This is a genomic window from Massilia yuzhufengensis, from assembly GCF_900112225.1.
In the GTDB taxonomy this organism is placed as follows: domain Bacteria; phylum Pseudomonadota; class Gammaproteobacteria; order Burkholderiales; family Burkholderiaceae_D; genus Telluria; species Telluria yuzhufengensis.
This window is the reverse complement of record NZ_FOLD01000011.1, coordinates 112166-153555: the sequence shown is the minus strand read 5'-3', so window position 1 is coordinate 153555 and position 41390 is coordinate 112166. Positions and strand designations below refer to the sequence as shown.

Here is a 41390-nt window from a genome sequence, read left to right as displayed (position 1 = left end):
GTGCTGCTGGTAACCGACGCCAACGCGGCCTACCGGGCGTTCAGCCGGCGCCACGGCATCGCCCACCAGTACGTCAACCTGCGCGCCGGCGAGCGGGTGCGGCGCAGCAGCGAAGGCGCCATCCATGTCCAGAACGTGAATTCCTATCACCGCCGCCTGCGCGACTGGGTGGCGCGCTTCCACGGCGTCGCCTCGCGCTACCTGCCCAATTACCTGGGCTGGCGCAGGGCGCTCGACGGCCGGCGCGTCACGTCTGCCGAGCGATTGCTGCGCCTGGCAATCAAACCCATCCATAGCAAAGGGTGACAGCGCCTAACAAAAAGCCCTGCTCGCGGCAGGGCTTGATGGATGTTGCAGCCAAACGCGGCGTTTATTTCGACGCGGCGCGTTCGGCCAGCTTGCGCAACACAGCCGGCGAGACCGAATCGCGGCCGCGGCTCATCTGGAACAGGGCCCACAGGTCGCCGTCATTGCGCGCTGCGGCAGGCGCTTCGGCGCGGAACAGGCTGCGGATGAAGTCGATGGTATGGGACATGATGTTTTCCTTGGAAAAGCGTTCGTGATGGATACAGTATGCGCCCCTTAAGATAGAAATCAAATTGAGATCCATGATAATCGTCATTCACAAAACAACTATCCCTCAAGGCCCGTGCGTGCGCTTCCCGTGGCTGAACTGGTATCATGCGCGTTTCCCGGACCGTGGCCCCGACGCTGTCTGACAGCGCGCCCGTCGCTTACCCTACAGAACATCAAGAATGAACACACCAGCTAACCTGCCCTCCTTCTGGAGCCGGCTGTCGATCGCTTTCGGCAGCTTCTTCAAGTCCCTCGGCGACGCCGAATTCGCCGCGCGCGTGCGCGACGACCAGGTCGGCCCCGTGGCCGCACCGGCCCCTGCCCCGGCCCCGGCCCCGACCGCGGCGCCCACGCCTGCCCCGCTGCGCGCCCCCGCCGGCGAGTCGGCCCTGCAGCTCCTGAGCCTGTTCCAGCGCGAAGCACGCCTGATCGACTTTACCCAGGAAAACCTCAGCGCCTATTCCGACGCCGACATCGGCGCCGCCGCCCGCGTGGTGCATGAAGGCTGCGCGCGCGTGCTGCGCGAGCACTTCACGATCGAGCCGGTGCGTGCTGAATCGGAAGGCGCGCGCATCACGCTGGAAGAAGGTTTTGACGCCGCCAGCGTGCGTCTGACCGGCAATGTGGTCGGCCAGGCCCCGTTCAAGGGCAGCTTGAGCCACCGTGGCTGGCGCGCGACCAGGGTCCAGCTGCCGCAGCTGGCTGAAAAACACGACGCGCGCGTGCTGGCGCCGGCGGAGGTGGAGCTGTGAGCGACCCACGCTACGCGATCGGCATCGACCTCGGCACCACCCACAGCGCCCTGTCGTATGTGGACCTGCAGGGCAGCGACGGCGAAAAGACCCTCGATGGCGTGCTGCCCATACCGCAGCTCACCGCACCCGGCACGGTCGACGCGCTGCCGCTGCTGCCGTCCTTCCTCTACCTGCCGCACGCGGACGAACTGGCGCCGGGCGAACTGGCCCTGCCGTGGAGCGCCGAAGGTGAAGCCCTGGTTGCCGGCGAGATGGCGCGCAGCCGCGGCGCCACCACGCCGATCCGCCTGGTGTCCTCGGCCAAGAGCTGGCTGAGCCACCCGAGCGTGGACCGCCGCGCCGCCATCCTGCCGCACGACGCGCCGGACGAAGTCACGCGCGTGTCGCCGCTGGAAGCGTCCACCCGCTACCTGGCCCATCTGCGCCAGGCCTGGAACGCCGCCCACCCCGAGGCGCCGTTCGAGCAGCAGTCGGTCACCGTCACCATCCCGGCGTCCTTCGACCCGGGCGCGCGCGAACTCACCGCGGAAGCGGCGCGCAGCGCCGGCTTCACGCCCACCCTGCTGGAAGAGCCGCAGGCGGCCCTGTACAGCTGGATCCAGGGCAGCGGCGGCGCCTGGCGCAAGCAGGTCAAGGCCGGCGACATCGTGCTGGTGGTGGACGTGGGCGGCGGCACCAGCGACTTCTCGCTGATCGCCATCCTGGAGACCGACGGCAAGCTGGAACCGCACCGCGTGGCGGTGGGCGACCATATCCTGCTGGGCGGCGACAACATGGACCTGGCGCTGGCCCACCTGGTGGCGCGCAAACTCCAGGCGGGTAGCACCCAGCTCGACTCGTGGCAGATGCGCGCCCTCACCTACGGCTGCCGCAGCGCCAAGGAACACCTGCTGGCCGACCCGAATGCCACCACCTGGCCCATCGTGGTGCCCAGCCGCGGCTCGAAACTCATCGGCGGCTCGATCCGCACCGAACTCACGCGCGACGAAGTCACCGCCTTCATCACCGATGGCTTCTTCCCGCGCGTGGAAGCCAGCGCCCGCCCCGCCACCCGCACCCGCGCCGGCCTGACCCAGGTCGGCCTGCCGTATGCGCAGGATGCTGCGGTCACGCGTCACCTGGCGGCCTTCCTGGCGCGCCAGGCCGGCGCCACGGCGGAACTCGAAGGCTTCGGCGGCCGCGTCAATGCGGAGCACAGTTTCCTGCACCCGAGCGCGGTGCTGTTCAACGGCGGCGTATTCAAATCCAGCATCCTGTCGCAGCGCGTGATGGACACCATCAACGACTGGCTCTACATGGAAGGCGCCGAACCGGCGCGCATGCTGGAAGGCGCCGACCTGGACCTGGCGGTGGCGCGCGGCGCGGCCTATTTCAGCTACGCGCGGCGCGGCGGCGGCGTGCGCATCCGCGGCGGCACGGCCCGTTCCTACTACGTCGGCGTGGAATCCTCGATGCCGGCGATTCCCGGCATGGAGCCGCCGATCGAAGCGCTGTGCGTGGCGCCCTTCGGCATGGAAGAAGGCAGCGAACTCGAACTGCCGGGCCAGGAATTCGGCCTGGTGATCGGCGAGCCGGTGACCTTCCGCTTCTTCGGTTCCACCACCCGGCGCCAGGACCGCATCGGCGAGGTGCTGGAATACTGGGGCCCGGACGAGCTGCACGAGATGAACGAAATCCAGGCCACCCTGCCGGCCGAGGGCCGCGTGGCGGGCGAGGTCGTACAGGTGAAACTGCATGCGCTCGCAACCGACACCGGCACGCTGGAACTGGCGGCCGTGGCGCGCGACGGCCAGCGCTGGAAGATCGAGTTCGACGTCCGCGACGCCGCGCACTGATCCCGCAGTGAAGCACTACCTCGTCAGCATCGACCTGGGCACCACCAACACGGTGCTGGCCTATGCCGCTCCTGGGGCGGCGCAGGTCGAATTGCTGGCGATCGAACAGCTGGTGGCGCCCGGCGAAGTGGCCGGCGCGCCGCTGCTGCCCTCGATGCGCTACCACCCCGCCGACGGTGAACTGGCGCCCGGCGAACTGCAGCTGCCGTGGGCGGCGCCAGACCCGGCCGGGGTCGAGCGCGTGGCGCTTGGGCGCCTGGCACGGGTGCTCGGCGCCCAGGCGCCGGGCCGCCTGGTGGCCAGCGCCAAGAGCTGGCTGTCGCATGCGGGCGTGGACCGCATGGCGCCCATCCTGCCATGGGGACTGGACGCCGCCGACGTGCCGAAGGTGTCGCCGGTGGCGGCCAGCGCCAGCTATCTTGCCCACCTGCGCGCAGCCTGGAACGCGCGCTTCCCGGCTTCGCCGCTGGAGCGCCAGCAGATCGTCCTCACCGTTCCCGCGTCGTTCGACGAAGGCGCCCGCGCGCTCACCCTGGAAGCCGCGCGCATGGCCGGCCTGCCGGAGCTGCGCCTGCTGGAAGAACCCCAGGCCGCGCTGTACGACTGGCTGTACCGGCACCGCGCCACCTTGGCCGACGACCTGGCGCAAACCCGCCTGGTGCTGGTGGCCGACGTCGGCGGCGGCACCACCGACTTCAGCCTGGTCAGGGTGGAACTGGGCGAGGACGGCCAGCCGCTACTGACCCGCATCGGCGTGGGCAACCACCTGATCCTGGGCGGCGACAACATGGACCTGGCGCTGGCCCACCTGGCCGAAGCGCGCCTTGGCGGCCAGGATGGCCAGCGCCTGTCGGCCGGCCGCCTGGCCCAGCTCACCGAACGCTGCCGCGCGGCCAAGGAACAGCTGCTGGCGCCTGATGCGCCGGCACAGGTGAACGTGACGCTGCTGGGCTCCGGCGCGCGCCTGGTGGGCGCCAGCCGCTCGGCCGCCATCACGCGCGAGGACGTGCAGCGCATCGTCCTCGATGGTTTCCTGCCGCTGAACGAAGCGCAGGAAACGGCGAAACGCGCCCGCGCCGGCATCGTCGAATTCGGCCTGCCGTACGCCAGCGACCCGGCCATCACGCGCCACCTGGCCGGCTTCCTGCGCCAGCATGCGCAGGCCGCGCGCGACGCGCTCGGCATCGAGGACGACGGCGCGCTGCCGGTACCGGACACCCTGCTGCTCAACGGCGGCGTGTTCCGCGGCGAAGCGCTGGCGCAGCGCCTGGCCGATGTGCTGTCACACTGGCGCGGCGCGCCAATCACGGTGCTGCACAACGAGAACCCGGACGTCGCCGTGGCGCGTGGCGGGGTTGCCTATTCGCTGGCGCGGGCCGGCCAGGCGCCCGCCATCGAAAGCGGCTCCGCCCGCAACTACTACCTGCTGCTCGATGCCGAACAAAGCGGCGACACCCTGCGCGCGGTGTGCCTGCTGCCGCGCGGCGCGCCGGCCGGCGTCGAAGCGCGCCTGGTGGGGCGCAGCTTCGCCCTGCGCCTGGGGCGGCCGGTACGCTTCCACCTGGTGTCCTCCACCGCCGACCCGGGCGGCAGCCTGCCGCAGGCGGGCGACCTCGCCGACCTGCCGGCCGGCGACATCGTGCGCCTGCCGGCCATCTCCACGGTGCTGCGCAGTGCGCGCAGCACCGACATCCCGGTGCAGCTTGCCACGATGTTGTCCGAAGTGGGCACGCTGGAGGTGGCCTGCGTGGCGGAAGACGACGACAGCCAGCGCTGGCGCCTCGAATTCCAGCTGCGCGGCGAGGACGACGACGCGCCTGACGAAATCGCGCTGCCGGCCGAACTGGATGACGCCATCAAGCGCATCGACCGCATCTTCGGCAACCGTTCGCAGCAGGTCGACCCGCGCGAGGTGCGCCAGCTGCGCGCCGCGCTCGAACACCTGCTGGGCGCGCGCGAACGCTGGACCACGCCACTGCTGCGCCACCTGTTCGACGCCCTGCTGGCGCGCGCCAAGGGCCGACGCAGGTCAAGCGAGCACGAACGGGCGTGGCTGAACCTGGCCGGTTACTGCCTGCGCCCCGGCTTCGGTCATCCGCTCGACGAGTGGCGCATCGAACAGCTGTGGGCCATGTTCGAGACCGGCGTGCAGTACCACAAGGACAGCCAGGTGCGCGCCGAATGGTGGACCCTGTGGCGGCGCGTGGCAGGCGGGCTGTCGGTCGACGCGCAACTGCGCCTGCTCGACGACTTCGCCTTCAACCTGCAGGCCGACGCATCGGAGCGCGGCAGGCGGCCCATCACGCTGGTCGACGGCAGCGAAGACGACATGCTGCGCGTGGGCGCTTCGCTCGAACGCATCCCCTCTGCCTACAAGGCCGAGATCGGCGAATGGCTCGTCAAGCAGATCATGGACATGCCGGCCGGCGCGAAGATCGACGCACGCGCCGCGGCGCGCTATGCGCGCTACCTGTGGGCGCTGGGCCGCGTCGGCGCGCGCCAGTCCTTCCACGGCGCCGCGCACGAAGTCGCGCCGGCCGCGTCGGCAGAAGCCTGGCTTGGCCAGCTCCTCCAGCTCGACTGGAAGAAGATCGAACCGGCCGGCTTCGCCGCCGCCCATATCGCCCGCATGACGGGCGATCGCTCGCGCGACATCGGCCAGCCGGTGCGCGACGAGGTGCTGCGGCGCCTGTCCTCCACCGGCGCCCCACCGGCCTGGCCGGCCATGGTGCGCGACGTGGTCGAACTGGACCAGGTAGTGGAAGCCCGCATGCTGGGCGACGCCCTGCCTCCCGGGCTGAAACTGCTGCGCTGACCGCGCACTACCCCGCAGCTCAGCAGAATACGAAGTCCTCATTGCATTTCGGGACGGCGCGCAGCACCGCGCCGAAGACGTACCAGGCAAACCCGGCGACCGGCACCACCAGCAACCATAATGCAGACATGATCGACTCCTTTGGCAAGCTCATGTTTCGCACGGGTGTGCGAAATTAGGTGAAAAAAAGGGGCCGGCGTGAACCGGCCCGCTCCGGCAAAACTATTCCAGGTCGTTGAAACTCTTGTACGTCGAGATCAATCGGTTGAACGCTCGCTGCGCCCGCCGCGGCACCGTGCCATCGTGCAGGAAGCGGGCGTCGTGCATCACGCCGATGACCAGGCTGTAGATCTCGAACACCAGCTGCTCGGGTTCGGTATCCGGCCGCAGGTGCCCCACCTCCATCGCCTGCAGCACCGTCTTGCGCAGCGACGCCCGCCAGCGCACGACGCCTGCCTCGATCCGGTCGCGCAACTGGCCGGGGACGTCGTCGAACTCGAAGGCGCCGGCCGCGTACAGGCAGCCGCCGCGCTCGGTCTCGCTGCCGATCTTGCGCAGCCACAGGTTGACCTGCATGGTCAAGCGCGGCAACCCTTTGGCCGCCTGCAGCGAAGGCAGGAACACCTCGTCGGCAAAGCGGCGGTCGTATTCGTCCAGCACCGCGTCCTGGAGCGACTCGAGCGAGCCCACGCGCGAGAACACGCCGCTCTTGCTGATGCCGGTACGCTTGGACAGCTCGCCCAGCGATACCTTGCCGATCCCCTCGGCCGCGGCCATGCCGACCGCGGCGTCGAGGATCGTTGCGTAGGTGGCTTCGCTTTTGGCGGTGGTGTTCATGCCCTTACTTTAGCACAGGCGTGCGAAACAACAAGGACTATTTCGCAGGCCTGCCGGCTTACCAGAACTTGTAGCTGGCCGAGAGCGCAAACTGGCGGCCGAACAGGTTCTGGTCGTGGGCGTAGCCTTCCCAGCCGTTCGGGTCGTAGTAAGGCCGCTTGTCCAGCACGTTCTTCACGTTCAGTCCAACCGTCAGGTTCTTCAGCGGCTTCCAGCTCAAGCCCAGGTTCACCGTGGTGTACGAAGCCGCGCCCTCGCACAGGTTCTCCGGCATCCCGACCCCGGCCGCGGTGCAGTTGGCCGGCGTGTTGTCGGTGTCGTAGGGACCGTAGGCCCACTTGGTCTTGCCCGTGAAGTTCACGAACAGGCTGGTGGTGAAGTTGCGGTACACCCAGTCGGCGTTGAAGGTGGCGCGCAGCTTGGGCGAGCCGTAATAGCCGACGTAGTTGCCAGAGAAGCCGCTGCCGTCTTCGTCGTCGTAGGTCTCGCGGCGGCGGATGGTGGCCGCCACGATTCCCGATCTCCAGCACGTGGCCCCGGGCGCCCTGCGCGCGGCCTTGCGCGCCATCCCGCGCCTGTATGGCGTGACCGACGCCACGTCCGCCACCGGCATGCCGGACGGCGAGTACGCGCTGGGCACCCAGCGCGTGTTCAAGTGCGGCGGCTGCGTGCGCCTGGCGACAGGCTCGCTGGCCGGCAGCGTGCTGACCATGGACCAGGCGCTGCGCAATTTCGTCAGCCTGGGCCTGGACCTGGCGGACGCGTCGAACCGCCTGTCGCGCTACCCGGCCGACTACCTGGGCGAGGGCGAACGTGGACGGCTCGAGCCAGGGGCCTGGGCCGACATCGTGGTGCTGGACGAGACCCTGCACCCGGTCGCCGTATTCGCCGAAGGCGAAGCCATCGACCTACATTAAAAAGACCCATCCGGAGACACGATGAGCACCGAGAGCACCGAGAGCACCCAATCCACCGGCGCCATGCGCTACCTGTTGTTCATCGCCGGCATGGGCGGCCTGTTGTACGGCATCGACGTCGGCATCATCGCCGGCGCCCTGCCCTACCTGGAGTCCACCGCCACCGTGGCCTGGAAGCTGAGCAGCCAGCAGTTGTCCTTCATCGTCGCGGCGGTACTGCTCGGGTCGGTGTTGTCCTCCCTGTTCGCCGGCGCGCTGGCCGACGCCATCGGGCGCCGCTGGTGCATGGTGCTGGCCGGCGCCCTGTTCACCGCCAGCATTCCCGTGATTTCGCTGGCCGAAGGCTACACCCCGCTGCTGCTGGGCCGCCTGCTGCAGGGCATCAGCGGCGGCCTGATCGGCGTGGTGGTGCCGCTCTACCTGGCCGAGTCGCTGCCGGCCTCGCGCCGCGGGCGGGGCGCCGCGCTGTTCCAGCTGATGCTGACCATCGGCCTGGTGGGCGCCGCCGTCATCGGCCTGACGCAGGCGCAGAACGTGGACGCCGCCACCCAGGCCGCCGCCGCGCTGCCGCTGGCCGAGCGCGCCGCGGCCGTCTTCACGGCCCAGGACAGCGCCTGGCGCTCGATCTTCTGGATCTGCCTGGCGCCGGGCCTGGTGTTCACGCTCGGCAGCCTGGCGCTGAAGGAGTCGCCGCGCTGGCTGGCGCTGCGCGTCCACGGCAAGGGCGCGCTGCCTGACGCATCGATGCCAGCCGTGTCGCGCGAACCGCTGGCCAGCCGCCGCTACGTGCTGCCCTTCCTGCTGGCCTGCCTGGTGCTGGCGCTCACCCAGGCCACCGGCATCAACTCCATCCTCGCCTATGTGGTGACGATCCTGAACCAGGCCGGCCTGCCCGGCGCCACCGCCAACGCGGCCGACGTCGTGCTCAAGGTGCTCAATGCGGTCATGACCGTGGTGGCGGTGGCGCTGGTCGACCGCAAGGGGCGCAAGTTCCTGCTGATGCTGGGCAGCGGCACCATCGTGCTGGCCCTGCTGGCGGCCGGCCTGCTGTTCCGCAGTGCCGAGTCGGGCCAGCGCGACGTGCGCGCCGCCATCGAAGCCCAGGTGAGCGACGGCGCCCTGGCGCTGCGGCTCGATGAAGCCCAGCTGGCAACGCTCGGCGCCACCAGCGCCCTGCCGCAGCAGCTCACCGTGGCCTATGCCTATGGCCCCTTCACCAACGTGCAGTCGCGCCGCAGCGACGACCCGCTGCTGCAAGCCATGCAGCTGCGGCGCGAGGACGCGGTGCAGGACGACAGCGTGATCGGCGCTTTCATGCGGCGCTGGCACCTCAATCCTTTCGCCGATCCGGCGCAGGCACGTTCGGCGCCGCTCACGATCGAGCGCGCATGGCTCGGCAGCGTGCCGTCGGAAACCCATGGCTGGCAGGTGGCGCTGGCGATCAGCGTGTTCGTGGCCGGCTTCGCGGTGGGGCCCGGCGTGTGCGTGTGGCTGGCGCTGTCGGAACTGATGCCGACCCGGATCCGCTCCAACGGCATGAGCATCGCGCTGCTGGTGAACCAGTTCGTCTCGACCGTGATCGCGGCCGTGTTCCTGCCGACGGTGGGTTATTACGGCTACTCGACAATGTTCTTCTTCGGGGCGGGATTCACGGTGCTGTACTTCCTCACCGCGGCCTTCCTGCTGCCGGAAACGAAGAATAAGACGCTCGAAGAGATCGAGCAGCATTTTGTGGGAAGGGGCAATCGCGTGCAGCCGGGCTAGACCCGGGCACGGAGGAAATCCTGAGATGACGCGCGGGCTGGGGCCAGCCCGCGCGCTGCGCCCCGGTTCAGCGGCGGCCGAACCAGCCCAGGCGGGCGAAAACGGAAGAGAACAAGGTCGCCGGCGAGCGGGTTGGGATGCGTTTGCCAAACATGCCAGCGTAGTTGCAGCGCGAATTGATCGTCATTTCTTTTATCTCCGTAACATTACTTGGCACATTAACCACAGTGCAAATGCTGATCTGTGCGCTAGCTCGCATAGCGTGCATCTCATGCATTACGTGTCGCGCGCGCCACAACAGGATTGCGCCATATCATTCACGCAGCGAGCCGGCGCCTCTTCCTTTTGAAGGGGCGTGCCGGCCCTGCTGGGTTTTGTGCGGGTAACTCGACGACCAAGGAGGTAGGTGATGAGCTACGCAGACCGTGACAGGTATGGGATGTACAAACACAGCCGCGGCACCGGCCCCGGGCCGGCGCTGATGGGCGCGGAAACGCTGATCGGCGACAGTGTCGTCAATGCGGCCGAGGAAGACCTCGGTGACATCAAGGAAATCATGCTGGATATGCAGACCGGCCAGGTAGCCTATGCCGTGCTGGCCTTCGGCGGCTTCCTGGGCCTGGGCGAAAAGCTGTTCGCCGTGCCCTGGCAGGCGCTGCACCTGGACACCGTGAACAAGCGCATGGTGCTCGACGTGGAGAAGGAAAGGCTGAAAACCGCGCCGGGCTTCGCCAAGGATGCCTGGCCCGACATGAGCGATTTGAACTGGGCCAGCGGGATCCACAGCTTCTATGGCACCGACCCGCAGCGCGCCGGGGCGCCGACCATGGGGCCGGGATCGTCGACGCGTGCTGCAAGCTCGGCCAGCAGCGTGGGCGTGAGCGTGGGTTCCGGCAGCGTGCACGGCGATTCATACGGCGTCGGGGGCAGTGCCGATCCGCGCCCGGGCCATGAGGGTAGCGACAAGGATATCAGCCGTATCCGGGGCAGCAATATCGGCTAGTGGTGGTCCCGGCGCCGGCCGGGATCACCACTAACGAATCATCGATTCCCACACCTTTTGCAAGCGCTTCGCCGACACCGGCATCGGCGTGCGCAGCTCCTGCGCATACAGCGACACGCGCAGCTCCTCCAGCATCCAGCGGAACTCCACCATGCGCGGGTCGTTGTTCTTGCTCGCCAAATTCTTGAGCGTGCGCTGGAACTGGCTGGCGGCGCCCTGCCACTCGGCCATCAGCTGCGCATCGCGCGACGGATTGCCGCGCAGCTTTTCGAGGCGCACGTTGATCGCCTTCAGGTAGCGCGGGAAGTGCGACAGCTGGCTGTACTCGTTGTCGGCGATGAAGCGCTTGTGCACCAGGCCCTGGAGCTGGGCCTGGATGTCCGACGCCACCGGCGCCGGCAGGCCCTGGATGCGCTTGGGCATGCCGTGGAATTCCGCCAGCACCGAACCGACCAGCCGCGCGATCTCGTTGATCAAGAGGCCGATGCGGCCCTTGCCCTCGTCCTTGCGCTTGTCGAACGATGCGGCGCTGGTGGGCAGCGGGTCCTGCAGGCAGGCGATGTCGATCGCCTTGGCGATGATCTGGTCGCGCAGGTCTTCCTGCGAGCCCACGCTCATGAACTGCATGCCCATGTTCTGCAGGCCGGGGATGTTCTTCTCGGCGAACTTGAGCTGGTCCTTCAGCTGCAGCATGAACAGGCGGCGCAGGCCGATGCGGTGGGTGCGCGCGGCGACGTTGGGATCATCAAAGACTTCCAGGTCGCAGTGCGTGGTCTTGTCCACCAGGGCCGGGAAGCCGATCAGGGTCAGCTTGCCCTGGTTGATCTCCAGCAGTTCCGGCAGCTCGCCGAAGCTCCAGGTGGTCAAGCCCGTGTGCTGGCTGGCCCCTGCCGGCGCCGCCGGAGCGGCGGCAGGCTTGGCCGCCGGCGCTGCTCCTTTGCCCTTGCCTGCCACCGGCGCGGCCGGCGCAGGCGCCGCCTGCAGGCGCGCCGGCGCCGCGGCCGGCGTCGCTTCGGCCAGTTTCTGGAAGCTCTGGCGCGCCTGGCCACCCAACTCGGCCTGCAGGGTCGCCAGGTTGCGGCCCATGTCGAGCTGGCGCCCGTCCTCGTTGATGACCTTGAAGTTCATCGTCAGGTGCACCGGCAGGGTCTCGAGCTTGAAGTCGCCGGTGAGCACATTGACGCCGGTCTGCGTGCGCACGTCCTGGATCAGCACGTCGACCAGGTCGCCCCGCCCGAAGCTGCCGGCGCGGTCGATGCGCTCCACAAAGCGCGCCGCGTAATCCGGCAGCGGCACGCAGTGGCGGCGCAGCTTCTGCGGCAGCGATTTCAGCATCAGGTGCACCTTCTCCTTCAGCATGCCCGGCACCAGCCAGCCCGCGCGCTCCTGCGGAATCTGGTTCAGCGCGAACAACGGCACCGCCAGGGTGACGCCATCGCGCAGGCTGCCCGGCTCGAAGTGGTAAGACAGGCCCATCTCGATGCCGGTGACGTTCATCGCCTTCGGGAACAGCTCGGTGGTGACGCCCGCCGCTTCGTGCCGCATCAGCTCTTCGCGAATCAGGTAGAGCAGCTTCGGGTTCTCGCGCGCCGCGTCCTTGTACCACTTTTCGAAGCCGGCGCCGTTCACCACCGTCTGCGGGATCTCCTTGTCGTAGAAGGCGGCGATCAGCTGCTCGTCCACCAGCACGTCCAGGCGGCGCGACTTGTGCTCGAGGTTTTCGATCTCGCGCACCAGCTTGTGGTTGTGCGCAAAGAAGGGCGCACGGGTCTCGTAGTCGCCGGCCACCAGGGCGTCGCGGATGAAGATCTCGCGTGCTTCCACCGGATTGTACTGGCTGTAGTTGATGCGGCGGTTGTTGTAGATGACGATGCCGTACAGGGTCGCGCGCTCCAGCGCCGTCACCTGGGCCTGGCGCTTCTCCCAGCGCGGCTCGCCCCAGGATTTCTTGAGCAGGTGGCCGCCGATCTTCTCGATCCATTCGGGCTGGATCTGCGCGATGGTGCGCGCGTACAGGCGCGTGGTCTCCACCAGTTCGGCCGCCATGATCCAGCGGCCCGGCTTCTTGGCCAGGCAAGAACCCGGCCAGATATGGAACTTGATGCCGCGCGCGCCCAGGAACACCGGTTCGTCCTCGGCCTTGAAGCCGATATTGCCCAGCAGGCCGGTGAGCAGCGCCAGGTGCAGCTGGTCGTAGGTGGCAGGCAGCACGTTCAGGCGCCAGCCCTGCTCGCGCGCCACCGTCAGCAGTTGCGAATGCACGTCGCGCCACTCGCGCAGGCGCAGCTGCGACAGGAAGTTGGCGCGGCAGTTTTCCTGCAGCTGGCGGTTGGTCTTCTTGTGCTCGATCGCGTCCTCGAACCAGGCCCAGATCTTGAGGTAGCTGAGGAACTCGGATTTCTCATCCGCGAACTTCTTGTGCTTCTCGTCGGCCTGCTGCTGGTACTCGATCGGGCGGTCGCGCGGGTCCTGGGTCGACAAGGCCGATGCCACGACCAGCATCTCGGTGAGGCAGTCGTTGTCCACGGCCGCCAGGATCATGCGGCCCACGCGCGGGTCGAGCGGCAGCTTGGCCAGCTTGCGGCCCAGCGGGGTCAGGTCGTTGGCATCATCGACCGCGCCGACTTCCTGCAGCAGCTGGTAGCCGTCGGCGATCGCGCGGCCCTGCGGGGGCTCGATGAAGGGGAAGGTCTCGACGTCGGCCAGGTGCAGCGACTTCATGCGCAGGATGACCGAGGCCAGCGACGAGCGCAGGATTTCCGGGTCGGCGAATTTCGGGCGCTTGTTGAAATCGTCCTCTTCGTAGAGGCGGATGCAGACGCCGTCGGCCACGCGGCCGCAACGGCCGGCGCGCTGGTTGGCCGACGACTGCGCCACCGGTTCCACCTGCAGCTGCTCGACCTTGTTGCGGAAGCTGTAGCGCTTCACGCGCGCCAGGCCCGTATCGACCACGTAGCGGATGCCCGGCACCGTCAGCGAAGTCTCGGCCACGTTGGTGGACAGCACCACGCGGCGCGCATTGGTGGTCTTGAAGACGCGGTCCTGCTCTTCCACCGACAGGCGGGCGAACAGCGGCAGGATTTCGACATGCGGCGGATGGTGCTTGCGCAGCGCTTCGGCGCAGTCGCGGATTTCGCGCTCGCCCGGCAGGAACACCAGCACGTCGCCCGATCCGATGCGGCACAGCTCATCGACCGCGTCGACCACCGCTTCCATCAGGTCGCGCTTGTCGCGCGCAGCCTGGGCCTTCGGTGGCGGGTCGCCGGGTTTTGCGTTGGTGGCGGTGACCGGGTCGCGGTCCACCGGGCGGTAGCGCACCTCCACCTTGTACAGGCGGCCGGATACCTCGATCACCGGCGCCGGTTTGCCCGGCGTGCCGAAGTGGCGCGAGAAGCGGTCGGCGTCGATGGTGGCCGAGGTGATGATGATTTTTAAATCCGGCCGGCGCGGCAACAGCTGCTTCAGGTAGCCGAGCAGGAAATCGATGTTCAGGCTGCGTTCGTGCGCCTCATCGATGATGATGGTGTCGTAGTTGCGCAGCAGCGGGTCGGTCTGCGTTTCGGCCAGCAGGATACCGTCGGTCATCAGCTTGACCGAGGCGCCGCGCGTGAGCGTGTCGTTGAAGCGCACCTTGAAGCCCACATGCTCGCCCAGCGGCGAACCGAGTTCCTGCGCGATGCGCTTGGCCGTGCTCGACGCCGCGATACGGCGCGGCTGCGTATGGCCGATCAGGCCCTTGGTGCCGCGGCCCAGCTCCAGGCAGATCTTGGGGAGCTGGGTGGTTTTGCCGGAACCGGTTTCGCCAGAGACGATCACCACCTGGTTCTCGGCAATCGCCTTGGCGATTTCCGCGCGGCGACCGGAGACCGGCAGGTCTTCGGGGAAGGTGATCGGCGGGAGCGGGTTGCGGAAGGGCAGATCGCGTCCTTCTTTCGGCGGCGCGTCGTTGCGCGGCCGGCGTTCGCCCGGCGCGCGCGGCTCTCCCTCCGGGCGCGGCTTGCGCGGGCCGGGGGCGGGTGTGGTCGGGGAAGCGCTGCGCGCCGCGCGTGGCGCAGGCTTGTTACTCTGTTCAGACATCAGTTTTTTCAAGGTATTTGGTGCGCACAACGCGCAGCGAATTATAATGCGGCAAATGGAAAATCCTACCCAATTCGTCCAGTGGCTGCGCTCCGTCGCGCCTTACATCCATATCTTCGGCGGCAAGACCTTCGTGGTCGCGTTTCCGGGTGAACTGGTGGCCTCGGGCGCGCTGCCAGTGCTGGCCCAGGACTTGTCGCTGCTGGTCGCCCTCGGCATCCGCGTCGTACTGGTGCACGGCTCGCGTCCGCAGGTCGCCGAGCAGCTGGCCCTGCGTAACGTCGAAGGCCGTTTCCATAACGGTGTCCGGATTACCGATACCGCCGCGCTGGAATGCGCGAAGGAAGCCGCCGGCGAACTGCGCCTGGACATCGAAGCGGCCTTCAGCCAGGGCCTGCCGAACACCCCGATGTCGCATGCCCAGATCAGCATCGTGTCGGGCAACTTCGTCGTCGCGCGCCCGCTCGGCGTGATCGACGGCGTCGATTTCGAACTGACCGGCGTGACGCGCAAGATCGGCGCCGAGAAGATCCACCCGATCCTCAAGACCGAAGACAACCTGGTGCTGCTGTCGCCGCTGGGCTTCTCGCCGACCGGCGAGATCTTCAACCTGACCATGGAAGACGTGGCCGCATCGGCCGCCATCGCCCTGCACGCCGACAAGCTCATTTTCATCACCGAGACCCCGATGATGATCGACGGCGCCGGCGCCGAAATCCGCGAACTGTCCTCGCACCAGGCCGAAGCGGTGCTGCAGGCCGGATTCCTGCCGGCCGACGCCGCGTTCTACCTGCAGCACGCCATCAAGGCCTGCAACGCCGGCGTCGACCGCGCGCACATCGTTCCCTTCGAGATGGACGGCTCGGCCCTGCTCGAACTGTTCACCCACGACGGCGTGGGCACCATGATCAGCCATGAGAACCTCGAAAGCCTGCGCCAGGCCACAATTGAGGACGTCGGCGGGATTATCAAGCTGATCGAGCCGCTGGAAGCCGACGGCACCCTGGTGTATCGCGGCCGCGAGCTGATCGAACGCGAAATCGACCAGTTCTCGGTCATCGACCACGACGGCGTGATCTTCGGCTGCGCCGCGCTGTATCCGTTCCCGGAGGCGAAAATGGGCGAGATGGCCTGCCTGACGGTAAGCCAGGAAGCGCAGACCCAGGGCGACGGCGAACGCATCCTCAAGCACATGGAAAACCGGGCGCGCGCCGCCGGGCTCACCAAGCTGTTCGTGCTGACCACGCGTACTTCGCACTGGTTCAAGAAGCGCGGCTTCGTGCCGGCCTCGGTCGACGACCTGCCCAAGGACCGCCAGCATATGTATAACTGGCAGCGCCGGTCACAGGTTTTGATCAAGACTTTATAATGTCGGTTTTACACCGCACCGCTTTTAGGAGTACAGAATGGCCCGCACCGTCCAATGCATCAAACTGAACAAGGAAGCCGAAGGACTGGACTTCCCGCCGGTACCAGGCGAAATGGGCAAGAAGCTCTACCTGTCGGTATCGAAAGAAGCCTGGCAGGCCTGGCTCAAGCACCAGACCATGCTGATCAACGAGAATCGCCTGAACCTGGCCGATGACCGCGCGCGCAAGTATCTGGCGACACAGATGGAGAAGCATTTCTTCGGCGACGGCGCCGATGCGGCGGTGGGGTATGTGCCGCCGACGGCGTAATTCGCTACCACCAGCTTAAGAACCGTCGCTCCGGCGAAGGCCGGAGCCCAAGTCCGCAGCGTGCCACTACCCTCAAACGTGGTGGCAGGCGGCGAGATGAGGTACCGGCCTTCGCCGGTACGACGGGTCGGGCAAGCTACATCTTCACGCACTGACGCAATTCACACCGCGCCGTGAACACCTTGCCGCGCAGCGCCCCATCCTCGCAGCGCATCCGGTACACCTCCACCGGCCCCGCTTCCGTCACCAGCCCGGCCCCCTGCCCACCAAGGCAGCCCTGCCCCTTGGCCATCTTCTCGACCGTCGCCGACGACACGCCGGTGCGGAAAGGCACGCGTTCGATCGGCGTGCCGTTCGCATCGAGCAGCGCCGGCGCCGCCGGTTTCACGACAGCCACGGGCGCACGCGCTGGTTCCAGCTTGGTCTTGAACAGCGTGCAGCCGCCCAACAGGACGGCAACCAGCACCAGCGCGTGCTTCATCGGGCGGTCCTCGCTTAGAAAGTCAGGGTCTTGACGCCGTCGCCGGTGCCCAGCAGGCACACATTGGCGCCGGCCTTGGCGAACAGGCCGACGGCAATCACGCCCACCATCTGGTTGATCTGCTCTTCCAGCGCCACCGGGTCGGTAATCGACAGGCCGACCACGTCGATGATCTCGCCGCCATTATCGGTAATGAAGGCTTCCTCGCTGCCTGCCTTGGTGCGCAGGCGCGGCTGGCCGCCCAGCGTTGCCAGCTGGCGCATCACGGAGGCGCGCGCCATCGGGATCACTTCCACCGGCAGCGGGAATTTACCCAGCGTGTCGACCAGCTTCGAGCCGTCGGCGATGCACACGAATTTCTTGGCCACCGAGGCCACGATCTTCTCGCGCGTCAGGGCGGCGCCGCCGCCCTTGATCATGGCGCCGCTGGCGGTGATCTCGTCGGCGCCGTCGATGTAGACCGCCATCGACGTCACGTCGTTCAGGTCGAACACCGGGATGCCATGGCCGCGCAGGCGGGCGGCGGTCGCTTCGCTCGATGCGACGGTGCCCTTGATGCGGTCCTTGATCTTGGCCAGTTCGTCGATGAAGAAGTTGGCCGTCGAGCCGGTGCCGACGCCGATGATCTCGCCGTCCACCACGTGATCGATCGCGGCGCGGGCCACGGCTTGCTTGAGTTCGTCCTGGGTCATGATGCTTTGAAAATAGGGAAAGGAAGCCGCCATTTTAGCGGATTGCACCGTTCAACCCTCAAAAACGTCGCTTCATCCACCTGATCCGCCAGTCGATGCATCATGCATTGCCAAGTTGGCGTCCAGACAGCAAACTGGGTTTTTTTGCTGGCTCAACCATACTGGACGATGAAGATCTTTACCAAAAAACGCCTGGCCATCGCGGCCGTAGTAATCGTGGCCGGTGGCGCCGCCGCCTTCTGGCTGGCGCCGAAGGGGGAGCCAAAGCTGCCGCCACTGAAATACCGCTACGCCGCGGTCGATGTCGGCACCATCAACCAGACCGTCACCGCCACCGGCACCATCAACCCGGTGGCGCTGGTGAACGTGGGCTCGCAGGTGTCGGGCACCGTGGTCGAACTGAACGTGGACTTCAACGACCGCGTGAAAAAGGGCCAGGTGCTGCTCAAGCTCGACCCGACCATCTTCAATGCCCAGGTCAAGCAGGCGCAAGCCAGCCGGGCGTCCGCCCTGGCCAACCTGAAGCTGGCCGAGGCCAATTTCGAGCGCAACGGGCAGCTGGTGACGCGCAGCTTCGTCTCCAGCGTGGCGCTGGACCAGTCGCGCCGCGAGGTGGACGTGGCCAAGGCCAATTTGCAGCTGGCGCAGGCACAGCTCGAGCGCGCCCAGGCGGACTTCAACAACAGCGTGATCCGCGCGCCGATCGACGGCGTGATCATCAAGCGGACCATCGACCTGGGCCAGACGGTGGCGGCCTCGTTCACCACCCCGAACCTGTTCCAGATCGCGCGCGACCTGACCAAGATGCAGATCGACACCAGCGTGTCGGAAGCCGACGTCGGCGCCCTGAAGAACGGCCTGCCGGCGCGCTTCGTGGTCGACGCCTACCCGGAGCGCGAATTCCACGCCACCATGCGCCAGTTCCGCCTGGCCGCCAATGTGGTCCAGAACGTGGTCACCTACAACGTCGTGCTCGACGTCGACAACAAGGATGAACTGCTCAAACCCGGCATGACCGCGCAGGTGCGCCTGGTCGTGGCCAACCGCGCCAATGTGATGCGCATCCCGACCACGGCCCTGCGTTTCACCCTGCCGGAAGAAGAGCAGGAAAAGCGCAAGAAGGCGAAGGAAAAGGCCGACAAGGGCAAGGTGCAGCAGGCCGCCTACACCCCGCCGCCGGAAGACGACCTGGCATTCCGCTCGGCCGACGAAACCGCCCGCCTGTTCAAGGTCTACCGCCTTGACGCGAAGAACGAGCCGCAGCCGGTCGATATCCGCGCCGGCCTGTCGAACTTCCGGTATACCGAAGTGCTGTCCGGCGGCCTGAAGGCGGGCGACCGCATCGTCACCCGTACGCTGGCCCAGCCGCAAGAAGGTCTGTGACCGATGAACGCATCCAGCACGGCGCTGATCGATATCCGTGGCGTCACCAAGACCTATACCAGCGGCAGCGTCGACACCCAGGTACTGCACGGGATCGACCTGCAGGTGGCGCGCGGCGACTTCGTGTCGATCATGGGCCAGTCCGGCTCGGGCAAGTCGACCCTGATGAACATCCTCGGCTGCCTCGACCAGGCCACCGGCGGCAGCTATGTGCTCGACGGCGTCGACACGCGCTCGCTGTCGCGCGCCCAGCTGGCCGACATCCGCAACCGCAGCATCGGCTTCGTGTTCCAGAGCTTTAACCTGATCAAGCGCATGAGCGTGGCCGAGAACGTCGCGCTGCCGCTGATCTATGCGGGCGTGAGCCGCGGCAAGGCGCAAGCACGCGCGCTGGAGGAACTCTCGCGCGTCGGCCTGGACGGCCTGGCCAAGCGCACCCCCAGCCAGCTGTCCGGCGGCCAGCAGCAGCGCGTGGCGATCGCACGGGCCCTGGCCACCGATCCGCCGATGCTGCTGGCCGACGAACCGACCGGCAACCTCGACACCCACACCAGCGACGACATCATGGCCAGCTTCCGCCAGCTCAATCAGGAGCGCGGCATCACCATCGTGCTGGTCACCCACGAAGCCGACGTCGCGGCCTACAGCCGCCGCCTGGTGCGCCTGAAGGATGGCCGGGTACTGTACGACGGGCCCTCCAGCGAAGGCTTGCGCCAGCTGAACGCCGGCGCGCATCCCGACCCGGCGGAGGTGACGGCATGAACTTCATCCAGATCCTGATCGAGTCCTTCCGCTCGATGGCGGCCAACCGCCTGCGTACCGCCCTGACCATGCTTGGCATCGTCATCGGCATTGCCTCGGTGGTGCTGCTGCTGGCCATCGGCGACAGCATGCAGCGCTTCATCGGCAAGGAACTGCAGGCGCTCGGCACCAACATGCTCTACGTGTTCCCGGGCGGCGACCGCACCTCGGAGCGCCGCGCGCGCGCCGGCGCAATCCAGTCGATCACCATGGCCGATGCGGAAGCGCTGAACCGGCTGCCAAGCCTGATCGGCGCCGCACCCGCGCTGCAGGGCAGCTTCAAGCTCAGCGCCGGCAACGAAACCGCGAACAGCACCGTGCATGGCGTCACCCCGGCCATGTTCAAGATCCGTAACTGGAAGCTCGACCAGGGCAACAGCTTCAGCGAGGCCGACGTGCGCTCGTCGGCGCGCATGGTGGTGATCGGGCAGAAGGTGGCGGACCAGTTCTTCTACAAGACCGATCCCCTGGGCCGCTACATCCGCATCGAGAATGTCGCCTTCCAGGTGATCGGCGTGCTGGCCGGCGAAGGCAAGCAGATCGACGGCGCGAATATCGCCGACATGGTGCTGGTGCCGATCACGGCGGCCAGCGCGAACCTGATCCGCACGCCCTTCCCCCAGAACGCCCACTACATCGCGGCGCAGGGCAAGCCCGACCTGTCGCTCGACGAAGCGGTGGAGGACATGAAGGAACTGCTGCGCGGACGCCACCGCATCCGTCCCGACGATCCGGACGACTTCCGGGTCGAGAACATCGCCTCGTTCGCGGAGACCGCCAACAAGATCAGTGCCGGCGTCGCCCTGCTGCTCGGCCTGATCGGCGCGATCTCGCTGCTGGTGGGCGGCATCGGCATCATGAACATCATGCTGGTGTCGGTCACCGAGCGCACCCGCGAAATCGGCATCCGCATGGCGATCGGCGCCCGGCCGGGCCACATCCTGATGCAGTTCCTGGCCGAATCGGTCGTCATCTGCATCGCCGGCGGCCTGGTGGGCGTGGCGATCGCCATGGCCGGCGCGGCCGCCATCACGTCCACCGGCCAGTTCGACGTGGCGCTGAGCTTCCAGGGCGTGGTCGTGGCCTGCGGCTTCTCCACCGCGGTCGGCGTGTTCTTTGGCTTCTATCCGGCGCGCCGCGCTTCGCGCCTGCTGCCGGTGGATTGCCTGCGCTATGAGTGAGGCGGCGCGCTTCCGGCGTGCCTGCAGCGCAGACATTCCGGCCATGTCGGCGATCCGGCTGGCCGTGCGCGAAAACGTCTTGCGCGACCCGGCCCGCGTCACCCTGCAGATGTACGAGGATTATCTCGACAGGCTTGGTCGCGGCTGGGTCGCCGAAGCCGACGGCGAGATTGTCGCCTTCTGTTACGCCGCTCGTGGCGACGCCTCGATCTGGGCGCTGTTCGTCGATCCGCGGCACGAGGGACGGGGCCTGGGCAAGGCGCTGCTCGCGCTGGCGGTCGGCTGGCTGTTCGAGCTCGGCCACGAACGTATCAGGCTGGGCACGGCCCCGGATACCCGCGCCGACCGTTTCTACCTGGCGCAGGGCTGGGACAGGACGCCGGGTACTGGATGCGAAGTCGGGTATGTACTGGAGAGACGCAAAGCATGAATAATCCATCGCCCGGCCACAGGCGACAGCTTGCCGTCCTGGCGGCAGCCGTCCTTGCCATCTTCCCTGCAGGCTTTGCATCAGCCCAAAGCGCCGACGCGAAGGCAATGCGGGAGCTGGCCGAAGTCCGCATCCACCGCAAGACCAACGCGGGCGACCTGCCCTACAAGAGCTTCTTCGCGCTGCAGGCCTTCGTGCAGTCGCTGCTGCCGCGCGGGCCGCGCGTCATCGACTTGCGCCTGCGCGTGAATTTCGCGAGCGACAAGGGGCCCGCCTACGACGAGTTCCAGCCCAGGACCTGGGCGGTCGCCATTGTCGGGGAATCGGTCGACCACATCGTGCCGGTCAGCCGGGGCGGATACTTCCTGCTCCCGGAGCTGCCGGACGCCGCCGAGGAACACGCGACCATCATGTTCAACACGCCCACCCGGGAAGGACGGATCGCCCTCGAATGGAAGCTGCGGGTCGCCGACGGGCAGACCTTGTCCTATGCCCGATTCGCGCAGGCCTTCGATGAAGTCGGCAAGGTGCAGCGCAAGATTCCATGGGACCGTCCCGGCATGCGCGAGGCGCGCATGGTCGAGTACGACGGCCTGAAGGCCTGCTTCCGCGCGGGCGGGGGGCGCATCGATGTCGGCGGGCAGGCCGCTGCAGCCCGCACCGAGGGCAACTGCCAGGTGCTGAAGTTCGACCCGGAGACGGCAAAGGCCGGCGCCGCCGACATCAGCTTCACCGGCCCGCTCGACATCGTCACGCTGCATGCCAGGGGAATCTGAAGACGGACCAGCGCGCGCTTGCTCGTATTCCCCGGCAGCGCACGGCTTGTATGTCAAAATGGGAGATGACTATCCAACCGGACTATTCGGCGCTGTTTACCGCATCGCCCTATCCCTACCTGCTGATCGATACTGCGTTCATCATCATCGGCGCCAACCCGGCCTACCTGCAGGCCACGGGCAGGACCGCGGACGAGATCGTCGGCAAGCATATCTTCGACGCCTTCCCGGCCGACCCGGATTCGACCAACCTGGACGAGGTGCGGGCCTCGATCGAACTGGCCATCGGCACGCGCCAGCCGCATACCAGCGCCCTGCTGCGTTACGCGATCCCGCGTGCAACGCCGGACGGCCCGGTATTCGAAGCGCGCTACTGGAGCGCCATCCACACGCCCGTGTTCGACGCAGCCGGCCAGGTCGCCTATGTGGCGCAGAACGCGATCGACGTGACCGACCTGTACCGGTTCGACGACGCGACCCGGAAGTACTACCTGAAGCAGGACGCCAATGCGGTGCCGGACATCCCGCACATGAACCGGCCGCAGATGCACGAGGCCATGACGCGCATCATGGCCGCCGAGCGCAGCCAGCTGCAGGTACTGTTCGACCAGGCGCCCGGCTCGATCGCGGTCCTGACAGGCAGGCAGCACGTGGTCGACACCGTCAACGAAGCCTACTACGCGCTGGTGGGTCATCGCGATATCGTGGGCAAGCCCCTGCTGCAAGCCCTGCCTGAACTGGCGGCGCAAGGATTCCGCGAGCTGCTCGACACCGCCTTTGCCAGCGGCCAGCCGGTCGTCCTGCGCGACCACAAGATCGGCCTGCAGCGCCAGGCTGGCGCCGCGCTTGAAGAGCGCTATGTCGACCTGCTGTTCCAGCCCATCGTCGGCGAAGACGGGCGCGTGACGGGCATCTTCGCCCAGGGGAACGATGTCACGCGGGCCAACCATGCCAACCGCGCGCTGTCCGAGAAAGTCCAGCAACTCGAGGAAATCCGCGCGAACCAGGCCTTCCAGCTCGAACTGAGCGACCGCATCCGCCCACTGGGCGATCCCGACGAGATGACCGCTGTCGCCTGCGCGCTGCTGGGCCGCAGGCTCGCCGCGTCGCGCGTGCTGTACGCCGAGGTGGACGACGCCGCCGGTACGGTCTTCATCCGGCGCGACTGGACCGAAGAAGGCTTCGCCAGCCTGGCCGGACAAAGCAAGACGATGGCCGACTTCGGGCCGGACATGATCGCGGTATTGCGCGCCGGACGCCCGGTGCTGAACGAGGATGTCCAGCGCGACCCGCGTACCGCCGCTTACACCGCGGCCTACGCACAGATCGGCGTGCGCGCCGACCTGCTGCTGCCGCTGAGCAAGTCAGGCAAGCTGCGGGTGGTACTGACGATCCACAGCGCCACGCCGCGGGCCTGGCGGCACGACGAGCTGTCGCTGGCGCAGGACATGGCCGAGCGCACCTGGTCGGCCATCGAAGCGGCCCAGGCCCAGGCCGCGCTGCGCATCGAGCGCGACCAGAGCCAGTACATCTTCGACAGCATGGCGGAAGGCTTCGCGGTGCTCGACCGCGACTGGACCATCCTGCGCATGAACGCCGAAGGCCTGCGCATGACCCAGCACACGGCCGACCAGGTGGTCGGCCGGAACCACTGGGACGTCTTCCCCGAACTCAGGGGCGGCGACGCCGAAGCACTCTACCGCCGGGTAATGGATAGCGGGAAAACGGAAATCATCGAGATCCCCCACCTCCTGCCCGACAAGACACTGATGTGGAACGAAGTGCGCACCCACCGCTCGCAGGACGGCGGCATCGCCTTCTTCTTCCGCGACATCACCGAGCGCCGCTCGGCGCAGGAAGCGCTCAAGATCGCCGACCGCCGCAAGGACGAATTCCTCGCCATGCTGGCGCACGAGCTGCGCAACCCGCTGGCGCCGATCGGGGCCGCCGCCCAGCTGCTGCAGATGAGTAAGCTCGACGAGGCACGGGTGCGCCAGACCAGCCAGATCATCGGCCGCCAGGTCGACCACATGACCCACCTGATCAATGACCTACTGGACGTTTCGCGCGTCACGCGCGGCCTGGTAACGCTCGACAGCGCGCCGCAGGACATCCGCCAGGTCGTGGCCGAAGCCGTGGAGCAGGTCGCGCCGCTGGTCGAGGCCCGCCGCCAGCACCTGGCCCTGCGCCTGGCCCCCGACGCCGCCATCGTCATGGGCGATCGGAAGCGGCTGGTGCAGGTGCTGGCCAATATCCTGAACAACGCCGCCAAGTACAGCGGCGACGGCGGCAATATCGTGCTCGAGACCGAGACCGAGGCCCGGCCCGCGCACGTGCTGGTCCATGTGGTCGACGACGGCATCGGCATGTCGGCCGACCTGGCCACGCATGCCTTCGACTTGTTCGCGCAGGCCGAGCGCAGTTCCGACCGTTCGGCGGGCGGCCTGGGACTCGGCCTGGCGCTGGTCAAGAGCCTGGCCGAACTGCACGGCGGCGGCGTGACCTGCACCAGCCCGGGTCTTGGCAAGGGCAGCAGGTTCACCGTCTGCCTGCCGCGCATGGCGGCGGCCGACCTCCGCGCCGACGCCGCCCCCGGCGCGCCGGCTGCGCAGCCTAACGCCAGGCCGCTGCGCATCCTGGTGGTCGATGACAACGTGGACGCGGCGGCGATGTTGGCGATGCTGCTGGAAGCGTCCGGCCACCAGGTGGCGGTCGAACATGGCGGCCTGCAGGCACTGGCGCGCGCCGAGGCCGGTCCGCCGGAGGTCTGCCTGCTCGACATCGGCCTGCCCGGCATGGACGGCACTGAACTGGCGCAACGCCTGCGCCGGCTGCCCGGCACGGCCGGGGCGGTGCTGGTCGCGGTCACCGGCTATGGCCAGGAGAGCGATCGCGAACGCACCCGGGCCGCGGGCTTCGACCATCACCTGGTCAAGCCGCTCGATACGCGCGAGCTGTTCGCGATCCTCGAGAAGGTCTGAGGCGCCCAGCGGGCCGGCGCGCCGGCACACCGTCCAGCCACGAAAACTTAAGTTTTTCACAATATATTGTTTCTATAATGCAACGCTAGTCGGCATTATTTCGCTTCGGGCATGCGATCAGCGCAGTCCGGCGCCCGTTATTGAGCGAGAAGTCTGGAACGATTATTCTATAAATCACCCTTTTCTCGAGAACATGAAAATTAATCATTTCAATATCGGTACCCGGCTGGGATGCGCCTTTGCCGCCATCATCCTTCTCATGGCGGTGATGCTCGCCGCCATGCTATGGCAACTCGACCGGATCGCGGACGCCAAGGATGTGATGGCACAGACCGGCCGCAAGTCTTCGCTCGCCAAGGACTGGCGTGAAGGCATTTCCACCAACATTCGGTGGAGAAGGTCGGCGCTGGCGAACGCCTGGTCGACGAGGCCGGCACCACCATGAACGACATCGTGGCCGGTATCGCGCGCGTGTCCAGCATCATGTCGGAGATCGCCGTCGCCGGCAGGACCAGGCCCTGGCCCTGGCCGGGCTGGTACGGGTGTTCAATATCGGCGAGAGCGACGGCCACGCGTCGCCGCCGGCGGCACCGCAACTGCGCTTGCCGGCGCCGGCTACGCCACGCGTGCGCATGCGCTCCTAGTCGGACAGCCTCCTGGCCGGGCGCCTGCCGCGCCTGACCAGCCGGCGCGCCAACCCGCCGGGCAGCATGTCCTGGTGGCGGGGATCGGCAAGGAAGCTGCCGAGCACCTTTTCATACAAGGCCAGGCTGTCGCCGTAGTGCGGCTGGCGCATGGCCTTGGGCTTGCGCAGGAATTTCAATACGAAGTAATCGGCCAGGAGGTCGCCCTGCGCCTCCATGTTGTAGTCGGCCAGCGTGACGTGCGCGCGCAGGCGGTAGGCATACGTCAGGCCGACGCGGATGGCCCCGCGCAGGCGCACCGGGTAGCCCAGCTGGTGCTGCCACACGTGCACCATCTCGTGGATGAACCAGTGGATCGCCGTCGGATCGCCACGCGTGTAGTCGGGCAGGAAGCAGGAATGGTGGAAGTACATGCTGCCGTTGGGCGTCATGCAGCAGTTCTTCGGCTGGAAAGGCATGTAGCGGCGGCCGTGGATGCGCACGCGGCTGTAGTCGATGGCGTCGCCGAACAGCAGCGACGCCATCGCGATCTCGGCCTCGGTCAAGGGACGGGACCGGGGTCGTTTCATACGGCCTTAGGCTGGGCGCAGCGCGGCGGCTGCCTTGGCCAGCTCGGTGATGCCGGCCCAGTCGCCGGCGGCGATCAGGTCTTTCGGGGTCAGCCACGAGCCGCCCACGCAGGCCACGTTTTTCAGGGCCAGGAACTTCGGCGCGGTCTCGATCGAGATGCCGCCGGTCGGGCAGAAGGTCACGTCCGGCAGCGGGCCGCCGATCGCGCTGAGCATGCCCACGCCGCCGGCTGGTACCGCCGGGAACAGCTTGAGCTGGCGGAATCCCGCTTCGCGTGCGGCCATCACTTCGGACGGGGTCATCACGCCGGGCAGCAGCGGCAGGCCGCTCTTTTTCGCCGCCTCGATCAGGGCCGGTGTGAGGCCGGGCGAGACGCCGAACACTGCGCCGGCGTCGCGCGAGGCGGCGAATTCTTCCGGCTGGGTCAGGGTGCCGACGCCGACGATGGCGCCTTCGACCTGGCTCATGGCGCGGATCGCGTCCAGGCCATGTGCGGTGCGCAGCGTCACTTCCAGCACGCGGATACCGCCCGCCACCAGGGCCTTGGCCAGCGGCACGGCGTGCTCTGGGTCGTCGATGGCGATGACGGGGATCACGCTCGCCGAGCGCATGATGTCAAGTAAGGTCATTTCTGCGTCCTAAAGAGAAAGTCTTCATCGGAACCGGGTACGACTTCGTTGGAATCAACGCCATCGTGCAGCGGAACGGTAGTGGGAATCGGCGACGGCAGCGGGAAAGTGGCCGCCCCCTGCTCCGCCGGGCTGGAATGGGTGCGGAACATCGCAAACAGTTCGCGCCCCATGCCGATGTGGCCCTTTGACAGGTCGGCGCTGGCCATGCTGCGCGAGGCCCACACGTCGTCCGGCACCAGCGCTTCCAGCGCGCCAGTGCTGGCGTCGACGCGGATGATGTCGCCGTCGCGCACCAGGCCGAGCGGGCCGCCAGCCAGGATTTCAGGCGACACGTGGATGGCGGCCGGCACCTTGCCGGAGGCGCCCGACATGCGGCCGTCAGTCACCATCGCCACCTTGAAACCCGCATCCTGCAGGTTCGACAGCGCGGGGGTCAGCGAGTGCAGTTCCGGCATGCCGTTGGCGCGCGGGCCCTGGAAGCGGATCACGGCCACGAAGTCGCGGTTCAGTTGCCCTTCCTTGTAGGCACGCAGGAAGTCTTCCTGCGAATCGAAGGTGAGCGCCGGCGCTTCCACCACGTGGTACTCCGGCTTGACCGCCGAGATCTTCATGATGGCGCGGCCCAGGTTACCCTGCACCAGCACCATGCCGCCGTTGTCTCTGAACGGGTTGGTGGCCGGGCGCAGCACGCTGTCGTCGCCGCTGTGCGGCGTCGCATCGCGCCATACGACCTTGCCGTCTTCGCCCAGGAAGGGTTCCTTGCAGTGATTGCGCAAGCCGTGGCCGAGGATGGTGTTGACGTCCTCGTGGGCCAGGCCGGCGTCGAGCAGCTCGCGGATCACGAAGCCCGGGCCGCCGGCGGCCTGGAAGTGGTTCACGTCGGCTTCGCCGTTTGGGTAGATGCGGGTGAGCGAAGGCACGACCTTCGACAATTCGTCGAAATCGTTCCAGTCGATCACGATGCCGGCCGCGCGCGCGATCGCCACCACGTGCAGCGTGTGGTTGGTGGAGCCGCCGGTGGCGTGCAGCGCGACGATGGCGTTGACGATGCTTTTCTCGTCGACGATGCGGCCGATCGGCATGTAGTTGCTGCCCTGCTGCGAGATCGACGCGGCCTGGTGCGCGGCGGCGGCCGTGAGCGCGTCGCGCAGCGGCGTGCCCGGGGTGATGAAGGCGGCGCCCGGCAGGTGCAGGCCCATCATCTCCATCAGCATCTGGTTGCTGTTGGCGGTGCCGTAGAAGGTGCAGGTACCGGCGCCGTGGTAGGAGGCGGTTTCGCCCTCCAGCAGCTCTTCGCGCGTGGCTTCGCCCTTGGCGTAGCGCTGGCGGATGGCGGCCTTCTGCTTGTTCGAGATTCCCGAGGTCATCGGCCCGCCCGGCACGAAGATGCCCGGCAGGTGGCCGAAGTGCAGCGCGCCGATCAACAGGCCCGGCACGATCTTGTCGCAGATGCCCAGGTAGAGCGCGGCGTCGAAGGTATTGTGCGACAGGCCGATGGCGGCAGCCATGGCGATGGCGTCGCGCGAGAACAGCGACAGCTCCATGCCCGGCTGGCCCTGGGTCACGCCATCGCACATCGCCGGCACGCCGCCCGCGAACTGGGCGACCGCGCCGACTTCGCGCGCCGCTTCCTTGATCACGCGCGGGTAGTATTCGAAAGGCTGGTGGGCCGACAGCATGTCGTTGTAGGAAGAAACGATCGCGATCGACGGCACCTTGGCTTCGCGCAGCTTGAGCTTGTCGTTGACCGGGAAGGCGGCGATCGCGTGCGCAAGGTTGGTGCAGCCCAGCGCACCGCGCTGCACGCCCTGGATGCGGGCCGCTTCCAGATGGGCGAGATAGGCCGCGCGCGAAGCCCGGCTTCGCTGGATGATCCGCTTGGTTACCTGTTCGACTACGGGGTGCAGCGCCATGATCGTTCCTTCGAAAATGTTGTATCTGAAATTTTACTACAGAATTACGGCGGGTGCTGCGATCGGCTATTTCGCCCCTGGCAGGGTGGCCGGCCATGTTGGCCACGCGTTCAAATCACATCTGAACGCCGTTTTAGCGGATTGCGATGCAGGCACGGATTAAACGCGCGGCCGGCGGAGCCGACCACCCTACGTGGCAACTCGGCCACTTTTTGTGTAGTGAATTTACGCACGCATCCTGTATTATTCGATAATCTGTAATTGACAATATTCTGCCATCTATACCGATCCCATGCGCCAGCCTTCCCTGACCAGCACCGCCAGCTTCCACGCCCTTGAAACCCACGCCATCGAGGCCGAAGACTGGCAGATGCGCAGCCTGTTTGCCGCCGACCCGCAGCGCTTCGAGCGGCTCTCGTGCGAGGGTGCGGAGCTATTCCTAGACTATTCAAAAAATCGCCTCGACGGGCGCACGCTTGAACTGCTGGCGGCGCTGGCGCGCGAGCGCGGCGTGGAGCAGCGCCGCGACGCCATGTTTGCCGGTGAACGCATCAATAACACCGAGAACCGCGCCGTGCTGCACACCGCCCTGCGCGCGCCGCGCGGCGCCAAACTCAGCGTGGACGGCCAGGACGTAAACGCCGACGTGCACGCGGTGCTCGGCCGCGTGAAGGCCTTCACCGACGCCGTGCGCAGCGGCGAATGGCTGGGCCATACCGGCAAGCCGATCACGGATATCGTCAACATCGGCATCGGCGGCTCCGACCTGGGCCCGAAGATGGTGGTGCTGGCCCTGCGCCACTACGCCCACCCGCGCCTTCGCATGCACTTCGTGTCCAACGTCGACGGCCACGACATGGACGCCGCCTTGAACCAGGTGGATCCGGAAACCACGCTGTTCATCGTCGCGTCGAAAACCTTCACCACCGCCGAGACCATGATGAACGCGCAGACCGCGCGCAGCTGGTTCCTGGCGAATGCGCCGGAAGCGGCGCTGGCGCGGCACTTCGTCGCCGTCTCGACCAACACCGAGGCAATCAAGGCCTTCGGCATCGACCCGGCCAACATGTTCCCGTTCTGGGACTGGGTCGGCGGACGTTATTCGGTGTGGTCGGCGATCGGCCTGTCGGTCGCGCTGGCGGTGGGCTTCGGTTATTTTTCCGACTTCCTGGCCGGCGCCCACGCCATGGACGAGCATTTCCGCACCGCGCCGATCGAAGAGAACATGCCGATCATCCTGGCGCTGGTCGGCTTCTGGAACCGCCAGTTCCTGGGCGCGCCGTCGGTCACGATCGCGCCCTACCACCAGGACCTGAGCCGCTTCCCTGCCTATCTGCAGCAGCTCGACATGGAAAGCAACGGCAAGCGCGTCACCCGCGACGGCGAGCCGGTCGACACCCCGACCTGCCCCGCCATCTGGGGCGAGCCGGGCACCAACGGCCAGCACGCCTACTTCCAGCTACTGCACCAGGGCACCGACCTGAATCCGATCGACTTCATCGCCGCGCTGCGTCCCGCGCACGAGATGGAGCACCACCACACGGCGCTGCTGGCGAACTGCTTCGCGCAGTCGGAAGCCTTCATGAAGGGCAAGACCCTCGATGAGGTCCGCATCGACCTGCAGCAGCAGGGACTGCCGCTCGCCGAGATCGAGCGCCTGGCGCCGCACAAGACCTTCCCCGGCAACCGCCCGAGCAACACCATCCTGATGGAACGCCTGACGCCGGCGACCCTGGGCGCCCTGATCGCGCTGTACGAGCACAAGACCTTCGTGCAGGGCGTGATCTGGGATGTCAACAGTTTCGACCAGTGGGGCGTTGAGCTTGGCAAGGTACTGGCCAAGAAGATCGAAGCCGAGCTGGCCGCCGACCCGCAGCCGGAGCTGCACGACAGCTCCACCAACGGCCTCATCGCCCGCGCCAAGGCAGCCGTCTGAACCTCATCCCGGATACACACATGGCAATGGAAAAATTCGAAGTAGTGCACGACGCGCCGATGCTGGTCGGCGAATCCGCCACCTGGCACGAGGTCGAGTCGGCCCTGTACTGGGTCGACATCAACGGCCTGACCGTCAACCGCGTCCATCCGGCCAGCGGCAAGTTCACTTCCTGGAAGATGGGCTCGGAGCCGTCCGCCCTGGCGATCGACGGCGACAACAACCTGCACGTCGCCACCCGCGCCGGCATCGTCTGCCTGAATACCACCAGCGGCAAGGAAGTCCCGGTCGCCGATGCGCCCTACGACACCTCCATCGTCCGCTTCAACGACGGCCGCGTGGACCCGGCCGGCCGGTTCTGGATCGGCACCATGTACGAACCGCGCGACAAGCCGGCCGCCGAGATGTACGTGTTCGAACGCGGCCAGCTGCGCCGCGCCTGGGCCGGCGGCATGACCAACTCGAACGGCCTGGCCTGGAGCCTGGACGGCCGCACGATGTTCCATGCCGATACCACCACGCACCGGATCGACTGCTACGACTTCGATCCGGCCACCGGCGTGCAGTCGAACGGGCGCACGCTCAAGACCTTCTCGACCGATAAAGCTGCGGCGGATTACGGCGGCCGTCCCGACGGCGCGACGGTGGACAGCGAAGGCGCGTACTGGGTGGCGATGTTCGAAGGCGGGCGCGTGCTGCGCATTGCTCCCAACGGCGAGATCCTGCGCGAGATCGCCTTGCCGGTACGCTGCCCGACCTCCGTCGCCTTCGGCGGGAGCGACCTGCGCACGCTGTATATCACCAGCGCCAGTCATGGGCGATCAAAGGATGAGCTGGAGAAGTATCCGCTCAGTGGGAAGGTGTTGTCGATTCGGGTGGATGTGGCGGGGCGGGAGGAGCCGGAGTATCAGTCCTAAGGCGGTTTTCCGCTAGCTTCGCGTCCAGCGAGCGCCCCCACTTGGGACACGCCCCCCTAACGGGCGCCTACGACTTCCCGCGAAGGCGGGAATGACGGATCTAGCGGTAACAATCGAATTAGCGTCCACCCTGCAAGCACGTAGTAAATTTTCTTGCTAACACCATATCTGTGTAGTAAATTTACACAATAAGCCTCCATCCATCTTTCACAGATATTCCTATGGCACTTTCCGATTTCGACCTCGTTTTCTTCGGTGGCAGTGGCGACCTTGCAATGCGCAAGCTGCTCCCCGCAATGTATTCGCGTGACGTCTGCAACGACCTCCCCGACAGCGCCCGCATCATCTGCGTCGGCCGCGACGAGGCGACGCAGGAAGAGTTCCTGAAGATGGTCGAAACGAATTCGAAGCAGCACATCAAGGACACGCCAGAGGAAGCGAGCTGGCAGCGGTTCTTGAAGCGCATCGTCTATGTGGCCCTGAATGCCACCGACGTTGCCACCTACGGCCCGCTGGCCGAAGCGCTGCGCAAGGACGAGTCCCTCACCCGCGTCTACTACCTGGCCACCCCGCCCCACCTGTTCGCCACCATCTGCGACAACCTGGCCGCAACCAATCTGGTGACGCCCGCATCGCGCGTTGTCCTGGAAAAACCGCTGGGTCGCGACCTTGCCTCGGCCAAGCAGATCAACCTCGACGTCGGCAAGGTGTTTGCCGAGTCCCAGATCTACCGGATCGACCATTACCTGGGCAAGGAGACGGTGCAGAACCTGCTGGCCCTGCGCTTCGGGAATATCCTGTTCGAGCCGCTGTGGCGCCGCGAGTGGATTTCGGATGTGCAGATCACCATCGCCGAGAAGATCGGGGTGGGTAACCGACTGGGCTACTACGATACGTCCGGCGCGCTGCGCGACATGCTGCAGAATCACCTGCTGCAGCTGCTGTGCATCGTGGCCATGGAACCGCCGACCTCGATCGCCCCGGACGCCGTGCGCGACGCCAAGCTGCAGGTATTGCGGTCCCTGAAGCGCTTTACCCCGACCACCCTGTCGCAGAACATCGTGCGCGGCCAGTACCGCGGCGGTTACGTGGATGGCCAGGCGGTGCCGGGCTACCGCGACGAACCGGGCGCGCCGAAACAGTCGAAGACCGAGACCTTCGTGTCCGTGAAGGCCGAGATCGACACCTGGCGCTGGGCCGGCGTGCCCTTCTACCTGCGCACCGGCAAACGCATGGCCGACCGCCTGGCCGAGATCGTGGTGCGCTTCAAGCCGATTCCGCATTCGATCTTCAACCAGCCGACGTCGAGCTTCCAGCCCAACAGCCTGGTGATCCGCCTGCAGCCGGACGAAGGCCTGTCGATGAACCTGATGGCCAAGACGCCGGGCGACTCCATGCGCCTGAAGCAGGCCGAGTTGGAGCTGGATTTCCGCGAGCAGTTCAAGAGCCCGCGCATGGAAGCCTACGAGCGCCTGCTGGTCGACGTGCTGCGTGGCCAGCTCACCCTGTTCATGCGCGGCGACGAACTGGAAGCGGCCTGGGAATGGGTCGAACCGATCCTGGAACACTGGGAACAGGACGATTCCACGCCGGTGCCGTACACCTCGGGCACCTGGGGCCCGGCCGCCTCGAGCGCACTGATCGGCCGCGACGGCCTGCAGTGGCGCGAAGAAGTGCTGCCGGAAGACTGAAGGCGACCGATCATGCTGCTCGACTCCATCCGCACCCAGCTCGATTCGCTCTCCAAGAGCGAGCGCAAGGTGGCGCTCGCGGTGCTGGCCGCCCCCAGCCTCATCGTCAGCCAGAACATCACGGCGCTGGCCAAGAGCGCGCAAGTCTCCGAGCCCACCGTGGTGCGCTTCTGCCGCACGCTCGGCTACGACGGCTGGCATGAGTTCAAATTGAAGCTGGCGCAGGGCCTGGCGCTGGCCCTGCCCGGCGCCAACGAGCAGCCGGCCCCGGACGACCTGGCGGCGGATTTGGTGAACAAGATCTGCAGCCGCTCGATCAACACCCTGCTCGACCTGCGCAACAACCTCAAGCCGGAACTGATCCAGAAGGCGCTCGACATCCTGTCGCGCGCCAACAAGATCGAGTTCTACGGCCAGGGCTCGTCGGGTTTCGTGGCGGCCGACGCCCAGCACAAGTTCTTCCGCTCGGGCGTGCCCACGGTGGCCTATGCCGACCCGGCGATCCACTCGATCGCCGCGGCCCTGCTGCGCGAGGGCGACGCGGTGGTGGCGATTTCGCAGCGCGGCAACAACCCGGCGCTGACCCGCTCCGCAAAACTGGCGCGCCGCGGCGGGGCCGATGTGATCGTGCTGGCGCCGTCCGGCACCCCGCTGGCGGACATTGCCACGCTGTTCATCCCGATCGACCTGGTGTTCGCGATCGACCCCTACACGCCGATCTCGGCGCGCCTGGCCTACCTGGTGGTGATCGACGTGCTGGCCGTAGGCCTGGCGCTGCAGCGCGGGCCGGAGTTTCGCAAGAAGATGCAGAACGCGCAGAAGGCGCTGCAGGAATACGACATGCAGTTCGATTCGTTCATTGGTTGAGTTACCACCCAGCGGGCTACCTTGGGTACCGGCCTTCGCCGGTACGACGTTCCAAAGCCGCTGGCCACAAGAACTGAACCCGACACAGGTGTAAAATACCCGGTTTCCAAAGCATCCCGGATACGCCATGCACATCAACCCAGAACGCAGCGAACGCCCCGACTACGCCCTGCTGGAGCGCCAGGTCGAGAGCGTGCTCGAAGGTGAACGCAGCCTGATGGCCAACGCCGCGCAGTTCTCCGCGCTGGTCTACGATACCTTGTCCGACCTGAACTGGGCCGGCTTCTATTTCACGGTCCCGTCCCGCAAGGGCGAGGGCCAGGACCTGCTGGTCGGCCCCTTCCAGGGCAAGCCTGCCTGCGCCCGCATCCCCTTCGGCCGCGGCGTCTGCGGCACCACCGCGGTCGAGCGCAAGACCATCGTCGTGCCGGACGTGCACGCCTTTCCGGGCCATATCGCCTGCGATTCGGCGTCGGCGTCGGAGATCGTGATCCCGCTGGTCAAGGACGGCGAAGTCCTTGGCGTGTTCGATATCGACAGCCCGGTGCTGGACCGGTTTTCGGAGGAAGACCGGGAAGGACTGGAGGCGATGATTCGCGCGTTTATGGACGGTACCGATTTCGTTTAGGTGCATGTTAACTTGGGCGGAACAATGCCAGTGGCATTGTTCCGCCCAAGTTCGCACTCAACCCCCAACACCTGATTCACTCATTCACACCGAGACCCCACATGAACCAACTCGAACAGCTCAAGCAATACACCACCGTCGTCGCCGACACCGGCGACTTCCAGTCGATCAAGGCCTACACCCCGCAGGATGCGACCACCAACCCGTCGCTGATCCTCAAGGCCGTGCAGAAGCCGGAATACCGTCCGCTGCTGGAAAAAGCCATCGCCGACGCGCCGCACGCGAGCATCGATGAAATCGTCGACAACCTCCTGATCGGTTTCGGCGTGGAGATCCTGAAGTTCGTGCCGGGCCGCGTCTCGACCGAGATCGATGCCGCGCTGTCGTTCGACACCGAAGCCACCGTCGCCAAGGGCCGCGAGCTGATCGCCCTGTACGAAAAGGCCGGCGTGTCGCGCGAGCGCGTCTTGATCAAGATCGCATCGACCTGGGAAGGCATCCGCGCCGCCGAGATCCTGGAAAAGGAAGGCATCCACTGCAACCTGACCCTGCTGTTCTCGCTGTGCCAGGCGATCGCCTGCGCCGAAGCCGGCGTGCAGCTAATCTCGCCGTTCGTCGGCCGCATCTATGACTGGTACAAGAAGTCGACCGGCACCGACTACCAGGGCGCCGACGATCCGGGCGTGCAGTCGGTCAAGCGCATTTACCAGTACTACCGCAAGTTCGGCTACAAGACCGAAGTGATGGGCGCGAGCTTCCGTAACACCTCGCAGATCCAGGAACTGGCCGGCTGCGACCTGCTCACCATCTCGCCCGACCTGCTGCAAAAGCTCGCCGACAGCGACGCACCGCTCGAGCGCAAGCTGGTTGCCGACGCCAATGCGGACATCGAGAAGATCGCGATGGACGAGAAGACCTTCCGCTTCATGCTCAATGAAGACGCGATGGGCACCGAAAAGCTGTCCGAAGGCATCCGCGCCTTCGTGGCGGATTCGATCAAGCTCAAGCAGATGATCGCGACGATGCGCTAAGAAGGCCGGGCCGTAAAAAAAAGCGCCTGAACGGCGCTTACGGTATGAAGTCTCGTTACAAGATGCACGTCGTACGCGCCACTGGCGCCTACGACGTGCTTGCGTCAACAAACGAATGAATCTTCAGCACTTGCGCAGCCCCGACAGGTACCCATCCATCACCGACCCGCCCAGCTCCACCAGGTCAAACGCCTCGGTATCGAACAGCCAGTTGCGGATCAGGCCATCCATGATGATCCACATGCCGTGCGCCACCATTACCAGGTCCAGGTCGTCCTTGACGTGACCCAGCGCCTTGGCCTGCTGCAGGCGGGTTTCGACGCGCTGCATCCAGATCAGCTGTTTCTCGCGCCGCCCGTCGCGCATCGTCACCGCTTCGTCGACGAATTCCATCTTCAGCGTGACGATCTCGAACACGCGCCGCGCCTTCGGGTCCGTGGCCGTCACCCGCAGCACCATCATGACGTACTCGCGCAAATCGTGCATCGGGTCGTCCTTCTCGCTGGCGTCGAGCAGCAGCATCGCTTCCTCGAGCGGCATCTTGGCGCGGTCCATCATCGCATGCAGAAGCGCCCCTTTATCGAGGAAATGCCAGTAGATGGCGCCACGCGTGACTCCCGCAGCGCTCGCAATATGCTGTAAAGTTGTCCTTGAAACGCCTTGTTCGGCGAACAATCTTTCAGCGGCGTCGAGGATGCTGTCGCGGGTCGCAGCAGCTTCCGCTTTGGTTTTACGTGCCATTTTTTTCCCGGGCCCTTCGTCTAGAAGAGCGTCTCAAACTTTAAACATACAGCCGTGATAGTATATAAAACTGTTCGCAAAAGCCAGTGACGATTCGTATGTGGTGGAAATGTCTGCATACGGTAGTCGAATCAACAATCAGAATGAAAGCACACGTAATGCGCTTAGACCACTCCACCCTGTCCCTCACCCGGATCGCCGCAGGCACGCTGATGGCGGTCGCCCTGCTGTCGGCCTGTGGTAAAAAAGACGCAGCGCCTGCTGCAGGCGGCCCAGGCGGCGGCATGCCGGCTCCGGAAGTCGGGGTCATCACCACCAAATTCGAACCGGTCTCGCTGCTGACCGAACTGCCGGCACGCGCCGAACCAGTCCGCACCGCCCAGGTCCGCGCCCGCGTCGATGGCGTGGTGCTCAAGCGCCTGTTCACCGAAGGCAGCGAAGTCAAGCAGGGCCAGTCCCTGTTCCAGATCGACCCGGCGCCCTACCAGGCGCGCCTTGCGGCGGCCCAGGCCGACGTCGGCAGCGCCCAGGCGACCCTGAACCAGGCCACCGCCCAGGCCGAGCGCTACAAGCCGCTGGTCGAAGCCAACGCCATCAGCAAGCAGGAATACACCAATGCCGTGGCGGCCCAGAAGCAGGCCGAAGCGGCCGTCGCCGCTGCGAAAGCACAGGTACGCATCGCCCAGATCAATTCCGGCTACGCCAACGTGTACGCCCCGATCTCCGGCCGCATCGGCCGCGCGCTGGTGACCGAAGGGGCACTGGTTTCCAGCGCCCAGGCGACCGAAATGGCGCTGATCCAGCAGAACAACCCGATGTACCTGAACATCACCCAGTCGGCTTCGGAGCTGCAGCGCCTGCGCAAGCAGGCCGGCGGCGGCAGCAAGAACGATGCGCCGGTGAGCGTCATCCTGGACGACGGCACCGAGCTCGCCACCCGCGGCCGCCTGCTGTTCTCCGACGTGACCGTCGACCCGAGCACGGGCCAGGTCACCCTGCGCGCCCAGGTCCCGAACCCGGACAACGCCCTGCTGCCGGGCCAGTACGTGCGCGTGCGCCTGGCCCAGGCCCAGCTCCCGAACGGCATCGTGGTGCCGCAGCAGGCGGTCACCCGCGGCGGTCCCCAGGGCGACACCCTGATGGTGGTCGGCGCCGACAACAAGCCAACCCCGCGCACCGTCAAGATCGGCTCGCAGCAAGGCGCCAACTGGATCGTCACCGACGGCCTGAAAGAAGGCGAACGCGTGATGGTCGACGGTTTCCAGAAGCTGCAGATGCTGCCGCCGGGTACCCCGGTCAAGGCGGTGTCGTGGGCGCCGGCCGCAGCCGCGCCAGCCGCAGGCTCCGGTGCACCGGCCGCCGCCCCAGCTGCAGCCGCACGCTAACGCGCCCGAACAAGAACAGGATTTAACATGGCACGTTTTTTTATTGACCGCCCCATTTTCGCCTGGGTGATCGCGCTGTTCATCATGGTGATCGGTGCGGTTTCGATCACCCAGCTGCCGATCGCCCAGTATCCGAACGTGGCCCCGCCCTCGATCGTGATCAACGCCGCCTACCCCGGCGCGTCGGCCCAGACCCTGGAAGACTCGGTCATCTCCGTCATCGAACGCGAGATGAACGGGTCGCCCGGCCTCGTCTACATGGAGTCGAGCAGCACCGCCAACGGCAGCGGCTCGATCACCCTCACGTTTGAAACCGGCACCAATCCGGAGCTGGCCCAGGTCGACGTCCAGAACCGCCTGTCGCGCGCGTCCCCGCGCCTGCCGGCGGCGGTGAACCAGCAGGGCGTGCGCGTCGACAAGGTGCGCGCGAACTTCCTGCTGTTTACCATCCTCTCGTCGGACGATCCGAAGTGGGACCCGATCGCGCTGGGCGACTACGCCTCGCGCACGGTGCTGCCTGAAATCCAGCGCATCAAGGGTGTCGGTACCGCCCAGCTGTTCGGTACCGAGCGCGCCATGCGCGTCTGGATCGACCCGGCCAAGCTGGTGGGCTTGCGCCTGTCGCCGGCCGACGTCAACGCCGCCATCCGCAGCCAGAACGCCCAAGTGGCCTCGGGCACCATCGGCGAACTGCCGCTGGCGCGCGGCCAGGAAATCACCGCGACCGTGGTCGTGACCGGCCAGCTCTCGAGCGTCGAACAGTTCGGCAACATCGTGCTGCGGGCGAATCCGGACGGCTCGACCGTGCGCCTGAAGGACGTGGCCCGCATCGAAATCGGCGCCCAGTCGTACGGCACCTCGGCACGCCTGAACGGCAAGCCTTCCACCGGTATCGGCGTGCAGCTGGCGCCGTCGGGCAACGCGCTGGAAACGGCGCGCCTGGTGCGCGAGCGCATGGACGAACTGTCCAAGTTCTTCCCGGCCGGGATGAAGGCCACCGTGCCATTCGACAGCTCGAAGTTCATCGACATCTCGATCGAGCAGGTGCTGCATACCCTGGTCGAGGCGCTGGTGCTGGTGTTCCTGGTGATGTACCTGTTCCTGCAAAACTTCCGCTATACGATCATCCCGACCATCGTGGTCCCGGTCGCCCTGCTCGGTTCCCTGGGTACGCTGCTGGCGCTGGGCTACTCGATCAACGTGCTGACCATGTTCGGCATGGTGCTGGTCATCGGTATCGTGGTCGACGATGCCATCGTGGTGGTCGAGAACGTCGAACGCATCATGAGCGAAGAGGGCCTGAGCCCGCTGCTGGCGACGCGCAAGGCGATGGGCCAGATCTCGGGCGCCATCATCGGCGTGACCGTGGTCCTGATGTCGGTGTTCGTGCCGCTGGCTTTCTTCGCCGGCGCGGTGGGTAACATCTATCGCCAGTTCTCGGTGGTCATGGTGTCCTCGATCGCCTTCTCGGCCTTCCTGGCGCTGTCGCTCACGCCGGCCCTGTGCGCGCACCTGCTCAAGCCGGTCGAAGCGGGCCACCACCATGAGAAGAAGGGCTTCTTCGGCTGGTTCAACCGCCGCTTCTCGCGCACGGCCAAGGGTTACGAAAACTGGGTGGGCAAGCTGATTCGCTACTCCGGTCGGGCGCTGGTCGCCTTCGTGCTCGTGATCGGCCTGGTGACCCTGCTGTTCACGCGCATGCCGAACTCCTTCCTGCCCAACGAAGACCAGGGCTACATCATCGCCAACATCCAGCTGCCGCCAGGCGCCACGCTGGAGCGCACCAACGAAGTGATGCGCACCGCCGAAGCCTTCATCATGAAGCAGCCGGAAGTGGCGAACATGGTCAGCGTGCTGGGCTTCTCGTTCTCGGGCGCCGGACAGAACATGGCGCTGGCCTTCATTCCACTCAAGGACTGGAGCGAGCGCAAGGGCGCGGACTCGAGCGCGGGCGCCGTCGCCAACCGCATCATCGGCGGCCTGTCCGGCGTGCGCGATGCCTTCATCTTCGCGCTGTCGCCACCGCCGATCCCGGAACTTGGACGCGGCACCGGCTTCAGCTTCCGCCTGCAGGACCGCGGCGGCAACGGCCACAACGCCCTGCTGGCGGCCCGCAACCAGCTGCTCGGCATGGCCGCGCAAAGCCCGATCCTGGCCGGCGTGCGTCCGGAAGGCCTGGAAGACGCGCCCCAGGTCATGCTCGACATCGACCGCGACAAGGCGCAGGCCCTGGGCGTGAGCTTCGATGCGATCAATACCGCGATCTCGACCTCGCTCGGTTCGAGCTACGTGAACGACTTCCCGAACGCCGGCCGCCTGCAGCGCGTGGTGGTGCAGGCCGATGCGAAGGACCGCATGCAACCCGACGACCTGCTGCGCCTGAACGCCATGAACATCCAGGGCCAGCCGGTGCCGCTGTCTTCCTTCGCCACCACCAAGTGGGTGACCGGCCCGATGCAGACCCTGCGCTACAACGGCTATCCGGCGATGAGCATCTCGGGCGACGCCAAGCCGGGTTATTCGACCGGCGACGCGATTACCGAAATGGAGAAGCTGGCAGCCAGGCTGCCGTCGGGCTTCGCTTTCGAGTGGACCGGCCAGTCGCGCGAAGAGCAGCTCTCGGGCGGCACCATGGGCATCCTGATGGCGTTCTCGCTGCTGGCGATCTTCCTGGCCCTGGCCGCGCTGTATGAAAGCTGGTCGATCCCGGTGTCGGTGCTGCTGGTGGTGCCGTTCGGTATCCTGGGCGCCGTGCTGGCGGCCATGATGCGCAGCTACCCGAACGACGTGTACTTCAAGATCGGCCTGGTGACCATCATCGGCCTGGCGGCGAAGAACGCGGTCCTGATCATCGAGTTCGCGAAAGACCTGCAGGCCCAGGGCAAATCGCCGATGGACGCGGCGATCGAGGCGGCGCACCTGCGCTTCCGCCCGATCATCATGACCTCGCTGGCCTTCATCCTTGGCGTGCTGCCGCTGGTGATCGCGGGCGGCGCCGGCTCGGCATCGCAGCGCGCCATCGGTACCGGCGTGATGGGCGGTATGATTACGGCTTCGACGCTCGGCGTGCTGTTCGTGCCACTGTTCTTCGTGGTGGTGCGCAAGATCTTCAAGGGCAGCGAACGCCAGCGCAAGAAATATTCGCATGAAGACGAAGCGGCTCTCGCAGCCCAGGAAAAAATATGATCACACCAATGAAAAAACTGACTCCGCTGGCCCTGGCCATGCTGCTCGCGGGCTGCATGTCGCTGGCGCCGAAGTACGAGCGCCCGGTGGCCCCGGTGGCCCCGGCCTTCCCCGAGATGCCGAAGGCGGCCAGCGCCCCTGCCGCCCCGGTGGTGGGCGAGGCCCCGGCCTCGCTGGCCTGGCAGCGCTTCTTCCCTGACGCGCGCCTGCGCGGCCTGATCGAACAGGCGCTGGTCAACAACCGCGATCTGCGGGTCGCGGTGGCC

At 66.5% G+C, this 41390-nt stretch carries 34 protein-coding genes and 1 pseudogene (1 of these 35 cut by a window edge); 25 read left to right on the top strand and 10 right to left on the bottom strand.

Going from position 1 to position 41390, the window contains the following annotated elements:
- Window positions 1-306 (top strand): transposase (locus BM031_RS11850; protein WP_143084569.1); only part of this gene is annotated, 306 nt, incomplete at its 5' end.
- A gap of 64 nt (window positions 307-370) precedes the next feature.
- Here the strand turns inward: BM031_RS11850 and BM031_RS25520 are convergent.
- Entirely contained in the window at window positions 371-535 is a 165-nt protein-coding gene (locus tag BM031_RS25520; RefSeq protein ID WP_177207733.1) for a hypothetical protein, read from the bottom strand.
- 220 nt (window positions 536-755) lie between these two features.
- On the opposite strand from BM031_RS25520, the gene BM031_RS11845 reads away from it, so the two are divergent.
- The 3 genes from BM031_RS11845 to BM031_RS11835 are packed head-to-tail and all read left to right on the top strand — an operon-like array spanning window position 756 to window position 5981.
- Window positions 756-1328, top strand: coding sequence for a DUF2760 domain-containing protein (locus BM031_RS11845; RefSeq protein ID WP_091874768.1), 573 nt, complete (start codon window positions 756-758; stop codon window positions 1326-1328).
- Entirely contained in the window at window positions 1325-3166 is a 1842-nt protein-coding gene (locus BM031_RS11840; protein WP_091874767.1) for an Hsp70 family protein, read from the top strand. The genes BM031_RS11845 and BM031_RS11840 overlap by 4 nt, the downstream gene beginning before the upstream one ends.
- Before the next feature lie 7 nt (window positions 3167-3173).
- The gene (locus tag BM031_RS11835) at window positions 3174-5981 is read left to right on the top strand and encodes an Hsp70 family protein (protein ID WP_177207732.1); all 2808 of its coding nucleotides are present in this window, start codon (window positions 3174-3176) and stop codon (window positions 5979-5981) included.
- Between the two features lie 222 nt (window positions 5982-6203).
- Here BM031_RS11835 and BM031_RS11830 read toward each other — a convergent pair whose 3' ends face one another.
- Window positions 6204-6818, bottom strand: coding sequence for a TetR/AcrR family transcriptional regulator (locus BM031_RS11830; protein WP_091874765.1), 615 nt, complete (start codon window positions 6816-6818; stop codon window positions 6204-6206).
- A 58-nt stretch (window positions 6819-6876) separates the two neighbouring features.
- Complete coding sequence (locus BM031_RS11825; protein WP_370660049.1) at window positions 6877-7386, bottom strand: TonB-dependent receptor domain-containing protein; 510 nt, start codon at window positions 7384-7386, stop codon at window positions 6877-6879.
- Here BM031_RS11825 and BM031_RS11820 point away from each other — a divergent pair.
- The 3 genes and pseudogenes from BM031_RS11820 to BM031_RS11810 form a co-directional block, all read left to right on the top strand.
- Window positions 7322-7735: pseudogene (locus tag BM031_RS11820) on the top strand (N-acetylglucosamine-6-phosphate deacetylase); the annotation flags it as partial. The gene BM031_RS11825 and the pseudogene BM031_RS11820 sit on opposite strands and share 65 nt — an antisense overlap.
- 21 nt (window positions 7736-7756) lie before the next feature.
- Entirely contained in the window at window positions 7757-9499 is a 1743-nt protein-coding gene (locus BM031_RS11815; RefSeq protein ID WP_229408818.1) for an MFS transporter, read from the top strand.
- A 409-nt stretch (window positions 9500-9908) separates the two neighbouring features.
- Window positions 9909-10502: a PRC-barrel domain-containing protein gene (locus BM031_RS11810; RefSeq protein WP_091874764.1), complete on the top strand. Its 594-nt coding sequence runs from the start codon at window positions 9909-9911 to the stop codon at window positions 10500-10502.
- Window positions 10503-10532: 30 nt separating this feature from the next.
- Here BM031_RS11810 and hrpA read toward each other — a convergent pair whose 3' ends face one another.
- On the bottom strand, window positions 10533-14579 hold the full coding sequence (gene hrpA / locus BM031_RS11805; RefSeq protein ID WP_091874763.1) for an ATP-dependent RNA helicase HrpA: 4047 nt from the start codon (window positions 14577-14579) through the stop codon (window positions 10533-10535).
- Window positions 14580-14634: 55 nt separating this feature from the next.
- Between hrpA and argA the strand changes: the two genes are divergently transcribed.
- On the top strand, window positions 14635-15948 hold the full coding sequence (gene argA, locus BM031_RS11800; protein WP_091874762.1) for an amino-acid N-acetyltransferase: 1314 nt from the start codon (window positions 14635-14637) through the stop codon (window positions 15946-15948).
- 37 nt (window positions 15949-15985) lie between these two features.
- Window positions 15986-16258: an oxidative damage protection protein gene (locus BM031_RS11795; protein WP_091874761.1), complete on the top strand. Its 273-nt coding sequence runs from the start codon at window positions 15986-15988 to the stop codon at window positions 16256-16258.
- A gap of 136 nt (window positions 16259-16394) precedes the next feature.
- On the opposite strand, the gene BM031_RS11790 is transcribed toward BM031_RS11795, so the two are convergent.
- A complete protein-coding gene (locus tag BM031_RS11790; RefSeq protein ID WP_091874760.1) occupies window positions 16395-16739 on the bottom strand; it encodes a hypothetical protein in 345 nt (114 codons plus the stop codon).
- Between the two features lie 14 nt (window positions 16740-16753).
- Window positions 16754-17431: a ribose-5-phosphate isomerase RpiA gene (gene rpiA, locus BM031_RS11785; protein WP_091874759.1), complete on the bottom strand. Its 678-nt coding sequence runs from the start codon at window positions 17429-17431 to the stop codon at window positions 16754-16756.
- A 168-nt stretch (window positions 17432-17599) separates the two neighbouring features.
- On the opposite strand from rpiA, the gene BM031_RS11780 reads away from it, so the two are divergent.
- The 7 genes from BM031_RS11780 (at window position 17600) to BM031_RS11755 (ending at window position 25428) form a co-directional block, all read left to right on the top strand.
- Window positions 17600-18814 (top strand): efflux RND transporter periplasmic adaptor subunit, encoded by a 1215-nt coding sequence (locus BM031_RS11780; RefSeq protein WP_091874758.1) that lies wholly within the window; start codon window positions 17600-17602, stop codon window positions 18812-18814.
- 3 nt (window positions 18815-18817) lie between these two features.
- Window positions 18818-19576, top strand: a complete 759-nt coding sequence (locus tag BM031_RS11775) for an ABC transporter ATP-binding protein (RefSeq protein WP_091874757.1) — start codon at window positions 18818-18820, stop codon at window positions 19574-19576.
- Window positions 19573-20796 (top strand): ABC transporter permease, encoded by a 1224-nt coding sequence (locus BM031_RS11770; RefSeq protein WP_229408816.1) that lies wholly within the window; start codon window positions 19573-19575, stop codon window positions 20794-20796. The genes BM031_RS11775 and BM031_RS11770 overlap by 4 nt, the downstream gene beginning before the upstream one ends.
- 43 nt (window positions 20797-20839) lie before the next feature.
- Entirely contained in the window at window positions 20840-21226 is a 387-nt protein-coding gene (locus tag BM031_RS11765) for a GNAT family N-acetyltransferase (RefSeq protein ID WP_502500906.1), read from the top strand.
- Window positions 21223-22002, top strand: coding sequence for a hypothetical protein (locus tag BM031_RS25515; protein ID WP_177207731.1), 780 nt, complete (start codon window positions 21223-21225; stop codon window positions 22000-22002). Before BM031_RS11765 ends, BM031_RS25515 begins: the two co-directional genes overlap by 4 nt.
- A gap of 65 nt (window positions 22003-22067) precedes the next feature.
- On the top strand, window positions 22068-24983 hold the full coding sequence (locus BM031_RS11760) for a hybrid sensor histidine kinase/response regulator (protein ID WP_177207730.1): 2916 nt from the start codon (window positions 22068-22070) through the stop codon (window positions 24981-24983).
- A 193-nt stretch (window positions 24984-25176) separates the two neighbouring features.
- Window positions 25177-25428, top strand: a complete 252-nt coding sequence (locus BM031_RS11755) for a hypothetical protein (RefSeq protein WP_177207729.1) — start codon at window positions 25177-25179, stop codon at window positions 25426-25428.
- A gap of 195 nt (window positions 25429-25623) precedes the next feature.
- Here the strand turns inward: BM031_RS11755 and BM031_RS11745 are convergent, their stop codons facing one another.
- The 3 genes from BM031_RS11745 to edd are packed head-to-tail and all read right to left on the bottom strand — an operon-like array spanning window position 25624 to window position 28742.
- Window positions 25624-26196, bottom strand: a complete 573-nt coding sequence (locus tag BM031_RS11745) for a Rhs element Vgr protein (RefSeq protein WP_218147588.1) — start codon at window positions 26194-26196, stop codon at window positions 25624-25626.
- 6 nt (window positions 26197-26202) lie between these two features.
- Window positions 26203-26826, bottom strand: coding sequence for a bifunctional 4-hydroxy-2-oxoglutarate aldolase/2-dehydro-3-deoxy-phosphogluconate aldolase (gene eda / locus BM031_RS11740; RefSeq protein WP_091874753.1), 624 nt, complete (start codon window positions 26824-26826; stop codon window positions 26203-26205).
- Window positions 26823-28742: a phosphogluconate dehydratase gene (gene edd / locus BM031_RS11735; RefSeq protein WP_091874752.1), complete on the bottom strand. Its 1920-nt coding sequence runs from the start codon at window positions 28740-28742 to the stop codon at window positions 26823-26825. The genes eda and edd overlap by 4 nt, the downstream gene beginning before the upstream one ends.
- A 292-nt stretch (window positions 28743-29034) precedes the next feature.
- Between edd and pgi the strand changes: the two genes are divergently transcribed.
- The 6 genes from pgi to tal all read left to right on the top strand — a co-directional run bounded on the left by pgi (window position 29035) and on the right by tal (window position 35812).
- Window positions 29035-30678, top strand: coding sequence for a glucose-6-phosphate isomerase (pgi, locus tag BM031_RS11730; protein ID WP_091874751.1), 1644 nt, complete (start codon window positions 29035-29037; stop codon window positions 30676-30678).
- A 20-nt stretch (window positions 30679-30698) separates the two neighbouring features.
- On the top strand, window positions 30699-31595 hold the full coding sequence (locus BM031_RS11725) for an SMP-30/gluconolactonase/LRE family protein (RefSeq protein ID WP_229408814.1): 897 nt from the start codon (window positions 30699-30701) through the stop codon (window positions 31593-31595).
- Window positions 31596-31816: 221 nt separating this feature from the next.
- On the top strand, window positions 31817-33286 hold the full coding sequence (zwf, locus tag BM031_RS11720) for a glucose-6-phosphate dehydrogenase (protein ID WP_091874750.1): 1470 nt from the start codon (window positions 31817-31819) through the stop codon (window positions 33284-33286).
- 12 nt (window positions 33287-33298) lie between these two features.
- Entirely contained in the window at window positions 33299-34153 is an 855-nt protein-coding gene (locus BM031_RS11715) for an SIS domain-containing protein (protein WP_091874749.1), read from the top strand.
- Between the two features lie 127 nt (window positions 34154-34280).
- Window positions 34281-34781: a free L-methionine (R)-S-oxide reductase MsrC gene (msrC, locus tag BM031_RS11710; protein ID WP_091874748.1), complete on the top strand. Its 501-nt coding sequence runs from the start codon at window positions 34281-34283 to the stop codon at window positions 34779-34781.
- Window positions 34782-34882: 101 nt separating this feature from the next.
- Window positions 34883-35812 (top strand): transaldolase, encoded by a 930-nt coding sequence (gene tal, locus BM031_RS11705; protein ID WP_091874747.1) that lies wholly within the window; start codon window positions 34883-34885, stop codon window positions 35810-35812.
- Between the two features lie 123 nt (window positions 35813-35935).
- On the opposite strand, the gene BM031_RS11700 is transcribed toward tal, so the two are convergent.
- On the bottom strand, window positions 35936-36553 hold the full coding sequence (locus BM031_RS11700; protein WP_091874746.1) for a TetR family transcriptional regulator: 618 nt from the start codon (window positions 36551-36553) through the stop codon (window positions 35936-35938).
- 158 nt (window positions 36554-36711) lie between these two features.
- Here BM031_RS11700 and BM031_RS11695 point away from each other — a divergent pair, with 158 nt between their 5' ends.
- The 3 genes in view from BM031_RS11695 to BM031_RS11685 are tightly spaced (at most 27 nt apart) and all read left to right on the top strand, a layout consistent with a single transcriptional unit that may run on beyond the window.
- Complete coding sequence (locus BM031_RS11695; RefSeq protein WP_177207728.1) at window positions 36712-37938, top strand: efflux RND transporter periplasmic adaptor subunit; 1227 nt, start codon at window positions 36712-36714, stop codon at window positions 37936-37938.
- Between the two features lie 27 nt (window positions 37939-37965).
- Window positions 37966-41124 carry an efflux RND transporter permease subunit gene (locus BM031_RS11690; protein ID WP_091874744.1) on the top strand — a complete coding sequence of 1053 codons (3159 nt, stop codon included), beginning with the start codon at window positions 37966-37968 and terminating at the stop codon, window positions 41122-41124.
- An 8-nt stretch (window positions 41125-41132) separates the two neighbouring features.
- On the top strand, window positions 41133-41390 hold the start of the coding sequence (locus tag BM031_RS11685) for an efflux transporter outer membrane subunit (protein ID WP_143084568.1). It continues 1161 nt past the right edge of the window; the window shows 258 of its 1419 coding nt (coding positions 1-258); its start codon is at window positions 41133-41135; its stop codon lies off the right edge, out of view.

Excerpts from the sequence above, each read along its gene's own strand:
- BM031_RS25520 (WP_177207733.1), bottom strand. The coding sequence starts at position 535 with ATGTCCCATACCATCGACTTCATCCGCAGCCTGTTCCGCGCCGAAGCG.
- BM031_RS11845 (WP_091874768.1), top strand. The coding sequence starts at position 756 with ATGAACACACCAGCTAACCTGCCCTCCTTCTGGAGCCGGCTGTCGATC.
- BM031_RS11830 (WP_091874765.1), bottom strand. The coding sequence starts at position 6,818 with ATGAACACCACCGCCAAAAGCGAAGCCACCTACGCAACGATCCTCGAC.
- BM031_RS11825 (WP_370660049.1), bottom strand. The coding sequence starts at position 7,386 with ATGGCGCGCAAGGCCGCGCGCAGGGCGCCCGGGGCCACGTGCTGGAGA.
- BM031_RS11815 (WP_229408818.1), top strand. The coding sequence starts at position 7,757 with ATGAGCACCGAGAGCACCGAGAGCACCCAATCCACCGGCGCCATGCGC.
- BM031_RS11810 (WP_091874764.1), top strand. The coding sequence starts at position 9,909 with ATGAGCTACGCAGACCGTGACAGGTATGGGATGTACAAACACAGCCGC.
- hrpA (WP_091874763.1), bottom strand. The coding sequence starts at position 14,579 with ATGTCTGAACAGAGTAACAAGCCTGCGCCACGCGCGGCGCGCAGCGCT.
- argA (WP_091874762.1), top strand. The coding sequence starts at position 14,635 with ATGGAAAATCCTACCCAATTCGTCCAGTGGCTGCGCTCCGTCGCGCCT.
- BM031_RS11795 (WP_091874761.1), top strand. The coding sequence starts at position 15,986 with ATGGCCCGCACCGTCCAATGCATCAAACTGAACAAGGAAGCCGAAGGA.
- BM031_RS11790 (WP_091874760.1), bottom strand. The coding sequence starts at position 16,739 with ATGAAGCACGCGCTGGTGCTGGTTGCCGTCCTGTTGGGCGGCTGCACG.
- rpiA (WP_091874759.1), bottom strand. The coding sequence starts at position 17,431 with ATGACCCAGGACGAACTCAAGCAAGCCGTGGCCCGCGCCGCGATCGAT.
- BM031_RS11780 (WP_091874758.1), top strand. The coding sequence starts at position 17,600 with ATGAAGATCTTTACCAAAAAACGCCTGGCCATCGCGGCCGTAGTAATC.
- BM031_RS11775 (WP_091874757.1), top strand. The coding sequence starts at position 18,818 with ATGAACGCATCCAGCACGGCGCTGATCGATATCCGTGGCGTCACCAAG.
- BM031_RS11770 (WP_229408816.1), top strand. The coding sequence starts at position 19,573 with ATGAACTTCATCCAGATCCTGATCGAGTCCTTCCGCTCGATGGCGGCC.
- BM031_RS11765 (WP_502500906.1), top strand. The coding sequence starts at position 20,840 with ATGTCGGCGATCCGGCTGGCCGTGCGCGAAAACGTCTTGCGCGACCCG.
- BM031_RS25515 (WP_177207731.1), top strand. The coding sequence starts at position 21,223 with ATGAATAATCCATCGCCCGGCCACAGGCGACAGCTTGCCGTCCTGGCG.
- BM031_RS11760 (WP_177207730.1), top strand. The coding sequence starts at position 22,068 with ATGACTATCCAACCGGACTATTCGGCGCTGTTTACCGCATCGCCCTAT.
- BM031_RS11755 (WP_177207729.1), top strand. The coding sequence starts at position 25,177 with ATGAAAATTAATCATTTCAATATCGGTACCCGGCTGGGATGCGCCTTT.
- BM031_RS11745 (WP_218147588.1), bottom strand. The coding sequence starts at position 26,196 with ATGAAACGACCCCGGTCCCGTCCCTTGACCGAGGCCGAGATCGCGATG.
- eda (WP_091874753.1), bottom strand. The coding sequence starts at position 26,826 with ATGACCTTACTTGACATCATGCGCTCGGCGAGCGTGATCCCCGTCATC.
- edd (WP_091874752.1), bottom strand. The coding sequence starts at position 28,742 with ATGGCGCTGCACCCCGTAGTCGAACAGGTAACCAAGCGGATCATCCAG.
- pgi (WP_091874751.1), top strand. The coding sequence starts at position 29,035 with ATGCGCCAGCCTTCCCTGACCAGCACCGCCAGCTTCCACGCCCTTGAA.
- BM031_RS11725 (WP_229408814.1), top strand. The coding sequence starts at position 30,699 with ATGGCAATGGAAAAATTCGAAGTAGTGCACGACGCGCCGATGCTGGTC.
- zwf (WP_091874750.1), top strand. The coding sequence starts at position 31,817 with ATGGCACTTTCCGATTTCGACCTCGTTTTCTTCGGTGGCAGTGGCGAC.
- BM031_RS11715 (WP_091874749.1), top strand. The coding sequence starts at position 33,299 with ATGCTGCTCGACTCCATCCGCACCCAGCTCGATTCGCTCTCCAAGAGC.
- msrC (WP_091874748.1), top strand. The coding sequence starts at position 34,281 with ATGCACATCAACCCAGAACGCAGCGAACGCCCCGACTACGCCCTGCTG.
- tal (WP_091874747.1), top strand. The coding sequence starts at position 34,883 with ATGAACCAACTCGAACAGCTCAAGCAATACACCACCGTCGTCGCCGAC.
- BM031_RS11700 (WP_091874746.1), bottom strand. The coding sequence starts at position 36,553 with ATGGCACGTAAAACCAAAGCGGAAGCTGCTGCGACCCGCGACAGCATC.
- BM031_RS11695 (WP_177207728.1), top strand. The coding sequence starts at position 36,712 with ATGCGCTTAGACCACTCCACCCTGTCCCTCACCCGGATCGCCGCAGGC.
- BM031_RS11690 (WP_091874744.1), top strand. The coding sequence starts at position 37,966 with ATGGCACGTTTTTTTATTGACCGCCCCATTTTCGCCTGGGTGATCGCG.